Source organism: Streptomyces sp. P17 (genome assembly GCF_032436805.1).
Taxonomy (GTDB): Bacteria; Actinomycetota; Actinomycetes; order Streptomycetales; family Streptomycetaceae; genus Streptomyces.
The window spans coordinates 57,672-114,594 of record NZ_JAVRBF010000007.1 but is presented as its reverse complement, the minus strand read 5'-3'; the positions used below and the strand labels follow the sequence as shown (position 1 = coordinate 114,594).

Sequence of the window (56,923 nt, the reverse complement as noted above, 5' to 3'; positions counted from 1 at the left end):
GGATCCGGTGTACGAGGCCTACCCGGCGCACGACCCGTGCGCGGGCGCCGTCGCCGCCGACCGGCTGCTGGCCCGCCCCGACCGCCCCGACGCCGTCTACGGCCTGTTCGACCCGAACGGCACCGATCTGCTCGCCGCCGCCCGCCGCTACGGGCTGCGGGTACCGGACGACCTGCTGCTCGTCTGCTGCAGCGAGTCCACCGTGTACGCCAACACCGAGCCGCCCATCACCACGCTCTCGCTGAAGCCGCGCCGGATCGGCACGGCGGTGGTGCAGCTGCTCATCGACGCGATCGAGGGGGTCGAATCGGACCAACCGGTCGAGCAGGTGATACCGACCGAGCTGATCGTGCGTACCTCGTCCCAGCGACGTTCGCCGCGCACGACCGTCAGTCCGCCGCGGTCGCCCGAGGAGCAGTAGAACCGGCCGTAAACGCAGGCGGTAGAAGCCCTGCCCAACCGGGGCGAAAGCCGCGGTGAACCGGAGCCCTGCTCTGATTCACCACCCCTGGGTCATCACATGGCGCGATCGGCATTCCTATGATGGGCCCACGACACCGCGGGCCGCTGCGACCAGGCAGTCCGATGCGGTGCAGATGCGGCGCGATGGTGGAGGGGTCTGATGACTCAGGGGGCCGGTCAGGGACCCGAGGTGGAGCGGACGGCGACGTTGCGCGACTTCCGGGTGCCCGCGTACGTCCACGAGACCGGTCCGTACATCCACAGCACGCATCCGGGCGACATCGCGCCGCCGGTCGAGGAGACCTACCCCGAGGGGTACACCCCCACCCAGCGCGACCTGCCCGTCATCAACCGCGGTGACACGCTTCAGGTGACCGTCGAGCCGGTGACGGCGGTGCCCGCGCAGCAGTCGGGCGGCCCCGGTCCGCTGTTCGTCGTGGGCGATGTCCACGGCTACCTCGACGAACTGGTGGCCGCCCTCCAGGAGAAGGGCCTGATCGACTCCGCCGGCAACTGGTGCGCGGGCACCGCCCGGCTGTGGTTCCTCGGCGACTTCACCGACCGCGGCCCGGACGGCATCGGCGTCATCGACCTCGTGATGCGGCTGTCCGCCGAGGCCGCCGCGGCCGGCGGCTACTGCAAGGCCCTGATGGGCAACCACGAACTGCTGCTCATCGGCGCCAAGCGGTTCTCCGACACCCCCGTCAACTCCGGCGCGGGCACCGCCACCTTCCAGGCGGCCTGGCTGCTCAACGGCGGACAGAAGACCGACATGGACCGCCTCCAGGACCACCACCTCCAGTGGATGGCCCGCCTGGACGCCATGGAGGAGGTCGACGGGCATCTGCTCGTCCACTCCGACACCACCGCCTACCTCGACTACGGCCGCTCCATCGAAGAGGTCAACGACACCGTCCGCGAGACCCTCACCCGCAACGACGCGGACGAGTGCTGGGACCTGTTCCGCAAGTTCACCAAGCGCTTCTCCTTCCGCGACGAGGGCGGCTCCGACGCCGTACGCTCCCTCCTCGATACGTACGGCGGCACCCGTATCGTTCACGGCCACAGCCCGATTCCCTATCTGCTGGGCGAGGTCGGCTCCGAGGACGGCGAGGACGGCGGCGGGCCGGTGGTCGAGGGACCGCACATCTACGCCGGCGGTCTGGCCATCGCGATGGACGGCGGAGTGACCATGGCCGGAAAACTGCTGGTCCAGCAACTTCCCCTGGATATCTGAACGTTCCGCGGGCAGACCTCCCCCGGGCCGGAACGGCCGAAGACGACGCAGGCCAGGGCCCAATTTCTGGAAACCCCCTGTCACCGTGTGCCGTCACCGCTCTACCATCGGCTTATCCGTAGCAGGCTCCCCTCCGTTTCTGCCCGACGGCTCGTCGCCATGCGAGCCCCAAGCCCTACGGAGCATCGGGGGATGCACATGAACAGCGTTCCGCAGCACCTGCACAGTGAGGACCGCCAGGAGTACGAGCGGATCCTCGATGAGGCGCTGCGCTCCGCACCAACCCGCCCGGAACTGGCCGCTGTCGGACAGCGGCTCAACCCCGAACAGCTGCGCACCATGGCGCTCAACGCCTCCGCGATCATCACGGCGGCCGCGGCGACCGAGTACCAGCATTACGTGAAGGTCCGCGAGGAACTGCGCCACCCGGCGCCGTCCACCCCGTCGTCCGTTCGCGAGTCCGGCTCCACCGAGTCGGGTCCGAGCGTGATGGGGCTCGCCGCCACCATGGGAGAGGGCGCCGCCGAGACCGCCGGCGCGGGCATCGTCGCCGTCGCGGCAGTCCTCACCCCCGTCCTCGCCGGAATCGCCGCGGCGATCTTCCTGCTCGTGGGCTACATCCTGAAGATGCTCGAACCCGAGCCGGCGTTCGCCCAGACGATGCTCACCACCGGCTGGGTGTTCGGCGCCGTGACGGCGGCCGCGATCCTCGTCGCCGCCGTCGGACTGCTGCTCACCGCCCTGCGCAACAGGCCGGCACTCGACACCGGCCCCTACGGGCAGTTGGGCAGCGAGGTGGCCCGGGCCAGGGAAGCCTGGCGTGAAGCCCTGCTGGAGCGCGGCATCCTGCCGTTCCTGCGGGACGCGCTGGCCGACCCCGGCACCGCCGCCGCCCTGCACCGCACGGCACCCACGGCGCCGACCAGCCGCATGCCGAGCCTCGGCTACGACCGCCCGGGCTTCTCCAGCCCCGGAGAGGGCCCTGCGTCAGGCCCACGCCCGAGCTTCAGCAGTCCGGACTACACCAGTCCGGATTTCGGGGGCCCGGAGCACCAGCCGGAGTGACCCTGGTCCCTCGGCTTGCGCCCCCCGCCGCGGGGTGCGCAAGCCGAATGTCCGGGCCTTCAGCTGTGATCAGAGGATGCCCGCGCTGCGTGCGGCCACCGTCCAGTGCGGGAACTCCGACAGCAGCCGGTCGTACAGCTCCTGGTCGGGGACCGTGCTGATGTCGTCCACCGCGAAGAAACCGACGTTGTCGACACGGCGGCCGGGCAGGGTGTCGAAGCGCTCCAGGACGCCGTAGTCGGACTTGCCGAGGCCCACGAACTGCCAGAAGATCGGCTCCTCGACGGCCTCCCGGAGCTCCTTCTCGATCTGGGCGTTGCGGTAGACGCCTCCGTCGGAGAAGAACAGCACCAGGGTGGGGACCGGGGCGGGGTTCTGGCGGACGTAGGCGCGGACTTCGGCGATCACCTTCTGTTCCTCGTTCTGGATGCCGACCGTCCGCATGTCGACCTGGCTCTCTTCAAGCCCCTTCTTCCGCTTCTTGGCCCCGAAGAGGCTCATCTCACCGCACCTGACGTGCAGCCGCATCCACTCCGGCAGCTCCCCGAGCCGGAAGTCGGGCAGCCGGGCCGGGTTCGAGGCGAAGGTCCAGGCCTGCATCTCCCCGTCGTCGTCCAACTGCGCGGCCACGGCGGCCATCCGCTCCACGACGTCCGCGACGACTCCCCGGGAGTACAGGAACGACATGGACCCGGAGGCGTCCAGCACCAGGATGACGCGAGCGGTGATACCGGCGGCACCATGCTTGCTGAGACTGACCGCGACCTGCTGCTTACGGAGGTCCAGCCGCTTGCGCATGTCCACGGGCAGGCGCTCTTCGCCCTTGGTGAGACTGGGGGAGGCAGAGGGCGCGGCGGGCGGGGCGGCCGGCGGGGCGGCCGGCGATACGGCGGGCGCCGGCGCCGCCCTCGGCACCGGCGGTGGTGTCGGTAGGGCGGTCTCCTCCTCGTCCACCGAGATGCCGAAGTCCGTTGCCAGCCCCGCGAGTCCGGACGCGTACCCCTGTCCCACCGCCCGGAACTTCCACTTCCCCTGGCGCAGATACAGTTCGCCGCCGATGAACGCGGTCTCCGTGGCCGCCGCCGCGACGAACCGCGCGACCTCGCTCCCGGTCCGGTCGTCGACCAGCTTCAGCGTCAGTCCGGGCACCTGCCCGAACGTCCCGCCGTCGGCCGACGCGCACAGCACGATCCGCTCGACGGCCGGCTCCACCGCCCCGAGGTCGACGGCCACGGTGTCGGTGACGACGCCCCCGACGCGTTGCTTGCCCAGGTGGCTGACGGCCTTGGAGGCGTGGTGCGGCTGGTTGTAGAAGATGAAGTCGGCGTCGTCCCGCACGCGTCCGGCCGCGGTCAGCAGCAGCGCCGAGGCGTCCACGTCGGGCACTCCGGGTCCCTCGGACCAGGAGAGCTCCACGCGTACCGCCGGGGACTCGACAGGAAGATTGGCGCCCTTGCTCAGTGCGGTCATGGGATCAGTCTGCCCAGTGAGGCGGTGCCCCGAAAGCCCGGAACACCACCTCACCCCGGGGCGGCCGCGAACTGACCCAGGTCACCGGGCCGACCGAGCCCCACGGCTCAGGCTGGGCTGTGAGCGCAGGGCTCCCAACCTGTGGTGATCATCGGGGCCGGACAGGCTCTCGTCCATGGCCAGGAGCGACAGAAGCTGCACGGGACGTCCGGCCGAGGCCGCCGCCTCCAGCTTGTGATGGCCGTTGAGCAGGAAATGCGTCAGCCCCCAGTGCTCGTATTCGTCGGTCGACTGGAGGCTCACCGCGGGCTGACAGCGATCCAGCGTCGACACCGCGACTGCAGTCGGCACCGTCCCCTGCGCCATCCGCTCGCCATACTCCGCCACCCGCTCCCGGTCGTTCCAGAGCCCTGACCGACTCAGTGACCCAACGGATCCGCGCTTCGTGTGCTGCCCTCGGGCCGGCTCCGAAACGCGGACCCACCACATGGACCTCAGTCCGCGATCGGCAGGTACACGCGGTTGCCCGCAGCCGCGAACTCCTTGGACTTCTGCGCCATACCTTCCTCGATCTCCCCCGGTGTGCTGCCGTGCTGACGGCGGATGTCCTGCGAGATCTTCATCGAACAGAACTTCGGACCGCACATGGAGCAGAAGTGGGCGGTCTTGGCGGGCTCCGCCGGCAGGGTCTCGTCGTGGAACTCCCGTGCCGTGTCCGGGTCGAGGGCCAGATTGAACTGGTCCTCCCAGCGGAACTCGAAGCGGGCGTCGGACAGGGCGTCGTCCCACTCCTGGGCGCCGGGGTGTCCCTTGGCGAGGTCGGCCGCGTGGGCAGCGATCTTGTAGGTGATGACGCCGGTCTTGACGTCGTCCCGGTTGGGCAGACCCAGGTGCTCCTTGGGCGTGACGTAGCAGAGCATGGCCGTGCCCCACCAGGCGATCATCGCGGCACCGATGCCGGAGGTGATGTGGTCGTACGCGGGCGCGACGTCCGTCGTCAGCGGGCCGAGCGTATAGAACGGAGCTTCATCGCAGATCTCCTGCTGAAGGTCGATGTTCTCCTTGATCTTGTGCATCGGGACATGTCCCGGGCCCTCGATCATGGTCTGTACGTTGAAACGCTTCGCGATCCGGTTGAGTTCCCCGAGCGTCCTCAACTCGGCAAACTGCGCTTCGTCGTTGGCGTCCGCGATCGAGCCGGGCCTGAGGCCGTCGCCGAGCGAGTACGTGACGTCGTAGGCGGCGAGGATCTCGCACAGCTCCTCGAAGTTCTCGTACAGGAAGCTCTCCTTGTGGTGCGCGAGGCACCAAGCCGCCATGATCGAGCCGCCGCGCGAGACGATGCCCGTCTTGCGGTTGGCGGTCAGCGGCACATACGGCAGGCGGACGCCCGCGTGGACCGTCATGTAGTCCACGCCCTGCTCGGCCTGTTCGATGACGGTGTCCTTGTAGATCTCCCAGGTCAGCTCCTCGGCCCTGCCGTCGACCTTTTCGAGGGCCTGGTAGAGCGGCACCGTGCCGATGGGGACGGGGGAGTTGCGCAGCACCCACTCGCGGGTGGTGTGGATATTGCGGCCGGTGGAGAGGTCCATGACCGTGTCGGCGCCCCAGCGGGTCGCCCAGGTCATCTTCTCGACCTCCTCCTCGATGGAGGACGTCACCGCGGAGTTGCCGATGTTGGCGTTGACCTTCACCAGGAACCGCTTGCCGATGATCATCGGCTCGATCTCCGGGTGGTTGACGTTCGCCGGGAGGACCGCACGGCCTGCCGCGATCTCCTCGCGGACGACTTCTGGAGAAACGTTCTCCCGGATGGCGACGTACTCCATCTCGGGCGTGATCTCGCCCCGGCGCGCATACGCGAGCTGGGTGACCGCCTGGCCGTCCCTGCTGCGGCGCGGCAGCCGCGGCCGGCCCGGGAAGACGGCGTCGAGGTTGCGCAGGTTGCCGCCACGGGGCGAGGTGTGCTTGATCCCGTCGTCCTCGGGGCGGACGGGACGGCCCGCGTACTCCTCGGTGTCGCCGCGGGCGATGATCCAGTTCTCCCGCAGCGGGGCCAGACCCCGGCGGACGTCGGTGTCGACGAGCGGATCGGTGTACGGGCCCGAGGTGTCGTACAGCGTGACGGACTGCCCGTTGGTGAGGTGCACCTGACGGACCGGCACCCGTAGATCGGGGCGCGTGCCCTCGACGTACGCCTTGTGCCAGCCGATGGACTTCCCGGCCTCCTGGGACTTCTCGTCCTGGCTGGAGGCAGGCGTGCGTGCGTCCTTGATGGTCATAAGACCTACTCCCTACGCCGGCATTACCCGGTAACAGGTTCGGCGGTCGACGCAGCGGCTTCCGTCTGCCGACGTTCCGTGGGGAAAAGTCACTCGCGTGTGGTGACGTTCCACGTGAAACATCGCTGGGACGGAGGTCAGCGCCCTCTCAGCCCGGTGCTCCGAGCTCCCGCGTGTACAAAGGTGCCCCCACGTTAGCGTCAATTCGGGCGCGGTGAACAGGGGGCCCCTGTCGTTCTCGCGATGATCGGTCGGTGACCACGACGCATGAACCACCGCTCCTGCCTGAGCCGCCCCGCGGTCCCGGTTCCGGATCCACCGGCGGCGGTGACAGGCACGGAAACGGCCACTCCCACAGCCACGCCCATGGACCGGCGGCTCCGGTCTCCAGGCATCTGCGCAAGGTCATCGCGGCGGGTCTCATCCCGTTCACCGCGGCGGTGGTCGCCGGGCTCGTGGTGCTGTGGCCGGACGGCGCGCCCCGCACGAGCGCACCGGAGTCGGCTTCGGCCGGCAGACGCAGCAGGCCACGGTCACCGAGGTCGAGGAGGTCAGCCGCTCCGCGGCGAACGCCTCCGGGGTCCCGCCGACCGGCGACACCTCCACCGCCGAGGGCTCCTCTGCGCAGCAGCAGGAGGGCGGCATCTGCAAGAAGGCCACGGTCCGCGTCGACACCGGCAAGGACAAGGGCCGCACCTTCACCGAGATCGTCCAGCCCGACCAGTCGCGGCAACTTCACGAGGGCGAGAAGGTCGTGGTCGCCTACGAGCCCTCGGCGCCCAAGGACCTCCAGTACGCGGAGGAGATCGTGCGCACGCTGGTCGGCTCGATCGGCCTGGTCGCCTCTGTCCCGGTCACCACGGCTCTGGCCGCCCTGGTGGTCTCGGCCGACCACTCCGAACGGGAGCCCGCGATGGCCGGTGCCCAGACGGCTCCGGGGCGTGGGGGGCGGGGCGGCGGCGCAAGAGGTGAGGCTGGAGGTCGGCCCGAGGTGCTTCCCCGCTCAGCGAAGAAGCGTTCCTGCACGGCCCCGCAGCCCCCGCTGAAGCGTTACGGCACGGCTCCCCGCGCTGCCGTTCCCTAACGCTTCAGCCCGCGCTCTGCTCCTCCGCCAGGATGCGGTCCAGGGCCTCGTCGAGGCTGGCGTCGAAGTCGGACAACGCACCCTCCTGGCCCAGCGGCACCAGCTTGTCGGTGCGGTCGAGGAACGCCACGAGCGGCGCCGCGGAGGAGCGGAACAGCGCGTGATCGCCGCCGACCTGAAGCCGGATCAACACATCGCCGAGCTCATCGGGGTCGGCGGGTGTGACGCGCACATCGCCCTCACCGCACGGCCGGCCCACACCGTCGATCAGCAGCTCCCGCCCGAACGCCCAGGTCACCGGGGCGTCTCCGGGCAGATGGAAGGTCAGCCGCACGGCGTAGGGATCACAGGTCTCGTATCGCAGCTCCACCGGAATGCGGAAGGAGAGCTCCTCGGAGACGAGAAAGCTCATCATGACCTCTGCCTGTACGGACTCGCGCATCGCCTACCCCGTCATCTGCCGTCGGATTGGCCAGGAATGATCCCCCTGACACTGAGGCATCTTGCTGAACGTACACGGCAGATCACAAGGAGTGAGTTTTCAGATACTGATAGAGATCGCCAGTGACCCGAGATGACGTCCGATCTCGGTCTGCAACTGCCGTGCCGCGGCCAGCAGACGGTCGGCCTGATGAACCGGAAGAGAGATCGCCATCGTCGCCGCGGTGGTACCGACGGTGATCGGAATCGCCGCGCACACCGTGCCCAGTGCGTACTCCTGGCGCTCGATCACCAGTTCCATGCGCCGCGTCCGGTCCAGGCGCCGCAGCAGGGTGTGGTCGTCGCGCACGGTGTACGGGGTGATGGGCTGTACCGGATAGCGCTCCAGATGGTCCCGGCGGGTGGCCTCGTCCACCTGGGCCAGCAGGCACTGCCCGATGGCATGCGCGTGCCCGGTCTCGCGGAAGTCGGCCCACTCCTCGACCGCCGGGTTGCCCGGGGTGTCGGAGACACACATGACCTCGATCTCCCCCTCCTGGTACACCGCGTAGTACACGGGTACGCCGATGGCGTCCCGCCAGTGCGCGAGCGCGTCGGCGACCGTGCTGCGACGTTTCTGCTGTGCTCCGCTGCTGCTCAGCCGCTCGGCCGCCTCCCCGAGGAAGAACAGGCCTTTGTCCCGGCGGAGATAGCCCTCGTGGACGAGGGTGCGCAGCAGGTGATAGGCGGTGGGCAGCGCCAGGCCGTTCTCCCGGGCCAGTTGCTTGGCGGGGGCGCCGTGCTCGTGGTCGGCGACGGATTCCAGCAGGCGCATGGCGCGTTGGACGGATCCGATGAGGGTGGCGGAGCCGGAGGAACTCGCCAGGGCCGCGGGATCCGCGGACGCCGAGGGGCTTGCCGGACCCGGAGAGTTCGCGGAACCGGAGAGACTCGTCGGGCTCGTGGGGCCCGCGGAGCTTTGGGGGGTCGGCTGGGTCGGGGGCCGGACGCAGGTTCCGGTGCCGGGGTGAGGGGCCCGGGCGGGTGCGCGGGCTGCGGGGGATTCTGAGGGTGCGGTGTCAACCGTGGCCAAGGATCACTCCCGGAGCGCGAGGGGGCAGCCCGTGCGGGGAACACGGGTGGGGGTGTACGCCGCTCGCGGGGTCGTCCCCGCGTCGATTTCCGGACTCTAATCGTCCGCCACCGCTCGCAGACGGCCTGCCCGGAAACTTCCCTCGGCCGAGGGAACCGATGATTCTGGTTACCGCTCAGCGGTTGCCCGCGGGGCCCTCAGAAGTCGCTCCGCGAAGAAGAGCTCGACGTGAACTTCCGTACGACATAAATGAGTCCGCCGACCAGGGCCACGAAGACCAGCACCTTGAACAGCAGCCCGATGACGAAGCCGACGACGCTCGCTATCAGCCCGCCGAACACCACCAGGGCGATGACCGGCACCGCGATCCACTTCACCCACCACGGCAGTCCCGCGAAGATCTCACCCATCGCCCTCGTCCTTACCTCTCCGCCCGTCGCTGTGCCGGGTCCCGTCGGACGGGCCCGCGCTGTACCGGCGGACCCGTCTCTGCTTGCCTGCCTTCGATGCTAGGGGCGCGGAGGGCTCCGGCGGGGGCCTGGCGCCCCCTGTCCTCCCCTGATCGATCCCCTAGGGAATCCGGGGGCGGACCCTCAGCTCTCGGGCGGAGAGAACACCACGAGCACCCGCAGATCCTCGCTGATGTGGTGGAACCTGTGCGCCACGCCGGCCGGCACGTACACCACGCTGCCCCGCGCCACCTGGGTGGTCTCCATGCCGACGGTGATCGCGGCACGGCCGCTCACGACGAAGTAGACCTCGTCCTGGTTGTGCGGCTTCTGTGGATCACGCTCACCCGCATTCAGCGCGTACAGACCGACCGACATGTTCCGCTCCCGCAGAAACTGCAGGTAGGCGCCCTCATTGGCGGCGCGCTCCGCCTCCAGTTCATCCAGCCGGAATGCCTTCATCGCTCTTGTCCGCCCTCGTCCCACTGCTCGCATGCGATCTCGTCTGCCACGATCAGACACATGAAGAATTTCGTAGTCAAGACGATCGCCAACGCGGGTGCCCTGGCGGTCGCCGTATGGCTGCTGGACAAGATCACCCTCACCGGTGGCAGCACCGGCAAGAAGGTCGGCACCCTGCTCCTGGTCGCACTGATCTTCGGTCTGGTCAACTTCCTGGTGAAGCCCGTCGTGAAGCTGCTGAGCCTGCCGCTGCTCATCCTGACGCTCGGCCTGTTCACGCTGATCGTCAACGCGCTGATGCTGCTGCTGACCTCCTGGCTCGCCGACACGCTCGACCTGAGCTTCCACGTCGAGGGCTTCTGGACCGCCGTACTCGGCGGCCTGATCATCTCGATCGTCTCCTGGGCGCTCAACGTCGTCCTGCCCGACGGGGACTGAGCGCCGATGACATACCGCGTCTGCTTCGTGTGCACCGGCAACATCTGCCGCTCCCCGATGGCCGAGTTTGTCTTCCGCGCGCGGGTGGCGGAGGCCGGGCTCGACGGCTTGGTCGAGGTCGACAGCGCCGGCACGGGCGGCTGGCACGAGGGCGACCCGGCCGACCCGCGCACCGTCTCCGTCCTGGCGGAGCACGGCTACGACAGCGGCCACACCGCCCGGCAGTTCGAGGCCTCCTGGTTCGCCCGCCTGGACCTGGTCGTGGCGCTCGACGAGGGCCACCTCAAGGCCCTGCGCCGGCTCGCCCCGACCGAGCAGGACGCGGCGAAGGTGCGCCTGTTGCGGTCGTACGACCCCACCGCCGGCGACGACCTCGACGTACCGGACCCGTACTACGGGGGCATGGAGGGCTTCGAGGAGTGCCTGGCGATGGTCGAGGCGTCGAGCACCGGGCTGCTCGACGCGGTGCGCGAGCAGGCGGAGGAGCGGGCGGCATGAGCGACGCCGCGCGGGGCACGGGCGACGGCACGCGCGCGGTGCGTGCCGGACTGCCCGAGCCGGTCAAGCACGAACCGACTCTGCCCGGCCCGGTGTTCGCCGCCCACTTCCATCTCCCGGGCGACCCCACCGGCCCGTACACCTACGGCCGCGACGAGAACCCGACCTGGACCCATCTGGAGCGGGCCGTAGGCGAGTTGGAGGCGCCGGACCAGCACGGTGTCGAGACGCTCGTGTTCGCCTCCGGCATGGCCGCCGTCTCCTCGGTGCTGTTCTCCCAGCTGCGCGCCGGGGACGCGGTCGTCCTGCCCAGCGACGGCTATCAGGCACTGCCCCTGGTGCGCGACCAGCTTCAGGCATACGGCATCGAGGTGCGCACCGCGCCGACCGGCGGCGACGCTCAGCTCGACGTCCTCGACGGCGCCCGGCTTCTGTGGCTGGAGACGCCCTCCAATCCCGGCCTGGACGTCTGCGACATCCGGCGGCTGGTCGAGGCGGCACACGCGCGTGGCGCCCTCGTCGCCGTCGACAACACGCTCCCGACACCGCTCGGGCAGCGCCCGCTGGAGCTCGGCGCCGACTTCTCGGTGGCGAGCGGCACCAAGCAGCTCACCGGGCACGGCGACCTCCTGCTCGGCTACGTCTGTGGCCGCGCCGGTGAGGCGATGACAGCCGTCCGCCGCTGGCGCAAGATCGTCGGCGCGATTCCGGGTCCCATGGAGGCATGGCTCGCGCACCGCTCCCTCGCCACCCTCCAGTTGCGCGTGGCCCGGCAGAACGCGACGGCCCTGGCGGTCGCGGAGGCGCTGCGCGACGGGCCGGAGGAGCTCGGGGTGCGCTACCCGGGGCTGCCCACCGACCCCTCGCACACGACCGCCGCACGGCAGATGCGGGGCTATGGGTGCGTGGTCTCCTTCACGCTCCCCACGCGCGCGCGTGCCGAGCGTTTTCTCGACGCGCTGCGGCTCGTGGACGACGCGACCAGTTTCGGCGGGGTGCGGTCCACGGCCGAGCGGCGCGGACGCTGGGGCGGGGACGCGGTGCCGGAGGGCTTCATCCGGCTCTCGGTCGGCGCCGAGGACCCCGAGGACCTTGTGGCGGATGTGCTGCGAGCGCTGGACGAGTCGGCGGGCTGAGCGCCTCGGTGGGGCCCGGCTACGTACAACGGACGGTCCGAGCCTCCCCCCTCGTGGCTCGGACCGTCCTCGGTTCCGCGCGCGAAGAACCGCGCGAACAAGGCTAGTTGACTCTGTGTCAGTGTCCAATCACAGTAGCGACAGAGACCTATCGACTTATTTATAGTTGGGCGCGGCCGGGGGGCTGAGGGAGGGCGGAGAAGGGGAGGGCGTGACATGGACCTGGCCTTGTTACGCACCTTCGTGACCGTGCACCGGGCCGGCTCCTTCACCCGCGCCGCCGCCCTGCTCGGCCTGTCCCAGCCCGCTGTGACCTCCCAGATCCGCACCCTCGAACGACAACTGGGGCGCCCCCTGTTCCTCCGCCAGGCCCGGGGCGTGACCCCGACGACCATCGGCGACGAACTCGCGCACAAGGCCGCGCCGCACCTGGACGCCCTGGTCGAGATCACCGAGACCGGCCTCGACGACGAGTCCTCCTTACGCACCCTGCACCTTGCCGGGCCTCCCGAGTTCACCGCCGAACGGGCCCTGCCCGCGCTCACCGAGCTGACCGGGGACGACGGCCAGGGCTTCGCGCTGCGGGCGTCCTTCGGCAATGCCGAGGAGACGCTGGAGGGGCTGGCCGCCGGACATCATGATCTGGCCATCTGCACGGCCCGCCCACGGGGCGCTCTGCTCACCGCGACTGCGCTCTGCGACGAAGAGCATGTGCTGCTGGCCGCCCCGCGCTGGGCCGACAAGATCGGCGCCGGGGCACCGCACCGCAATGGAGCACCCGCGCTGGAGGACGTGCCGGTGATCGAGGTGCATGAGTCGCTGCCCTTCGTCTCCCGCTACTGGGCCTCCGTCTTCGACTCCCGCCCGGCCGTCGCCGGCACCGTCATCGTCCCCGACCTACGGGCCGTCCTGGCGTGCGCGGTCGCGGGCGCGGGCCTCGCGGTCCTGCCCCGCTATCTGTGTGCGCCCGCTCTGGACCGAGGCGACGTCCTTTCCCTGCACGAACCCGCCGTACCGCCCCTGCGAACGTACTTCCTGGTGGTCCGCACCGGCACGCTCGCGATGCCGCATATCGCGCGAGCCCATGAATGGCTGCTGCAGGCGGCTTCCGACTGGTGCTGAGCGCACTGCGGGCTCAGGCCAAGGGGAGATCACCCGCTGAGCTCGCCTCGTGACGTTTCGCGATGTTTCACGTGGAACCAGCCGGGCCACATTTCTCCCATGACCGTCCGACCCGTGGTCAAGCGCACCGCCCGCGCCGTTCTGCTGGACGGTGACGACCTTATTCTGATCAAGCGCACCAAGCCGGGCATGGATCCCTACTGGCTGACCCCCGGCGGCGGGGTGGAACCGACGGACACGACCGTCGTGGAGGCCCTGCACCGCGAGGTGCACGAGGAACTCGGCGCCAAGATCATCGACGTGGTGCCCTGTTTCGTCGACACCGTCGAGCACATCGGCGAGGACGGCGGCGCGACCGGAGTGAAGGTCCAGCACTTCTTCGTGTGCCGTCTGGAGTCGATGGACACGTCCCTGCGGCACGGCCCCGAGGTCGACGAACCGATCGGCGAGTACGAGATCGTGCGCGTGCCGTTCACCCGCGTAGGCATCGCCTCCGTACACCTCGTTCCGCTGTCGCTGCGCCACTATCTGGACGGCAACATCGAGGGCGTACGGGCCATGCACGCCCCGGACCTCGGCTGAGGTCAGCCTCCCGCGCCGACCAGCTCCTCCAGCGAGTCGTGGCGTATGCGCTCCGAGGGGACACCGATGTCCCTGAGGACGTCCACACCGCTGCGGATCATCCCCGGCGGGCCCGAGACATAGGCGTCGTACTCGTACCAGGGCCCGAACTCGCGTATGGCGTCGGGCAGCTGTACGAGTCCGTGCCGGTCCACCACGGGGCGGACCTCCAGCCACGGGTGGGACTGCTGGAGCCTGAGCATCGTGTCGATGTCGTACAGGTCGTGGTCACTGCGGGCGCCGTAGAACACCTCGACCGGCCTTCGCTCGCCGTGCTCGGCGACGTCCTCGACCAGCGCCTTGATGGGGGCTATCCCGGTGCCGCCGCCGAGACAGAGCAGTCCGCTGTCGGTGGTGTGGTCCACGGTCATCGAGCCGGCCGGCGGGCCGAGCCGGAGGATGTCGCCGGGACGGGCCCGGTGCACCAGCGCGTTGGACACCCAGCCCGCAGGGACGGCCTTCACATGGAACGACAGCAGGCCGTCGGAGCGGGGCGCCGAGGCGAAGGAGTAGTGCCGCCAGATCCGCGGCCACCAGGGCGTCTCCAGGCTGGTGTACTGCCCGGCGAGGAAGGGGTAGGGCTGGTCGGGGCGGACCGTGACGACCGCGACGTCCGGGGTCCTCAGATCGTGCGAGACGACCTCCGCGTACCACCAGGCCGGGGCGCGCAGTTCGTCCGCGGCCGCCGCGTCGATCATCACCTGCGAGATGGTTGTGTACGTCCGCACCCAGGCCGCCTCCGTCTCCGCGTCCCAGATGGCGGAGGCGTACTTGCTCAGCGCGCCGATGAGGCATTCGCCCACGGCCGGGTAGTGCTCGGCCCGGGTGCCGTACTTGCGGTGGCCCCGGCCGAGGTTCTGCAGATACGCGACCAGGACCTCGGTGTTGTCGATGTGCTCGGCGGCCGTGAGCAGCGCCTTGAGAAGCCGGTCCCGCTGGGTGTCCATGGCGGCCGGGAACAGGGAGCGCAGGTCGGGGTGGCGGACGAAGAGCAGCGCGTAGAAGTACGAGGTCACCTTGTCGGCAACAGGGCCGACTTCGGCCATCGTCCGGCGGACGAGAACGGCGTCCGGGGAGGCCTCCTGCGCGGGGGCGGGGCGCTGGACGGGGACGCGGGGCTCGGCGGGCTGCGGAGGTGCGGGGGGTGTCCGGGGTGCGGGCCGGACGGGTATGCCGGGCGGCGCGGCCTCGGGCGGGGCCGGCTCCGGCGCTGCCGACGGTGAAGTGTCCTGCCGCATTGTCGGGTTCACGCCGGCGCCCTGTCCGGGCCTGCCCACCGGGCGCATGGCCGCCAGGCGGCTGCCCTCGGTCGTCTCCGGCTCACTGCCCTGAGCCGGCGGCGGCGTGCGCGGCGTGAACCAGCCGCCCCCGCCGCCGGAAGTGCCGTTGTCGGCCGACGTGGTGGTCGGAGCGTCCATGGTGTGTGCCTCGCCTCGAACATCTTTCGGTCGGTCTGCGCACTTCCTTGGTCGGAAGGTGCCTGCTTTCCCCCGCAGACGGCTTGCTTCCCCGTGACGGCTTGCCTTCCCCGTTCGGCCCCCTGGCCAATGCGGCCACATTCAACCCGTATTCACACTTCGTACGGACAAGTAAGGGGAGAGTGTGACATTGGCCGCAGTCTCGTCACCGCAGCATCCCACCGCGCGTGCATACCCCGGTCGCATAAGCGCAAATGCGGGTCTTCGATCTCTCCGTCCCGTTAGGCTGCGTTGCCCTGTTCTCGGCTCGCACGGGTCGTGTGCGCTCATTCCGGCGCCCGTCCCGGATGCGAACCGGAGTCGACCATACCGGCCAGCGCCGCGCACACAAGTCCCCCCATCCCCCGTCACTTGTCGACCAGGGGTGAAGGCGCGATTTCGTTCAATTACCGGGCGTGCTGCACCAATTCATAGGCTTCCCACAGATCCCTCCCCATGTAGGAGTGGGTCGCCAGACCGGACAGACGGCGGTCCGCGTTGACCGCCACGGAGATCGGTACGGCCGCGAACAGGTCCATGTCCGACAGGGAGTCGCCATAGGCGATGCAGTCGGCTCGCGTGACGCCGAACTCGGCACACAGGCAGTCGGCGACGAGCACCTTGGCGGCGGCACTGAGAACACCGGCCGGATCGACCGGCTCGGTGAACGGCAGGGCGGGAAAGCGGGATCCATGGGCCGCGTGAGCGCCCCATCCGGTGAGCCGCTCGACGAAGAACGACGGGGACAGGGACACCACCGCGCAGTAGTCCCCCCGCTGTCCGATCTCCGCCCAGACCTCGCGGATACGGTCCAGCCAGGGGGCGGCCTCGAAAGCGGCCGTGACATGCGCCTCGGTGAGCTGCGCCCAGAGCGTGTGCACCTGCGCCGCGTACTCGGGTGGGCCGATCCCGCCCTCCGAGATCGCCAGGTCGAGGGCCACCGTCTCGGCTTCCAGCTCGAGTTGCCGTGAGATCTCCACGGGTGCGGAGGTGCCGTGCAGCAAGGTGCCGTCGAGGTCGAAGAGATGCAGGCGTGCCATGATCGGTGAGGCTAGTGCGCCCTGGGCAGCCCGCCCAGCGGTCGGATGACCGGACGCATGCTGTTCGTCCATGTTTCACGTGAAACAGCCTGCGCCGGTCAGCGCCCGGTGCCGTTGGCCATGACGTGGCCAAAAGCTCATACGTCTCCCCGGAAACGGGTGGACGGCGAGGCCACCGGTCAGACAGCCTGACCTGCGTGCCGACTCCTTCCCCCGCCGCTCTGCCCATCCGCCGTCTGACGCTGCGCGATCTCGCTGCCTGCGCCGACCTGTCCGAGAACCGGGGATGGCCCCGGGAGGAACACAAGTGGGGCCTCCTCCTCACCGCGGGGAAGGGCTATGGCATCGACGACCCCGAGGGCGGACTCATCACCGCCTGCGTGGTCACCGAGTACGGCCCGCACGAGCGCCCCGATCTGGCGGCCATCGGCATGGTGCTGGTCGCCGAACGGCACGCCCGCAAGGGCATCGGACGTCACCTGATGCGGCGTGTCGTCTCGGACCTGGGCACCACGCCCCTGACGCTGCACGCGACGCCGAACGGCCGCCCGCTCTACGAGGAACTCGGCTTCAAGGCCACCGGCCGGGCGGAGATGCTGCGCGGCCACTTCACGCCCCGCGGACCGGAGCCGGAGGTCGCCACACGTGCGGCCACCGCCGAGGACCTCACCGCGATCCTCCGGCTCGACGAGGAGGTCTTCGGCTCCGACCGCACGCCTGTCATCACCCGGCTGCCCGCCTTCGCCGATCAGCTGCGGGTCGCCGAGGAGGACGGCCGGATCACCGGATACGCGGCCGCCTGGCCCAACATGGAGACCCATGTCGTCGGTCCGCTGATCGCCCGCGACGCCCGGACCGCACAGTCCCTGATCGCCTCCCTCGCCGCCCGCACCGACCGCCCCCTGCGCACCGACATCGACGTACGCCACGAAGAGCTGCTGGCCTGGGCCAAGGAGCGGGGTCTGGTCTCCGTCGCCTTCAACGCGGTGATGACCTACGGCATCTCCGAACTGCCCGGGGACTGGCAGCGGCGATTCGCCCCGCTCACGGTGGCGGCGGGCTGAGCCACCCGGACACGACGACGCCGGCTCCCGCGAGCTGTCGGGAACCGGCGTTCGGGGTCGGTCGGCGATGCGGGAGGGCACCTGCGTTCGTAGTCGGTCAGCGGCGCGGGAGAGCACCCGCGGTCGTAGTCGGTCAGCGGCGCGGGAGAGCACCCGCGGTCGTAGTCGGTCAGCGGCGCGGGAGAGCACCTGTTTTCGGGGTCGTTCAGCGGCGCGGGAGAGCACCTGCGTTCGGGGTCGTTCAGCGGCGCGGGAGAGCACCTGCGTTCGGGGTCGTTCAGCGGCGCGGGAGAGCACCCGCGGTCGTAGTCGGTCAGCGGCGCGGGAGAGCACCTGCGGTCGTAGTCGGTCAGCGGCGCGCCAGGGCGTCGGCGGGCGCGGACCCGGCGACGACGGCACTGGGCCTGCGGTCCCGGCGCTCCAGGGCGGCCGAGAGGAGCGCGAGCAGGAGCGCGGCGGCGGCGAGAGCGGCGCCGACCCAGTTGGGGGAGGTGTACCCGAGGCCGGCCGCGATGACGAGGCCGCCGAGCCAGGCGGAGAGCGCGTTGCCGAGATTGAAGGCACCGATGTTGACCGCCGAGGCCAGCGTCGGAGCGCCGTGGGCCTGGTCGAGGACGCGCTTCTGCAGCGGCGGGACGGTGGCGAAGCCCAGGGCGCCGATCAGGGCGATGGTGACGGCCGCGAGGACCTTGTTGTGGGCGGTGAGGGTGAACAGCGCCAGGACGACGGCGAGGGCGCCCAGCGAGACGTAGAGCAGAGGCATCAGAGCGCGGTCGGCGAACCTGCCGCCGACGAGGTTGCCGCCGACCATGCCGAGCCCGAAGAGCACCAGCAGCCAGGTGACCGAGCCGTCGGCGAAACCGGCGACGTGGGTCATCATCGGCACGATGTAGGTGATGGCCGCGAAGACCCCGCCGAAGCCGAGCACGGTCATCGCCATAGCGAGCAGGACCTGGGGGTTCCTGAAGGCGGCCAGTTCCTGGCGCAGCCGCACTCCTTCCGGCTGAGGCAGATCGGGGACGAGCCGGGCGATGCCGGCGAGACCGATCACACCGAGGGCGGCGACGATGCCGAAGGTGACGCGCCAGCCGACGGACTGCCCGACAAAGGTGCCGAGCGGGACTCCGACCACGTTGGCGACGGTGAGTCCGGTGAACATCATCGCGATGGCGCCGGCCTTCTTGTCAGGGGCGACCAGGTCGGCGGCGACGACCGAGCCGATGCCGAGGAAGGCCCCGTGGGCGAGTGAGGCGACCACCCGGCCGATCAGCATGACGGCGAAGGAGGGAGCGAGCGCGGACAGCAGGTTTCCGGCGATGAACAGGCCCATCAGCAGCATCAGCGTCCGCTTGCGGGAGACCTTGGTGCCGAGCACGGTCATCAGCGACGCTCCGGCCACGACACCGAGGGCGTAGCCGGTCACGAGCAGACCCGCGGTGGGGATGGAGACCCCGAAGTCGTCGGCGGCCTCGGGCAACAAGCCCATGATCACGAACTCGGTCGTGCCGATGCCGAAGGCCCCGATCGCCAGGGCCAGAAGCGCGAGCGGCATGGGGGTGCCACCTTCCAAAAATTGCAGAAGAGCTTTATGGGCTACCATAATACTTGCACACGCGCTATATCTGCAAACGATGGCAATCGCGGGCCCTGCTGCACCTGGCCGTAGCACCTCACCGCCCCCGCCCAAAGGCTGGTGCGCCCTCTCCCTGCTGCACGGGAGGATCGAGTCCCACCGCACTCCGGAGAGGACGGCCATCTGCAGTTGAAGCAGGTGGCCGACGCGGTCGTCCTCAGCCAGAGCGCGCGCCACCACCCGTCTGGTCACCCGCCTTGCGGACCACGGGTTGCTGACGCGCTACCTGTGCCGCACCGACCGGCGGGGCATCTGTACGGACGTCACCGAGACGGGCTTGAAGCTCCTCGCGGAGGCATGGCCGACCAACGACACCGCCCTGCGCGAGGCGCTCGACGAAGCCGCGAGGAACCCCGAACTGGCCCCGCTGGTCCGGGTCGTGGAGTCCCTGCGCGTTCCCGCGGAGGCTTGAGCCGTTCCCGCCCCGCACCTCCGCATAGGCTGAGCCCATGGGAGATCTTGAAATACGCCCCGCCACCGCGGACGACGTTCCGGCGATCGTCGCGATGCTCGCCGACGACCCTCTCGGCGCCCAGCGCGAGTCACCGGACGACCTGACTCCGTATCTGTCGGCCCTGGAACGCCTGAGCCGCGATCCGAACCAACGCTTGATGGTGGCCGAGCGGGAGGGCCGGGTCGTCGGAACCCTCCAGCTCACGCTCATCCCCGGGCTCTCCCGCAAGGGCGCGACGCGCTCGATCATCGAGGCCGTCCGTATCCACGCCGACGAGCGGGGCAGCGGCCTGGGAACGCAGTTCATCGAGTGGGCGGTCGAGGAGTCCCGGCGCCAGGGCTGCCGGCTCGTCCAGTTGACCTCGGACGCCTCCCGCACCGACGCCCACCGCTTCTACGAGCGTCTCGGCTTCGAGGCCTCCCATGTGGGCTTCAAGCTCGCTCTGTGAGGGGCGGGGACGCCGTGTTTCACGTGAAACATGGCGCCCCTCGGCACCCGCTACGGGATGCCCCGCCACCCTTCCGGATCCACTCCGCCCGGCACCGGAGCCCCCTCGTCGTACGGCTGACGCGTGAACACGAACGACCCGAGGTCCAGATGACTCACACCCCCGTCCGGGCGCCGTACGGCCTGCAGCAGTTCTCCGGCGTAGTAGCCCTCAAGGCCGGTCCAAGTGCCGTCACCATTGGCCCTGAACCGCGAGCGCCGGCCCTTCCCGGACAGCGGCTCCAGTGAGACGAACCCGTCGGCCGTCAGCCGCAGCGCGAAGGCATGCGTCCCCCAGTACCACTGCCCCGCCAACTCCAGCACGGCCGGATCGACTTCGGTCAGCGGCTGCCAGGGGTCGGGAATCCGCGGCTCGGCCTCGGCCACGATGTGTACGAGGTCGGCGGCGACCAAGGAGAGCAGCGGCCCCGACGTGCAGTTCGCGAGCACCACAGCCGCGACGTCGTCGCTCTCGCTGAAGAAGAGGCTCGCCAGGAAGCCCGGCAGCGAGCCGGAGTGCCCCGCGAGCAGTCTGCCGTTCCGGTGCTGGATCTGAATCCCCAGCCCGTACGCGACCCCTTCGGCGACATCCGCGGCCTCGCCCGGCGCGGCCGGCGTCCGCATCTCCCGTACGCTCTCCGCACTCAGCACTCGGTCGTCCCCCTTGACCAGGAAGGTCGCGAACCGCACCAAGTCTGCTGTGGTGGACCACAGTTGCCCGGCCGGAGCCATCCGGCCGAGGTCCTCCGCGGGCTCCGGCAGCATCACATCGGCCCACGGGTGCACCGCCCAGCCGCCCGCGTGCGGCGCCTTCGGCCGCCCGCGCGTACGGCTCAGGCCCAGGGGTTCGAGCACTTCCCGCCGCAGTACGTCCTCCCAGGGCGCACCGCGTAGCTTCTCCACCAGCGCGCCCAGCAGGGTGTAACCGGGGTTCGAGTAGTGGTGGCGGCGGCCGACCGGATGCAGAAGGGGCTGTTCACCCAGCACATCGGAGAGTTCGGGCCGCATCGAGCCGGGCGTCCGCTCCCACCAGGGCCCTGGCGACTCGGCGGCCAGTCCGCCCATATGGGCGAGCAGTTCGGCGACCGTGGCCTCCCCCGCACCGGTCCCGGGCAGATGCTTCTCCAAGGCATCACCGAGGTCGAGCAGCCCCTCGTCGCGCAGCCGCATGACCAGAACGGCCGTGAAGGTCTTGGTGATCGAGCCGATCCGGTACTGCACGTTCTCGTCCGGCCCATGCCCCTCGACCGAGGTCCGCGCCCCGTGCCAGACGGCGCGCCCGTCCCGTACGACCGCCGCGACCAGCGAGGGCGTCCGACCCTCGGACTGGGCCACGGCGATCCGGTGCAGCAGCGCCCGTCGGGTCCCGGGCAGCAACTCTTCCTGAGGTGTCGTCATGCCCACAGTCCACCCCGAGTGGCCTGTGGGAGTCGAGCGCATTACCTGCGCCGCCGCACTTCGTCATGGGCCCCGGCGGCGCCGGACGGCTTGGGAAGCGCTGCCTCACCCAGTGGCTACCGGCCCGCTTCGTCCCGGAGGGTGGCCAGAGCGTTGTCGATGCGTCGCAGTCGGGTTTCGGGCTTCTTCGCGCTGTCGATGGCGAGCACGTGCTGCCGCTTGCGGCCCTGGGGCAGACGGTCGTAGGCGGCGCGGGCGACCGGGGCGGCATCCAGGACGCGGGCGAAGTCCTCGGGCTCGACCACGACAGGGGGCTCGGTATCGAGCTCCAGCCCGACCTCGACCTCGTCGCCGGTTTCGACGCCGGCGGCCTGCCGGTTGGCGTTGCTGAGGCCGAGCAGGTAGCGGCCGCGCATGATGGCGACTCTGCTCTTCCATGTGTGGCCGCTGACCGTGATGGTCACGGGCGGCCGCTTGCCGCCACAGAGCGCCTCCACGACCTCGGGCGGCACCTCCAGGCCCTTCATGGGCTCCGGAGGCTCGACATGGGCCCGGAACTTCATGCCGCGGGCTCCCACTGGAACCCGTCGGGGTCGGTGAAGGTCCCGGCGTCGCCGCCGATGGTGAGCCGGTGGGACCCGTTGCCCTCCGGCGGGCCTCCGGCGACCTTGGCCAGGCCCCGACGTCCGTACAGGGACAGCTTGACGGCACTCGACGAGCCGTCGAACTCGACGTACTTGCCGCCGAAGCTCTTCGCGACCGTGAGGTCGCGCTCGACGTAGAACCGCTTGGTCGCGGCCATGTCCGAGACGCCCAGCAGAAGAACAATCTCATCGATGTCCCGGCTGTCCGGGCCGGTGTCCTTCTTCGACGAGCTTGCGAGCTGCCAGGTCGTCCCGTCCGGGGACTGCACGACGCCGCCGTAGCCCCACAACGACTTCTTGGCGGGCTTCAGCGCGGTGGCGCCGGCGTCCAGGGCGGCACCGAAGAACCCGTTGACGATCGGCGGCTGGGACACCACGAGCGACACCGTGAACCCGCGGAAGCCGGACGTCGGCTCCTCCGAGGCCCGAAGCCGCACTTGTCCGCTCAGGCCGAAGGCATCCGTATAGAAACGCTCGGCAGCCGTGGGGTCGGCCACCTCAAGGGTGAGGCAATCGATGGAGGTCATGACGTAGACGCTGGTGCCGCGACAGGCAACCGGCGCTTCTTGAATCCTGACCGGCGGTGCGGGCTTGCAGGCTCGCTGAGCCACCGAGCACGAGGACAACATGCGAGCTCGGATCGCGCACCAATGAGTTTCCCGCGCCGCGCCGGTCTGTACGCGCGAGACCGACTCACGGAAGGCTGGCGCCATGCGGAAACTGATCTACGGCATGAACCTGAGCCTGGACGGCTACATCGCCGCGCCCGGCGACGACATCGGCTGGAGCGTGCCGAGCGACGAGCTGTTCCAGTTCTGGTCCGACCAGTTGCAGGCGACCGACCTGACGCTGTACGGGCGCAAGCTGTGGCAGACGATGAGCTCCTACTGGCCTGCCGGCGACCAGCAGCCCAACGCCACGCCGGCGGAGATCGAGTTCGCGCGCCGCTGGCGGGACATGTCGAAGGTGGTGTTCTCCTCGACGATCGACAAGGTCGACTGGAACACCCGCCTGGTCACCGGCGACGCGGTCGCCGAGATCACCCGGCTCAAGGCCGAGGACGGCGGCCCGATGGACATCGGCGGCGCGACGCTCGCCGGGGCGGCCATGCGGGCCGGCCTGATTGACGAGTACGTGCTGGCCACCGCGCCGGTCCTGGTGGGCGGCGGCACGCCGTTCTTCACCGCGCTGGACAGCTGGGTGAACCTGAACCTGGTGGAGACGCGGACGCTTCCCTGCGGCGTGATCCTGACCAGGTACGAGACGAGGCGCTGAGCAGCAGCAACCACGCGCTGGTCTCTCGGTGATGTCGTACGCCCTCGGTACGACACGGCCCGTGACAATACGACCTCAGCCGCGAGACCCTACAGCTCTGGGATCAGGTCTGCGCCATGTCGACGAAGCGCGAGTAGTGGCCCTGGAAGGCCACCGTGATCGTCGCCGTGGGGCCGTTACGGTGCTTGCCCACGATGATGTCGGCCTCGCCCGCGCGCGGCGACTCCTTCTCGTAGGCGTCCTCACGGTGCAGAAGGATCACCATGTCGGCGTCCTGCTCGATGGAGCCGGACTCACGCAGGTCGGACACCATCGGCTTCTTGTCCGTGCGCTGTTCGGGCCCACGGTTGAGCTGCGAGAGCGCGATCACCGGGACCTCCAGCTCCTTGGCCAGGAGCTTGAGGTTACGGGACATGTCCGAGACCTCCTGCTGACGGCTCTCGGAGCGCTTGGAACCACCGGACTGCATCAGCTGCAGATAGTCGATGATCACGAGCTTGATGTCATTGCGCTGCTTCAGCCGGCGGCACTTCGCGCGGATCTCCATCATCGACAGGTTCGGGGAGTCGTCGATGTAGAGCGGCGCGGCCGAGACCTCCGGCATCCGGCGCGCCAGGCGCGTCCAGTCCTCGTCCGTCATGGTGCCGGAGCGCATGTGGTGCAGGGCCACCCGCGCCTCGGCCGACAGCAGGCGCATCGCGATCTCGTTGCGCCCCATTTCCAGGGAGAAGATGACGCTCGCCAGGTTGTGCTTGATCGACGCCGCCCGCGCGAAGTCCAGGGCGAGCGTGGACTTGCCCATGGCGGGACGGGCCGCGATGACGATCATCTGGCCCGGGTGCAGACCGTTGGTGAGCGAGTCGAGGTCCGTGAACCCGGTGGGCACACCGGTCATCTCGCCGGTACGCGACCCGATCGCCTCGATCTCGTCGAGCGCGCCCTCCATGATGTCGCCGAGGGGCAGATAGTCCTCGCTGGTGCGCTGCTCGGTGACCGCGTAGATCTCGGCCTGCGCGCGGTTGACGATCTCGTCGACGTCGTCGTCGGCCGCGTATCCCATCTGGGTGATGCGAGTGCCTGCCTCCACAAGACGGCGCAGCACGGCACGCTCGTGGACGATCTCCGCGTAGTACTCGGCGTTCGCCGCAGTCGGCACCGTCTGGACGAGGGTGTGCAGATACGAGGCGCCGCCGACCTTGTTGATCTCGCCGCGCTTGGTGAGCTCGGCGGCGATGGTGATCGGGTCGGCCGGCTCGCCCTTGGCGTAGATGTCGAGGATCGCCTGGAAGATCGTCTCGTGCGCGGGCTTGTAGAAGTCATGGCCCTTGAGGACCTCGACCACATCCGCGATGGCGTCCTTGGACAGGAGCATGCCGCCGAGGACGGACTGCTCGGCGTCGAGGTCCTGGGGCGGAACCCGCTCGAAGGCCGAACCGCCCCCGTCCCACTCGCGGTTCTCCCGGCCGCGGTCGTGCTGCTCGTCGCGGCCCCGGCCCCCGTCACCGCGGCGACGGGAAGCAGGCAGACGATCACTGGGCCCGCTGTCGGCCCACGGGTCGTCCAAGGGCTCGGAAATACTCACCGAGCCACCTCCTCCCGTCCGCCGAGCGGACCTCGCGTGCCTCTCATTTCTACGGCACGCCACTGACAACCAAGAGGCCCAACTCCGGTTCTTGCGCGTCGGTTTTGTGTCGTTTTCTCGACCGACGGACGGAGCGGGCGCCGCACCACGGTAGGCCTGTCTGCACCGTCAGCCAATCTGGTTATCCACAGGCCATGTGGACGACGCCCCGGATGCTGTGGAGAACTCCTCAAAACCTGTGCACGACACGGTGGACAGCCCTGTGAACAAGCCGCAGCGCTTAACAAGAGTCCCCCTCTGACCTGCTCCTTTCCCATCCACCGGCTGTGCAGAAGAAAAACTTTCCCAGTCGGCTCAAGATCACTTCGAACGGTGCGCGAGAGCACACACCCTGAGACGAAGAGTAAGGGTCACTCTTCCATTGCATCTCTTACCTGTGGACGATTAGATTGGTGCTCGTGACACAGGCTCCCGCGACCCCCAAGGCCATCCGCCGCCGACACGATCGAGAGATCATCGCGCTGGCCGTCCCGGCCTTCGGCGCCCTCGTCGCCGAGCCCCTCTTCGTCATCGCCGACAGCGCGATCGTCGGCCACCTCGGCACCGCCCAACTCGCCGGCCTCGGCGTCGCCTCCGCGCTCCTCATGACCGCCGTGAGCATCTTCGTCTTCCTTGCCTACGCCACCACCGCGGCCGTCGCCCGACGCGTCGGCGCCGGCGACCTCCAGGCCGCCATCCGCCAGGGCATGGACGGTATCTGGCTGGCCCTCATCCTCGGGGCCGGCGTCATCGTCGTAGTGCTGCCCACGGCACCGTTTCTCGTGGAACTCTTCGGTGCCTCGGACACGGCAGCCCCACAGGCGACCACCTATCTCCGGATCTCCGCACTCGGCATACCGGCGATGCTCGTCGTCCTCGCCGCCACCGGCGTCCTGCGCGGACTCCAGGACACCCGAACCCCGCTGTACGTCGCCATCGCGGGCTTCGTCGCCAACGCCGTCCTCAACGTCGGCCTCGTCTACGGCGCCGACCTCGGTATCGCCGGATCCGCCTGGGGCACCGTCATCGCCCAGTGCGGCATGGCAGCCGCCTATCTTGTGGTCGTCGTCCGCGGAGCCAGCAAGCACCAGGCCTCCCTGCGCCCCGACGCCGCCGGGATCAGGGCCTCCGCTCAGGCCGGTGTCCCTCTGCTGGTCCGGACGCTCTCGCTGCGGGCGATCCTGATGATCGCCACCGCCGTCGCCGCCAACCTCGGAGACGCCGACATCGCAGCCCATCAGATCATCCTGTCCCTCTGGAGCCTGCTCGCCTTCGCTCTCGACGCCATAGCCATCGCCGGGCAGGCGATCATCGGACGCTATCTCGGCGCGAACGACGCCGAGGGCGCCCGCGCCGCCTGTCGCCGCATGGTGGAGTGGGGCATCGCGGCCGGTGTCGTACTGGCCCTGCTCGTGGTGATCACCCGCCCCCTCTTCCTGCCCCTGTTCACCAGCGACCCGGTAGTGAAGGAAACCGCGCTGCCCGCCCTGCTCATGGTGGCGCTCTCCCAGCCGATCTGCGGCGTGGTCTTCGTCCTGGACGGCGTCCTGATGGGCGCGGGCGACGGGCCGTATCTGGCGTGGGCCATGGTGCTCACCCTGGCCGTGTTCACTCCGGTCGCCCTCCTCGTCCCCGTTCTCGGCGGCGGACTCACCGCAGTCTGGGGAGCGATGACGCTCATGATGACGGTCCGCATGCTGACCCTCTGGCTCCGCGCCCGCTCGGGCCGATGGATCGTCACGGGCGCGACGCGCTGACTGTTTCACGTGAAACCGACGTTTCACGTGAAACATGGCCGAGGAACAGGCACGAAGAAGGGGCCGCACCCCACGGGCACGGCCCCTTCCCTCAGCTCTTCAAACCGAGCGCAGCGATCAGGCCGCGACTACCTCGATGTTGACCTTGGCGGCAACCTCGGGGTGCAGACGCACGGACGTCTCGTGGGCGCCCAGGGTCTTGATCGGCGCGCCGAGCTCGATGCGGCGCTTGTCGACCTCGGGGCCACCGGAAGCCTTGATCGCCGAGGCGATGTCGGCCGGGGTGACGGAACCGAAGAGTCGACCGGCGTCGCCGGAGCGGACGGCCAGGCGGACCTTGACACCTTCGAGCTGGGCCTTCACAGCGTTGGCCTGCTCGATGGTCTGGATCTCGTGGATCTTGCGAGCACGACGGATCTGCTCGACGTCCTTCTCGCCACCCTTGGTCCAACGGATCGCGAAGTTCCGCGGGATCAGGTAGTTGCGAGCGTAACCGTCCTTGACGTCGACGACGTCGCCCGCGGCGCCGAGGCCGGAGACCTCGTGGGTGAGGATGATCTTCATTAGTCGGTCACCCTTCCCTTATCGCGCGGTGGAGGTGTAGGGCAGCAGCGCCATCTCACGGCTGTTCTTGACGGCCGTGGCGACGTCACGCTGGTGCTGCGTGCAGTTGCCGGTCACGCGGCGGGCACGGATCTTGCCGCGGTCGGAAATGAACTTCCGCAGCATGTTCGTGTCCTTGTAGTCCACGTACGTGACCTTGTCCTTGCAGAAAGCGCAGACCTTCTTCTTAGGCTTGCGCACAGGCGGCTTCGCCATGGTGTTTCTCCTGTGTGATCAAGAAGTTGGGGTACGACCCACCCTCGGCCCGAAGGCCTAGAAGGGGGGCTCGTCCGAGTAGCCGCCGCCGGCGCCGCCGCCGGAGCTTCCACCCCAGCCACCGCCGCCGCCCTGCTGGCCACCGGCGGGAGCGCCGGTCGCCCACGGGTCGTCGGCAGGAGCGCCGCCACCCTGCTGACCGCCGCCGGGGCCACCGCCCCAGCCGCCGCCGCCACCCTGGGCGCCGCCGCCACCGCCGCCGAAGCCACCGCCCTGCTGGCCACCGCGGCCGGCGGTCTTGGTGACCTTGGCCGTGGCGTTGCGCAGGCTGGCGCCGACTTCCTCGACGTCCAGCTCATAGACCGTGCGCTTGACGCCCTCACGGTCCTCGTAGGACCGCTGCTTCAGCCGGCCCTGCACGATGACGCGCATGCCTCGCTGGAGCGACTCGGCGACGTTCTCCGCCGCCTGACGCCAGACCGAACAGGTCAGGAACAGGCTCTCGCCGTCCTTCCACTCATTGGTCTGACGGTCGAAGGTGCGGGGAGTGGACGCGACACGGAACTTCGCGACCGCCGCACCGGAAGGGGTGAAGCGCAGCTCGGGGTCGTCGACAAGATTGCCGACGACCGTGATGACGGTCTCGCCTGCCATGGGGGAACCTCTCGGCGGGTTTGCTGCTGGCTGCTTGTGCTGCTACTCGAAATCCCGAGATCAGCTGAGCGGGAGGCTCAGTGGGTCTCGGGGCGGAGGACCTTGGTCCGGAGGACCGACTCGTTCAGGTTCATCTGGCGGTCGAGCTCCTTGACGACCGCAGGCTCGGCCTGCAGGTCGATGACCGAGTAGATGCCCTCGGGCTTCTTCTTGATCTCGTACGCGAGACGACGACGGCCCCAGGTGTCGACCTTCTCGACCTTTCCGTTGCCCTCACGGACGACGGAGAGGAAGTTCTCGATCAGGGGGGCGACAGCGCGCTCCTCCAGATCGGGGTCGAGGATGACCATCACCTCGTAGTGACGCATGTGGAACCCACCTCCTTTGGACTCAGCGGCCACGGTCGTTCCGTGGCAGGAGGGTTGTGATGCGTACGCAACGGTATCGGCGACCACTGACAATCGGGGCCCCTCTGGGGAGCCCCGGCTATGAGGTGGGCAGACACTGCTGCAGACGGTACAGACTACCCGCACACCCGCTTCCGGTTGAAATCCGGCCGTGAGCGTCGACAATCTGGATACATCGGGTGTGTATGGCGCTACGATGCGCCGCCTTCCGCAGGAGGTGCCCTATGGCACAGACAATGCGACCCAACACCGTCGGAGGCCTCTTCGCCACGGACGGAAAGCCCCACCCGCTCCAGGACACGCTGCTCGCGGTGACCCTGGTGCTGGGCATCACGTCTTTCGTCACAGCGATGTTCCACGACCTGCATCTGCTCAGCTCCTGGACCGGCCTGGTGGGGCTCGCCACCGGCGCCTACGGCCAGTGGATCTCGGAGACGACGCGGGAGCGCTTCGGCCTGATCGTGGGCCTGGGCGCCGCGGGCGTCGGCTTCTTCCTGGGTATGGCGCACGGCGGTCTCTTCGGCGGGGTCATCGGCTGACGCCATAGACGCCCCTCCCGGACCGCTCTGACACCGTCGCCGTTCGCCCCGGTGGCCCACAGGCCGGGGCGAAGCTGCCGTATGCCCAGTCAGGCCGCTCGTGAGGCGCAGTAGGCTTCGGCGCGAGAGCCGGAGCCCCTGAACCCATGGGGACACACCAGCCCGAGGAGCGCCCCGAATGAGCCTGACCCTGAGGACGATCAGTCGCGAGCAGCATCTGGCATACATCCAGAGTCTGCCGGCGGCGAGCCACATGCAGGTTCCGGCCTGGGCCGACGTCAAGGCAGAGTGGCGCTCCGAGAACCTCGGGTGGTTCGACGACCGGACCGGTGAGATGGTCGGCGCGGGCCTGGCCCTCTACCGCCAGCTGCCCAAGATCAAGCGCTACCTCGCCTATCTGCCCGAAGGCCCGGTCATCAACTGGTTCGCGCCAAATCTGACCGACTGGCTGGAACCGATGCTCGCGCACCTGAAGCAGCAGGGCGCCTTCTCCGTGAAGATGGGCCCGCCGGTGATCATCCGGCGCTGGGACGCCAACTCCATCAAGCAGGGCATCCAGAACCCGGATGTGAAGCGGCTGCGCGACATCGAGGCCGACTTCATCGAGCCGCGCGCCTTCGAGGTCGCCGACAAGCTGCGCCGTATGGGCTGGCAGCAGGGCGAGGACGGCGGCGCCGGATTCGGCGACGTACAGCCCCGCTATGTCTTCCAGGTGCCGCTGGCCAACCGCTCCCTGGAAGAGGTCCACAAGAACTTCAACCAGCTGTGGCGCCGCAACATCAAGAAGGCCGAGAAGGCCGGCGTCGAGGTCGTCCAGGGTGGCTACCACGACCTTGAGGAATGGCAGCGGCTCTACGAGATCACGGCCGTGCGCGACCACTTCCGGCCCCGCCCCCTGGGGTACTTCCAGCGCATGTGGACGGCCCTCAACACCGAGGACCCCAACCGCATGCGGCTGTACTTCGCGCGGCACAACGGCGTGAACCTGGCCGCTGCGACGATGCTGGTGGTCGGCGGGCACGTCTGGTACTCCTACGGCGCCTCCGACAACATCGGCCGTGAGGTCCGGCCCTCGAACGCGATGCAGTGGCGGATGCTGCGCGACGCCTACGCGCTCGGCGCGACCGTCTACGACCTGCGGGGCATCTCCGACTCGCTGGACGAGTCCGACCACCTCTTCGGCCTGATCCAGTTCAAGGTGGGCACGGGCGGCCAGGCCGCCGAGTACCTCGGCGAGTGGGACTTCCCGCTGAACAAGCTGCTCCACAAGGCGCTCGACATCTACATGTCGCGCCGCTGAGCCACAGGCATTTGCTCCGATAGCTTCCATACCTCTGATACACCGCAGCCACCAGAAAGGTTCCAGGTCCGGCCATGGCGCTCACGCTCTACGTCGACACCGCGCGCTGGCGGGCGCACCACAAGCACGTGCAGGAGCAGTTCCCGGGCCTCGTCCCGGTCTGCAAGGGCAACGGCTACGGCTTCGGGCACGAGCGTCTCGCGGAGGAGGCCACCCGGCTGGGCTCGGACGTCCTCGCCGTGGGTACGACGTACGAGGCCGCGCGCATCAAGGACTGGTTCGGCGGGGACCTGCTGGTGCTGACGCCCTATCGACGCGGCGAGGAGCCGGTGCCGCTGCCCGACCGGGTCATCCGCTCGGTGTCCTCGATCGACGGCGTGTACGGCCTCGTGGGGGCCCGGGTGGTCATCGAGGTGATGTCCTCGATGAAGCGGCACGGGGTGAGCGAGCAGGATCTGCCGCAGCTGCACTCCGCCATAGAGAACGTCCGTCTTGAGGGCTTCGCCATCCACCTGCCGCTGGACCGCACCGACGGCTCGGACGCCGTCGAGGAGGTCATCGGCTGGATGGACCGCCTGCGCGCCGCGCGGCTGCCGCTGCACACGATGTTCGTCAGCCACCTCAAGGCCGAGGAACTCGCCCGGCTCCAGCAGCAGTTCCCGCAGACCCGCTTCCGTGCCCGGATCGGCACCCGGCTGTGGCTCGGGGACCACGAGGCCACGGAGTACAGCGGCGCGGTCCTGGACGTCACCCGCGTCTCCAAGGGCGACCGCTTCGGCTACCGGCAGCAGAAGGCGGCCTCCGACGGCTTCCTGGTCGTCGTCGCGGGCGGAACATCCCACGGGGTGGGCCTTGAGGCCCCCAAGGCGCTGCACGGCGTCATGCCGCGCGCCAAGGGCGTCGCCCGGGCCGGTCTCGCCACCGTCAACCGGAACCTTTCTCCGTTCGTCTGGGGCGGCAAGCAGCGCTGGTTCGCCGAGCCGCCGCACATGCAGGTCTCCATCCTGTTCGTCCCGGCCGATGCGCCGGAGCCGAAGGTCGGCGACGAGCTGGTGGCCCATCTGCGCCACACCACCACGCAGTTCGACCGCATCGTCGACCGCTGAGCCACTCTCTCCAGGGCAACAGAAGGGCCGTGCACGGGTTTTCCGCGCACGGCCTTCGGCGTCCCACAGCGTTGCGTCTACGGCCCTCCAGAGCGCGTTCGCTCAGAGCGAACGCCCGTCCGCCCCCGGGCTGCCCCACTCCACCTGCGGCCCGTCGAAGTGGGCCGCGTGCTTGGGCGGATGGGCCGCGGCACCGAGCACGAAGACATCCTCCGCCCCGTCGAGGACACCGCCCGAGGGGTCGTCCTCACCCGCCCGGCGCACCACGTCCCGCTCGGGCATGAGGATGTCGCGGACGATCACGGCGCACAGGTAGAGCGTGCCCAGCAGGTGCACACCGATGGCCCAGTGGTAGCCGTCGGTCGGCAGCCCCTTGTTGGCGTCGCCACTGGTCGTGTACGCGAGGTACATCCAGATCCCCAGGAAGTACGCCACCTCGCAGGCCTGCCAGATCAGGAAGTCCCGCCACTTGGGCCGGGCCAGCGCGGCCAGCGGGATCAGCCACAGGACGTACTGCGGCGAGTAGACCTTGTTGGTGAGGATGAACGCCGCGACGATCAGGAACGCGAGCTGGGCGAAGCGCGGCCGGCGCGGTGCGGTCAGGGTGAGCGCGGCGACACCGGCGCAGCACAGCAGCATCAGCAGCGTGGCCAGCGTGTTGACGGTGTCGGTGCTCAGCGGGTCGTCGGAGTTCTGGGCGAGGATCAGCCAGAAGGAACCGAAGTCGACGCCCCGCTCCTGGCTGAACGTGTAGAACTTCGACCAGCCGTCGAAGGCGAGGAGCATCACCGGGCCGTTCACCACCACCCAGGCGACGGCGGTGCCGCCGAGCGCCTTCCCGAAGTCCCGCCATTTGCCCGCACGCCAGCACAGCACGAACAGCGCGCCGAGCAGGAAGACGGGATAGAGCTTGGCGGCCGTGGCGAGCCCCAGGAGAACGCCGAAGGCGAGCGGACGGCCCCGCGACCACATCACCATCGCCGCGGCCGTCAGAGCGACGGCCAGCAGGTCCCAGTTGATGGTCGCGGTCAGCGCGAAAGCCGGTGCCAGCGCGACAAGGAGGCCGTCCCAGGGGCGGCGGGCGTGCGTGCGGGTCACACAGACGGCGATGACGGCCGCGCAGGCCATCAGCATCCCCGCGTTGACCATCCAGTACCACTGCGCCTGGTCCTGGATGCTGCCGCTGCCCGGCGTGAGCCAGGAGGCCACCTCCATGAACACACCGGTCAGCACCGGGTACTCAAGGTATTCCATGTCGCCGGAGAGCTTGTCGAAGTACGGCACGAGACCGTCCGCAAAGCCGCGCCCCTGGTAGAGGTGCGGGATGTCGGAGTAACAGGCGTGCGTGTACTGCGAGCTGGCGCCGAAGAACCAGGCGCCGTTGTAGCAGGGCGCCTTCTGGACCAGGCCGAGGGCGAACATGCCGATCGCCACGAGCGCGATGACCCGCACCGGGGTCCACCATGACGTCCCCAGCAGGGCACGCCGTCCGATGGGGCCGCCGATCAGCTCACTGCCGCTGCGGGCCACCTCGTCGTCCTTGGTCGGCCGCACCGCGTCCGGCTCGTGCGCGCTCGATTGCGTCGTCTCTGCACTGGGCATGGGGCACATCCTGCCGTACGCGCCTGGGTACACGCCGTGGGCCGCCGCACCTGGTCGGTGCGGCGGCCCATGTTTCACGTGAAACACTCTCGCCGGGCGATATGGCGCCCAACCGGGCGCCCACCGGATTCCCGGCCGGTCGGCCTAGCCGGTGGAGTCGCCGCCTCCGAAGAGGCCTCCATTGCCGTTGCCATTGCTGTTCCCGGTATCGCCGGTGTCCGTGGGCGTGGGTGATGTGGTCACGCCCCCGTCCGTGCCGCCGTTGTCGGTCCCGCCGGTGGTTTCCTCGCAGCCGAAGAAGCCACAGTCCGGCACGGACTCCGAGGGCTTCGGGTTGGGCTTTGTCTTGCTCGGCGTCGGGGTCGGCGTCGGGCTGGACTCCTCCGTCTCGCTGACGGTGGGAGTCGGCGTCGGGGACGGAAGGTCGTTGATGACCTGGCCAATGGGCTCCGGGGTCGGGAAGTCCTTCGCCGGCTCTCCCTTCAGCGCCTGCTCCATGTAGTCGCGCCAGATCTCGGCCGGGAACGACGCACCATGGATCGACGTCTGGTTGCCCGTGCCGTACATCTTCAAGAACTTGCGGTTCTTGATGGACTCGTCGTCCGGGTACCGGAACATGCTGATCGCGGTGGACAGCTGCGGGGTGTACCCGACGAACCAGGCCGACTTGTTGCCGTCGGTCGTACCGGTCTTGCCGGCGACCTCACGGCCCGTCAGCTGGGCGTTCGTACCCGTACCCTTCTCGACCACGGTCTTCAGGACATCGGTGACGTTGTCGGCCACCTGCGCGGTGAAGGCCTGCTCCGTTTTGCCCTTGTGCGTGTAGACCGTGCCCTCCGCGCTCTTGACCTCGGTGACGGAGTACGGCTCATTCTTCTTGCCGCTGGCCGCGAACGTGGCGTACGAGCCCGCCATACGGATCGCACTGGGCTCGGAGATACCGATGGAGAAGGAGGGGAAGGTCGTACCCGTCAGGGTGTCCTCCTTGATGCCCGCGTCGACGGCGGCCTCCTTCACCTTGTCCAGGCCGACGTCCATGCCGAGCTGCACAAAGACGGAGTTCGCCGAGAACTGCATCGCGGTGCGCAGGTCGACCCGGTAGTTCGGCGGGTCACCGAGCGACTGGTCACCGTCGTTGGCCTGGAGCCACTCCTTGCCCTTGTCGTCCTGCCAGACCGTCCCGTCGTAGTTCTTGATCTTGAGGTCGTTCTTGCCGCTGTACAGGCTCTTCGGGGACACCTTGGTCCGCTCGTCCTGTGCCTGCTCCGGGAGGCCCTCGGGGTCTCGGACACCCCACTTCATGGCGGCCGCGAGGACGAACGGCTTGAACGTCGAACCGACCTGGGCGCCGGTCACATCGGCGTTGTTGGTGAAGTGCTTGGTCGCGTCCTCACCGCCGTAGATCGCCTTGATGGCACCCGTCTCCGGGTCCACCGAAGCCCCGCCGAACTGGACGTGCGTGTCCGTCTTCGGGCGCTTCTTGGGGTCGATGTTCTCCTTCTGGACCTTCTTCACCGCGGCTTCGAGCGCCTTCACCTTCTTCTTGTCGAAGGTCGTGTAGATCGAGTAACCGCCCTGCTGAAGGTCGCTGGCGGTGATGTTCGTGTTGTTGACGACGTACGCCTTGGCGAGGTCGACGAGATAGCCGACCTGGCCGCCCAGAGCGGTGTTGGAGCGCGGGTTCTGGACCTTGGGAAGATCCGTGTACTTGGCCCGTGTGGCGGCGTCGAGGTGACCGTACTCGACCATCTTGTCCAGCGTGTCCTGCATCTGGATCTTGGCCCGCTTACTGTTCGCCTCGGGCGTCGCGGCCGTGTCGATGGACGTCGCACCCGCCGGGTCGTAGTAGGTGGCGCCCTTGAGCATGGCCGCGAGGAAGGCGCACTGCCCGGGGTTCAGGTCGACCGAGTCCTTGTTGAAGTACGCCCGCGAGGCCGCCTGGATGCCGTACGCACCACGGCCGTAGTACGCGGAGTTCAGGTAACCGGCCATGATCTCGTCCTTGGAGAACTTGGCGCCCACCTTGACCGAGACAAAGATCTCCTGGAACTTACGGGAGATCGTCTGCGACTGGTCGTCCAGCATCGCGTTCTTGACGAACTGCTGGGTGATCGTCGAACCGCCCTGCGTCTCGCCGCCCCTGGCCATGTTGAACACGGCGCGGGCGATGCCCTTGGGGTCGATGCCGCTGTCGGTCATGAAGGTCTTGTTCTCCTGGGAGATGACCGCGTTGCGCATCTCCTCGGGAATCTGGCCCAGCTCGACGATCTGGCGGTTGGTCTCGCCACCCGTGGCGACCATCGGGGAGCCGTCGGACCAGTAGAAGACGTTGTTCTGCGCCTCGGCCGTGTCCGCGACGTTGGGGACGCCCACCATCGCGTAGCCGATGCCGGCGATGGCCACCAGGCTGCCGAAGAAGCCGATGCAGAGACCAGAGACGAGCTTCCAGGACGGCACCCAGCGGCGCCAGCCGTACTTGCCCGCGCGCGGATAGTCGATGATGCGCTTCTTGGCGGGTCCCGTGGCTCGCCCTCGGCCCCGGCCGGGACCGGTCGGTCCGCCGGGAGCACCCCGCCGACCGCCGCGGCCAGGCTCGGCCGCTCTACGGCGGCCGCCCCCGCTTCTCTGGGCCGCACGCCGGGCTTCGGCGCGACCTCCGTACGGACGCTCCTCACCACCCCGACCGTACGACTCCGACCCATGGGAACTCGTCCCATAGGAGTCGGCGGGAGACCCGGTGGCGCCTCGCGGTGCCGCGCGGCGGCCGGAGGACGAGCCGGACTGGCCGCGTCGGGCCGCGGCACGTCCGCCTTCCTGCGGCTGCGGCGGTTTGCGACGGTGCTCGCTCATCGAACGACTACTCCTCGGGCAGGCGCACCCGTGTGACGCGCCTGGAAACGGCGGCTGGTTTCCGGTCCCCCCGAAGTACGGATGTGGTCGCTTCCGCATTCACCCGTACTGCACCGAGGACGACGACGCCCCCAGACGTCACTTGGTTCCCGGTGGTGTGCATGGCGCACAGACTACGCACCGTCAAAACCTGCCTAGCCCCGAAGTTCACCCCAAATCAGGCAACTCGCATCCCATGAATCAGTGATGTGATCCCGTTCACCATCCTCCCTCTTGTCGCATCCGGAAGGCCGTTCTATCGTCTTGATGTATCGAGTCGATACATCAGCGCGAGATAAGGCGAGGGAGGCGAGAGGATGAGCCGGCGTTCCGGGATCCTTGAGTTCGCTGTCCTCGGCCTGCTCCGCGAGTCGCCAATGCACGGCTATGAGCTGCGCAAACGACTCAATACGTCACTGGGTGTATTCCGTGCGTTCAGCTACGGAACCCTCTACCCCTGCCTCAAGACGCTGGTCGCCAACGGCTGGTTGATCGAGGAGCCGGGGAACGCCCCCGAGGACGCCCTCGCAGCGTCCCTCGCCGGCCGCCGCGCCAAGATCGTCTATCGGTTGACGGCGGAAGGTAAGGAGCACTTCGAGGACCTGCTCTCCCAGACCGGCCCCGACGCGTACGAGGACGAGCACTTCGCCGCTCGTTTCGCCTTCTTCGGCCAGACCTCGCGCGATGTCCGCATGCGCGTGCTGGAGGGCCGTCGCAGCCGCCTGGAGGAGCGTCTGGAGAAGATGCGCGCCTCGCTGGCGCGCACCAGGGAGCGCCTCGACGACTACACGCTTGAGCTCCAGCGCCACGGGATGGAGTCCGTGGAGCGCGAAGTGCGCTGGCTGAACGAGCTCATCGAGAGCGAGCGGGCCGGGAGGGACCTCAAGGGGTCCGCCACCGGGGAGCCCGCTCAGCAGGACACCACATCTGGAGCGACGGGCGGCCTGCCCCGTCCCGGGGACGACCCCGGGACGGATACGCCCGACGACACCGCCACGTGAGAGCTCGCTTTGGGCCTCACTCGTACACACAGGGAGCAACCGGAATGGGTTCGGTTCGCGTAGCCATCGTCGGCGTGGGCAACTGCGCCGCGTCGCTGGTGCAGGGCGTCGAGTACTACAAGGACGCCGACCCGGCGTCCAAGGTCCCGGGCCTGATGCACGTGCAGTTCGGCGACTATCACGTCGGTGATGTCGAGTTCGTCGCCGCCTTCGACGTCGACGCGAAGAAGGTCGGCCTCGACCTCTCGGACGCCATCGGTGCCAGCGAGAACAACACCATCAAGATCTGCGACGTCCCGAACAAGGGCGTCACGGTCCAGCGCGGTCACACCCTCGACGGTCTCGGCAAGTACTACCGCGAGACCATCGAGGAGTCCGCCGAGGAGCCGGTCGACGTCGTCCAGATCCTCAAGGACCGCCAGGTCGACGTCCTCGTCTGCTACCTGCCCGTCGGTTCCGAGGACGCGGCGAAGTTCTACGCCCAGTGCGCCATCGACGCCAAGGTCGCCTTCGTCAACGCCCTCCCGGTCTTCATCGCCGGCACCAAGGAGTGGGCGGACAAGTTCACCGAGGCTGGCGTCCCGATCGTCGGTGACGACATCAAGTCGCAGGTCGGCGCCACCATCACGCACCGTGTGATGGCGAAGCTGTTCGAGGACCGCGGTGTCCGCCTTGAGCGCACCATGCAGCTCAACGTCGGCGGCAACATGGACTTCAAGAACATGCTGGAGCGCGACCGCCTCGAGTCCAAGAAGATCTCGAAGACGCAGGCCGTCACCTCGCAGATCCCCGACCGCGAGCTGGGCGAGAAGAACGTCCACATCGGCCCCTCGGACTACGTGGCCTGGCTCGACGACCGCAAGTGGGCGTACGTCCGCCTTGAGGGCCGCGCCTTCGGTGACGTTCCGCTGAACCTGGAGTACAAGCTGGAGGTCTGGGACTCCCCGAACTCCGCGGGTGTCATCATCGACGCCCTGCGCGCCGCGAAGATCGCCAAGGACCGCGGTATCGGCGGCCCGATCCTCTCCGCGTCGAGCTACTTCATGAAGTCCCCGCCGGTCCAGTACTTCGACGACGAGGCCTACGCCAACGTCGAGAAGTTCATCAAGGGTGAGGTCGAGCGCTAGAACCGCTCAGCAAGTCTGCTCCTGCCAGGGCCGAGAAGGGTCCCCGGGTCATACGGCCCGGGGGCCTTCCCGTATGTGAGGCTGAGCCCCATGTCCGTCGCCCGCGACCTGCGCGTCCTGCTGCGCTTCGGTAACTTCAGGCGTCTGCTCGCCCTCCGGCTGCTCTCCCAGGGCGCCGACGGCGTCTATCAGGTCGCGCTCGCCACCTACGTCGTCTTCTCCCCCGAGAAGCAGACCTCGGCCGTCGCGATCGCCTCCGCGATGGCGGTCCTGCTCCTGCCGTACTCCCTCGTCGGCCCCTTCGCCGGCGTCCTCCTCGACCGCTGGCAGCGCCGCCAGGTCTTCCTCTACGGCAGCCTGCTGCGCGCCCTGTTGGCGACGGCGACCGCCGTGCTGATGCTCAGTCCGGTACCGGACTGGCTCTTCTACGTCTCCGCCCTGTGCGTCACCGCCGTCAACCGCTTCGTCCTCTCCGGCCTGTCCGCCGCCCTGCCGCGCGTGGTCGACGAAGAGCGTCTGGTGATGGCCAACTCCCTGTCCCCGACGGCCGGAACGCTCGCCGCGACCGCGGGCGGCGGCCTCGCCTTCGTCGTACGGCTGCTGGTGGCGGACTCCGACGCGGCCGTGGTGCTGTTCGGCGCGGCCCTGTACCTGTGCGCGGCGCTGGCGTCGCTGCGGATGTCACGCGATCTGCTGGGCCCCGACCCGGAGTTGGTGCAGCCGGGACTGCGAACGGCGATCGCCGGCACAGCGCGCGATCTGTTGGCGGGCGTACGTCATCTGGCCACACCGGCACGGCGAGAGGCGGCGTGGGCGCTCGCCACGATGACCCTGATGCGCTTCTGCTACGGCGCCCTGCTGGTCATGCTGCTGATGCTGTGCCGGTACGCCTTCTCCACGACCACGGACGACGGACTCGCCCTGTTGGGGCTGGCGTTGGGCGTCTCCGGCGCGGGCTTCTTCGCGGCGGCCGTGCTGACGCCCTGGATGGCGCGGCGGCTCGGCCCCGGCCGCTGGATCGTCGTGTGCGCCGGCGTCGCGGCCGTACTGGAACCGGCCCTGGGGCTGCCCTTCGCCACGGTTCCCATGCTGTTCGCCGCGTTCGTCCTCGGGTTGAGCACCCAGGGCGCGAAGATCGCCACGGACACCATCGTCCAGTCCTCGGTCGAGGACGGCTTCCGCGGCCGCGTCTTCTCGTTCTACGACGTCCTGTTCAACGTCGCCTTCGTCGGCGCCGCGGGAGTGGCGGCCCTGATGCTGCCGCCGGACGGCCGCTCGGTAGCGCTGGTGGTAACAGTCGCCGTTATCTACGGAGCAGTTGCAGTGGCTATGGCCCGCTTTGAACGCCGGTAAGTGTCACATCAGTGCCACAGAGCCCCTCCTGACTACTGGTGTGCCAGTGGGGCCCGATAACTTACGTGAGTCTTATGCGCGCTCCGTTCGCGTCACGCACCCATGTTCTTAGGGGGACCCCCAAGTGACCACTCCGCCGCCCCAGGGCCAGAACCCGTTCGCTCAGGGCCAGAACCCGTACGCCCAGCAGCCCCAGGGCCAGGCTCCGTACCCGCAGCAGCCGGGCTTCCCGCAGCAGGGTGCGGCCCCGTACGCGCCGGTCCCGCCGGAGCAGCCCCGCCGCAAGCTCAGCTTCAAGACGATCAAGAACATCGTCATCGGCGTGGCCGTCGTCTCCGTGATCGTCGGCGGGTACATAGCCAGCCGGGACGACGCCAACGCGGCGAAGGTCGGCGACTGCATGAGCATCTCCGACCCGGACAGCACCACCGACCCGGGCCTGGAGGTCGTGGACTGCAGCGACTCCAGCGCCAAGTACAAGGTCGCGGAGAAGAAGGACGGCACGACGGAGTCGTGTGACCGCACCAAGTACTCGGAGTACACCGAGACGGGTGGCAGCGACGACTTCACGCTCTGCCTCTCGGACTACAGCCCCAAGTAGGACGAAGCCACAGGGGCGGTGTTTCACGTGAAACACCGCCCCTCGGTGCGTCCCCGGGGCGTGTTTCACGTGAAACATGACCCCGTTTCACAGCCTCAGCCCTGCTCCTCCGCGGCCCACCACTCCTTGAGGGCGGTCACCGCGGCGTCGCGCTCCATCGGGCCGTTCTCCAGCCGCAGCTCCAGCATGTGCTTGTAGGCGCGGCCGACGACCGGGCCCGGACCGACGCCGAGGATCTGCATGATGTCGTTGCCGTCGAGATCCGGGCGGATCGCATCCAGCTCTTCCTGCTCCTGGAGCTGGGCGATGCGCTCCTCCAGACCGTCGTACGCCCGGGAGAGCGCGGCCGCCTTGCGCTTGTTGCGGGTCGTGCAGTCCGAGCGGGTCAGCTTGTGCAGTCGGTCGAGCAGCGGGCCCGCGTCCCGGACGTAGCGGCGGACCGCGGAGTCCGTCCACTCCCCGGTGCCGTAGCCGTGGAAGCGCAGATGGAGCTCGACCAGCCGCGAGACGTCCTTCACCAGTTCGTTGGAGTACTTCAGGGCCGTCATGCGCGTCTTGGTCATCTTCGCGCCGACCACCTCGTGGTGGTGGAACGAGACCCGGCCGTCCTTCTCGAAGCGCCGGGTCCGCGGCTTGCCGATGTCGTGCAGCAGAGCGGCCAGCCGGAGGGTCAGGTCCGGGCCGTCCTCCTCCAGGGCCATCGCCTGCTCCAGGACGATCAGCGTGTGCTCGTAGACATCCTTGTGCCGGTGGTGCTCGTCACTCTCCAGCCGCAGGGCCGGCAGCTCGGGCAGGACCCGATCGGCCAGACCGGTGTCGACGAGCAGCGACAGGCCCTTGCGCGGGTGCGCGGAGAGGATCAGCTTGTTCAGCTCGTCCCGCACCCGCTCCGCCGAGACGATCTCGATGCGCTCGGACATCTCCGTCATGGCCGTGACGACCTCGGGGGCTACCTCGAAGTCGAGCTGCGCCGCGAACCGCGCGGCCCGCATCATCCGCAGCGGATCGTCCGAGAAGGACTCCTCGGGAGTGCCCGGGGTGCGCAGCACGCGTGCCGCGAGGTCACCGAGACCGCCGTGCGGGTCGATGAAGTCCTTCTCCGGCAGCGCGACGGCCATCGCGTTCACGGTGAAGTCACGGCGGACCAGGTCCTGCTCGATGGAGTCGCCGTACGACACCTCGGGCTTGCGGGAGGTCCGGTCGTAGGCCTCCGACCGATAGGTCGTGACCTCGACCTGATAGCCGTCCTTCTGCGCCCCGACCGTGCCGAAAGCGATCCCGACCTCCCACACGGCGTCCGCCCACGGCCGCACGATCTTGAGGACGTCCTCGGGCCGGGCATCGGTCGTGAAGTCGAGGTCATTGCCGAGCCGGCCGAGCAAAGCGTCCCGGACCGACCCACCGACCAGGGCGAGTGAGAACCCGGCCTCCTGGAAGCGGCGGGCGAGGTCGTCGGCGACAGGCGCGACCCGCAGCAGTTCACTCACCGCGCGGTGCTGCACCTGACTCAGGACACTGAGGTTGTCTTCGTTGGCGTTCGGCACAACAAAAGAGGGTACGTGGCCGCAACAACCTGCTGCGCCTCCATTAAACGTGCACAAACCCGCTCCCATTTATACGGGCACATACGGGACAGCCCGGGAGTACGAGCCGATCTTGTGGCGCAGTCCGCGGCACTTCCCCTCAGCGCGCATCGTTACCATGCGTGGACGCACATTCCGACGACCACTGACGACGACGAGGGACGGGCGAGCGCGTGGCCGAGGCGGCAGACTTCCAGGGGACGAGTGCCTCACCTGCCCGCCGGTGGCTGCGGCGCACCGGCGCGGTGCTCGCCGGTGCCCCCCTGCTGGCGGGACTTCTCCAACTGCCCGCCGCGTCTCCCGCCGTCGCCGCCACCGGCTCCGAGACGGTCGCCGTCGCTGTCGACTCCCTCACCCCGAGCGTTCCCATGGACGGCGACACGCTGACCGTGTCCGGCACGGTGACGAACAACGGCAAGCAGGCGGTCACCGACGCCCAGGTGGACCTGCGCGTAGGCCAGGAGCTGACCACCCGCTCCGGCATCGACACCGCCGCCAAGACCACCGGCTACCAGCAGGGAACCGACGGGACACCGGTCGGCGGGAAGTACGTCGAGAAGTTCTCCAAGCTCACTCCGGGCGTCTCCGAGTCCTTCAACATCTCCGTACCGGTCGACGAGCTGGATCTGGGCGGGAACGGGATCTACCAGCTCGCGGTCTCCCTGTCCGGTGAGACCGCGGCGCAGCCGTGGCCCCAGGTGCTCGGCGTGCAGCGGACCTTCCTGCCGTGGCAGCCGGACGGGCCCGACACACAGACGAAGACGACGGTGCTATGGCCGCTGATCTCCACCGTCCACATGTCGGCGCAGACGGGGTCGAACGAGTCACAGACGCCGGTCTTCCGTGACAACGACCTCGCCAAGGAGCTCGCGCCGGGCGGCCGCCTGGAGCAGATGGTCTCCCTCGGCAAGGACCTCGACGTGACCTGGGTGGTCGACCCGGACCTGCTGGCCTCGGTCGACGCCATGACCCGCAGCTACCGCGTCCAGGGCGAGAGCAACACCACCACCGCCGGCACCCGCGCCGATCAGGAGCTGGCCAAGCGGTGGCTCGCCGCGCTGCAGGACGCGGTGGCGGGCAACGAGGTCGTCGCCCTGCCCTTCGCCGACCCCGACCTGGCCTCCCTCGCCCACAACGGCACGGCCGTCACCGGCTCGCTGGGCCACCTCAACGAGGCGACCGACGTCGCCACCGACACCGTCGAGTCGATCCTCCACGTGGAGCCGACCACCGACTTCGCCTGGCCCGTGGACGGCGCCGTGGACCCGTCGATCGTGAAGGTCGCCACATCCGCCGGCGCGGACAAGGTGATCGCGCGCAGCGACAGCCTGGAGGAGACGGCCGGCCTGACCTACACGCCCTCCGCTGCCCGCCCCATCGGCGGTGGTACGACGGCGGTGGTCGCGGACGCCAGACTGTCCACGCTGTTCCAGGGCGACATGACCAGGGCGTCCACCTCGACGCTCGCCGTTCAGCGGTTCCTGGCCCAGAGCCTGGCGCTGAACCTCCAGACGGACAAGCAGCGCAGCATCGTCGTCGCCCCGCAGCGCATGCCGACGGCCGGCCAGGCCCGCGCACTGGCGGAGGCGGTCACCGCCCTCCAGGGCGGCGGCTGGAGCGAGTCCCAGGACCTCACCGAGGCCGCCACGGCCAAGCCGGACCCGGGCGCCACCACCAAGGTGCCGTCGGCGTCCGCCTACCCCGCCGCCCTGCGCAAGCAGGAGCTCCAGCGGGCGGCGTTCGGGCAGATCGGGACCACCCAGGACAAGCTCGACAAGTTCAAGGTCATCCTCAGCGACGAGTCCCGGGTCGTGACCCCCTTCGGTCGCGCCATGAACCGCGAGATGTCCACGTCGTGGCGCGGCCGCGGCACCGATGCGGCCGTGTACCGCAACGACGTGGAGACCTACCTGCAGTCCCTGGCCGACCAGGTCACCCTGATCGAGAAGTCCGAGACCAAGCTCTCCGGCCGCAGCGCCACGATCCCCGTGACCGTGCAGAACAATCTGGTCCAGGGCGTCGACAATCTGGTGCTGCGGCTCACCTCGACGAGCCCGAGGCGCCTGAAGATCGGCGGCTACGCCTATGAGGAGCAGCCGGTCACGGTCGCCGGCGGGCACGCCCAGACGGTGAAGTTCACCACCTCCGCCGAGGCCAACGGCCAGGCCGAGGTGATCGCCCAGCTCTACACGGAGGACGGGCAGAAGTACGGCGCCCCGGTCAAGTTCGATGTCAAGGTCACCGAGTTCACCGCCACGGTGATGCTGGTCATCGGCGGCGGCTTCCTCCTCCTCGTCCTCGCCGGCTTCCGGATGTACACGCAGCGCAAGCGTGCCGCCCGGGCGGCCGAGGAGCGGGGGCCCGACACCTCGGGCGAGACCGCCGACGGCCCGGAGAACCCCGAGGGCCCCGACGACCGTCCTACGGAGGAGTCCGGTTCCGGTACCGGGGCAGACGACCCGGAGCAGCCGAGTGACCCGACACCGGACACCCCAGCGGAAAGCGCCGACCCGTCCGGCACGGGTGAGAGAGTGGACCGTTGAGGATGTCGTGGCCGGTGGGCCCGGGACGATGAGGTGGGGTAACCATGAACGCGCCGTACGACGGTGACCGCGGCCAGGCCGCGGGCGGCTCGGGCCACCCCGAGGGCCCGCCGCCCGAGCACGGCCAGGTACCGCCGCAGCCCCCCGCCGACATGTACCTCCAGGACGCCTACGACCAGGACCCCTACCGAGCCCAGGATCTCTCGGCCCAGGACCCGGTCGCCGAGGCGCTCTACGACCGCGCCGCGCACCCTCCGCCGCCTCCGGGCACGTACGCGCCGCAGCAGCCGCTGTACGCCCAGCCTCAGCAGTCGCCGTACGCCCCCGACCCCAACGTGTGGGCGCAGACCCCGGCGCCCGAGCCGGACGGCGCCACCCAGTACCTGCCCTACGGCGACGACCCGCGCACCACGCAGTACGTGGGCGTCGACGACCTGGTCACGCACTCCGGCGACGAGCGCCACGAGCCCGACGCCTTCGCGCACCTGTTCAGGGATCAGCAGCAGGGCGGCGCTCTCCCGTCGTACGAGCAGCCGTCGGTGCCGGGCCCGGCAGCGGAGCCCGGGCAGTACCAGCAGCAGCCGACGCCCGCCGCGCCCCCGGCCGACGCGACCATGAACCTCGGCACCGTACCCGTACCGCCACCGGCCTCGCCTGCTTCCGCGGCTCCCGCGTCTCCCGCGAAGAAGGGCGGGGGCCTGCTGAAGTCGAGCGCGGTGATGGCGGCCGGCACGATGGTGTCCCGGCTGACCGGGTTCGTCCGGTCGGCGATGATCGTGTCGGCCCTCGGCGTGGGCCTGCTCGGTGACACCTTCCAGGTCGCCTACCAGCTGCCGACGATGATCTACATCCTGACCGTCGGCGGCGGCCTCAACTCCGTGTTCGTGCCCCAGCTGGTGCGCGCGATGAAGGACGACGAGGACGGCGGTGAGGCGTACGCGAACCGTCTGCTCACCCTGGTGATGGTGGCGCTCGCCGCTCTCACCGCACTCGCGATGTTCGCCGCGCCGCTGCTGGTGACGGCCCTGTCGACCAAGGTTGCCAACAACCCGGCCGCCAACGACGTGGCGGTCACCTTCACCCGCTACTTCCTGCCCTCGATCTTCTTCATGGGCGTCCATGTGGTGATGGGCCAGATCCTCAACGCCCGCGGCAGGTTCGGCGCGATGATGTGGACGCCGGTCCTGAACAACATCGTCATCATCGTGACGCTCGGGATGTTCCTCTGGGTCTACGGCACCGCCGAGCGCTCCGGCATGGCGGTCACCAGCATCCCGCCCGAGGGCCAGCGGCTCCTCGGCATCGGTGTGCTGCTCGGCCTGGTCGTGCAGGCCCTGGCGATGATCCCGTATCTGCGCGAGACGGGCTTCCGGCTGCGGCTGCGCTTCGACTGGAAGGGCCACGGTCTCGGCAAGGCGGCGATGCTCGCCAAGTGGACGATCCTGTTCGTCCTGGCCAACCAGGCGGGCGCGCTCGTCGTCACCCAGCTGTCCACCGCGGCCGGCGTCAACGCCGACGTCGACGGAACCGGCTTCGCCGCCTACGCCAACGCCCAGCTGATCTGGGGTCTGCCACAGGCCATCATCACCGTCTCGCTGATGGCCGCCCTGCTGCCGCGGCTCTCGCGCTCGGCGGCCGAGGGCGACCGGGGCGCCGTCCGGGACGACATCTCCCAGGGCCTGCGCACGACGGCGGTCGCGATCGTCCCCATCGCCTTCGGGTTCGTGGCCCTGGGCATCCCGATGTGCACGCTGATGTTCGGCACCTCGGGCACCAGCGAGGCCACCAACATGGGCTACATGCTGATGGCCTTCGGCCTCGGTCTCATCCCGTACTCCGTGCAGTACGTGGTGCTGCGCGCCTTCTACGCCTACGAGGACACCCGCACCCCCTTCTACAACACGGTCATCGTGGCGGCCGTCAACGCCATCGCCTCGGCCGTCTGCTTCTTCGTCATCCCGGCCCGCTGGGCCGTCGTCGGCATGGCCGCCTCGTACGGCCTGGCCTACGCGATCGGCGTCGGCGTCGCCTGGGCCCGGCTGCGCAGGAAGCTGGGCGGCGACCTGGACGGTGCGCGGGTGATGCGCACCTACGCGAGGCTCGCCATCGCCTCGATCCCGGCCGCGCTGCTGAGCGGCGCGGCCTGCTACGGCATCGCCCAGAGCCTCGGCCAGGGTGTCCTCGGCTCCTTCGCCGCCCTGCTGGCCGGTGGCGCCGTCCTGCTCGGGACCTTCTTTGTCTTCGCCCGCAAGATGCGCATCGAGGAGCTGAACTCGCTGGTCGGAATGGTCCGCGGGCGTCTGGGGCGCTGAGGCGGGGGTACGCGCACAACCATCGTCCGCCATCGCGTGTCGTGCATAGCGGCGGACTGTGGGCACAATTGGTTTCGGCGTCTCAGAGCGCGCAACGGATGGGGAGGCAGGAGCGACGGTGGCGGAACGGAGCACGGCTGCCGTCGACGTGGCAGACAACAGCGGCGACGAGCCGCTGACCGCACAGGCGGACCAGTCCACGGCCGACGGGGTGGCCAAGAAACGGGAGCGGGACACGGACACCGACGAGGCACAGGGGAGTGGCGGGACCGAGGGTTCCGGGAAGGCCTCACCACCCGAACTGCACAGCGGCCACAAGCTCGCCAGACGCTACCGCCTGGAGGAGTGCGTCACCCGTCTGGACGGTTTCAGCAGTTGGCGTGCGGTGGACGAGAAACTCCGGCGCGCCGTCGGCGTCCACATCCTGCCGGCGGACCACTCACGGGCCCGCTCCGTACTGGCCGCCGCCCGCTCCTCCGCGCTGCTCGGCGACCCCCGCTTCGTCCAGGTGCTGGACGCCGTCGAGGAGAACGACCTCGTCTACGTCGTCCATGAGTGGCTGCCCGACGCCACCGAGCTGACCACGCTGCTGTCCTCCGGGCCGCTGGAGCCGTACGAGGGCTACCAGATGGTCTCCCAGGTCGCCGCCGCCATGGCCGCCGCGCACCGTGAGGGCCTCGCCCATCTGCGGCTCAACCCCAACGCGGTGCTGCGCACCTCGACCGGCCAGTGGCGCATCCGCGGACTGGCCGTCAACGCCGCGCTGCGCGGCATCAGTTCGGACACTCCGCAGCGCACCGACACGGAGTCGATCGGCGCCCTGCTGTACGCAGCGCTCACCCAGCGATGGCCGTACGAGAACGACGCCTACGGTCTGTCCGGGCTGCCCAAGGACGTCGGCCTGATCGCTCCCGACCAGGTGCGGGCCGGCGTCCACCGCGGTCTGTCCGAGCTGGCCATGCGCGCGCTCGTCAACGACGGCGCGACCGCCTCCCGCCACGAGGCCGCGTGCACGACGCCGGAGGAGCTGGTGAAGGCGATCAGCGAGATGCCGCGCATCCGCCCGCCGGAGCCGGCGTTCACCGCACCGCCGGAGTACCAGCGCACGACGTACCAACAGGGCACCTACGGCCGCCAGGCCCCGCACCCGGGCGCCAACCAGCCTGTCCCCACGCCACCGCCCCCGCTGCAGAGCCGCACCGGCCGGGCCCTGAAGTGGGCCGTCTCGGCACTGCTCATCGCCGCTCTGGGCCTGGGCAGCTGGCAGTTGGCGGACGCCCTCATGGAACACGGCAATCCCTCGGGCGAGTCGGAGCAGACGCAGACGACGGACGGGGACGACAAGAGCCCGGAGAAGCCGTCGGCCGGCAAGCCGATCGCGATCCAGGAAGCCCGTGACTTCGACCCGTACGGCGACGACGGTTCGGAGTACCCGGAAGACGTGGAAAAGGTCTACGACGCCGACCCGAAGTCGTACTGGCAGACCAGCTACTACGAGGGCGCCGACCTCGGGAACCTGAAGCCCGGCGTCGGCGTCATCCTCGACCTCGGCAAGGCCCAGCAGGTCGGCAAAGTGACGGTCAGCTTCAAGGGGAGTACGTCCGTCGAGCTCCTTGCCGCCTCCGGTGACGACGCTGTGATGCCGACGTCGTTCGAGAGCTACGCCAAGGTCGCCGAGGGTTCGGGCACGACGGTGACGCTCAAGCCGGACAAGAACCTCAACTCCCGGTATCTACTGGTGTGGCTGACCGAGCTGCCGATACAGGCCGACGACGGCAAGTGGCGCGGCAGGGTCATGGACATCAAGGTGACCGGCTGAGGCTGGAGGGGAGGGGGTCCGATGGCAGACAGCACCGCATTCGCCGACGCAAGCGATCAGGACCTCCTGGCCTGCCATGTAGAGGGCGACCCTGACGCCTTCGCCGAGCTCGTACGGCGTCACCGGGACCGACTGTGGGCCGTTGCCCTGCGCACGCTGGGCGACCGTGAGGAAGCCGCTGACGCCGTTCAGGACGCTCTTGTCTCCGCCTACCGTGCCGCCCACACCTTTCGTGGTCAGTCGGCCGTCACGACCTGGCTGCACCGGATCACGGTGAACGCCTGCCTCGACCGGGCCCGTAAAGCGGCGTCCCGGAAGACGTCCCCGGTCGACGACACCGAGCGGCTGGAGCAGCTCCTGGAGCCGCACGAGTCGGCCGCTGCGCCAGCGGAGCGGAACGATCTGCATCGGCAGTTGCTGGAAGCCCTCGGCACGCTTCCGCCCGATCAGCGGGCCGCTCTCGTCCTGGTGGACATGCAGGGGTACCCCGTCGCCGAAGCCGCCCGGATCCTCGATGTCCCCACCGGCACGGTGAAGAGCCGGTGCGCGCGGGGCAGAGCCAGACTGCTGCCGCTCCTCAGTCATCTGCGGCCGGAAAACGCCGGTGCCAGCAGGGAGGCGAGCGGGCGAAGGAACCGCGCGGAGGGGACATCCGTCCCACCGGCAGCGGAACCAGGTGCCGCGGGTCCGGGCGATGCCGGTCCAAGTGATTCAGCTGCTGTGAAGGGCGGAGGTGGGCGAGCGTGACGTCGACGACAGACACGGCCGGGCACCCGGACGTCACCGAGCTCTCTGACCTCACCGAGGGCCTGCTGCCCGCGTCCCGAAGCACGGACCTACGACGGCATCTGGCCGAGTGCGAGCTGTGCGCGGACGTCTACGCGTCGCTGGAGGAGATCCGAGGCCTGCTGGGGACCCTGCCGGGCCCACCGCGTATGCCCGCCGATGTCGCGGGACGGATCGATGCCGCCCTCGCCGCGGAGGCGCTGCTGGACGCCACGGCTCCGGAGGACACGAAGGCCCCGCTGCTCCTCGGCACGCCCCAGGGCGCCGACGACGACACGCGTGTTTCACGTGAAACATCGGTCATCGCGGACCGCCCCGCGGGCCACGCCCGTACTTCCACCACCGGCCCCGGCCGCAAGGAGCGCCGACGCGGCGGACGCCGTCGCATCGCCGTCCTCGGCACCGTCTTCACGGTGGCCGCAATCGGACTCGGCTCCGTACTGCTGTCCTCGTTCAACGACGGCTCGAACGGCGGCCCCGACGGTGGCCAGTCCACCGCCGCGGACACGTTCGCCGCCAGCACGCTGGAGCGGCAGGTCTCCGATCTCCTCACAGAGAAGTCCTCGGGCGAGGGCCGCACACCGCGCAGCAGCATGGGCGTGGAGTCCGCTCCCGGCTCCAAGGAGCCCCATGTCTTCCAGCAGCCCACGGTCCCCGGCTGCGTCCAGGAAGGCATCGGGCGCAACGACGCCGCTGCCGCTCTGGCGATGGAGGAAGGCACCTACCAGGGCACCGAGGCGCTGCTCGTGGTGCTGCCCGACGCCTCCGACGGCGACAAGGTGACCGCCTACATCGTCGCCACGGCCTGCGTGAGTGACCCGTCCGTGGGCAAGGCCGAGGTTCTGCTGACCAACAGCTACCCCCGCACCTCCTGAGCACCCGCTCCCGGCGCGGACGCTTCGTCTCCGTCCTGCGTGGTATGCGCTACGGTGTCGCCCCTTCGTGTGCCCGGACACAGCGGGAATGCACGCCCCTTAGGATCCGTTGGGTGGGGTGAGAGTCCTGAAAAGGGCTCCCCCCGGACCTATGACGCAGTCCAGAGACGAGGAATCAAGCCGTGAGCGACGTCCGTAACGTGATCATCATCGGCTCCGGGCCCGCCGGCTACACGGCGGCGCTCTACACCGCGCGCGCGTCGCTGAAGCCGCTGGTGTTCGAGGGCGCCGTCACCGCCGGTGGCGCCCTGATGAACACCACCGAGGTCGAGAACTTCCCCGGCTTCCAGGACGGCATCATGGGCCCCGAGCTCATGGACAACATGCGCGGCCAGGCCGAGCGTTTCGGCGCCGAGCTCGTTCCGGACGACATCGTCTCCGTCGATCTCTCCGGTGAGATCAAGACTGTCACCGACACCGCGGGCACGGTCCACCGGGCCAAGGCCGTGATCGTCGCCACCGGCTCCCAGCACCGCAAGCTCGGCCTGCCGAACGAGGACGCCCTCTCCGGCCGCGGCGTCTCCTGGTGCGCCACCTGTGACGGCTTCTTCTTCAAGGACCAGGACATCGCCGTGATCGGCGGTGGCGACACCGCGATGGAGGAGGCCACCTTCCTCTCGCGCTTCGCCAAGTCCGTGACGATCGTCCACCGCCGCGACACCCTGCGCGCCTCCAAGGCGATGCAGGACCGCGCCTTCGCCGACCCGAAGATCAAGTTCGTCTGGGACAGCGAGGTCGCCGAGGTCCAGGGCGACCAGAAGCTCTCGGGTCTGAAGCTGCGCAATGTCAAGACCGGCGAGCTCTCCGCCCTTCCGGTTACCGGCCTGTTCATCGCGATCGGCCACGACCCGCGCACCGAGCTCTTCAAGGGCCAGCTGGAGCTGGACGAGGAGGGCTACCTCAAGGTCGACGCCCCCTCCACCCGCACCAACCTCACTGGTGTCTTCGGCGCCGGCGACGTGGTCGACCACACGTACCGCCAGGCGATCACCGCGGCCGGCACCGGCTGCTCCGCCGCCCTCGACGCCGAGCGCTTCCTCTCCGCCCTCGCGGACGAGGAGCAGGCCGAGCCCGAGAAGACCGCTGTCTGACCTCCACCCGCCTCACGCACCAACCAGTTAAGGAGCCCGCCGTGGCCGGCACCCTGAAGAATGTGACTGACGACTCCTTCGAGCAGGACGTCATCAAGAGCGACAAGCCCGTCCTGGTGGACTTCTGGGCCGCCTGGTGCGGTCCGTGCCGCCAGATCGCGCCGTCCCTTGAGGCCATTGCCGCCGAGTACGGCGACAAGATCGAGATCGTCAAGCTGAACATCGACGAGAACCCGGGTACGGCCGCCAAGTACGGCGTCATGTCCATCCCGACGCTGAACGTCTACCAGAACGGCGAGGTCGCCAAGACCATCGTCGGCGCGAAGCCGAAGGCCGCGATCCTCCGCGACCTTGAGGACTTCATCGCCGAGTAGTCGTTGTTTCACGTGAAACACGAATGGGCCGACCCTGAGGGGTTGGCCCATTCGCTTGCCCAAAAGCTCACAGCGGCCGCAGCGCCGGTTCCTTCTGTACGGCCCCCAGCAGCCGGTCCAGCGCCATCTCCACGTCTTCCTTCCAGGAGAGCGTCGTCCGCAGCTCCAGCCTCAGCCTCGGATACGTGGGATGGGGCCGTACGGTCTTGAAGCCCACGGCCAGCAAGTGATCGGCAGGGAGCACACAGGCGGGCTCCTTCCAGCGCGCGTCCCCGAAGGCCTCGATTGCCTTGAAGCCCCGCCTCAGCAGATCCTTGGCGACCGTCTGGACCATCACCCGCCCCAGCCCCTGCCCCTGATACCCCGGCATGATGAACGCCGTCATCAGCTGGACGGCATCAGGAGACACCGGGCTCGTGGGGAACGCGGTCGAGCGGGGGACATAGGCCGGAGGCGCGTACAGCACAAAGCCCACCGGGACCTCGTCGACGTAGACGACCCGGCCGCAGGATCCCCAGTCCAGCAGAACGGCGGAAATCCAGGCTTCCTTCTCCAGCGCCGGAGTGCCGGCGGCTACCGCGGCCTTGCCACTGACTGGATCCAACTCCCAGAAGACACATGAGCGGCAACGCTTGGGAAGGTCCTGAAGGTTGTCCAGCGTGAGCGGTACGAGCCGACGCCCCATGAAGGCTGATCCTCGCTTTCCTCGCCCGCTGCGTCACGGGCGGCTGTCAGGGCGCTCCTTTCCCTGAGCAGGCTGCCGACGAACCCGCCGACCGCGCCCAGGCCCAGGCCCGCGCTCACCAGTCCGGTCCGGCTCACCGTTCGCATGGCCCCCGCCTCCCCTAAGAGGTGCCGCCAGGTGGATGCGCCATACCCGATCGCATCGTATCCACGATGCGATTCCATCGATACCGCCAGAAAGCAAAGGGCGGGCCGTGTTCCGGTACACACCGGACACGGCCCGCCCTTTATCGGCCTACCACGGCACCAAGCCCTGAGACTCAGTCCTCGGTGTCCTCCGCGTCGTCCTCCAGAAGGCTCTTCTGAAGAGCGAGCCGCTCGCCCGGGGCGAGGGTGTTCAGGATTCGCTCAAGGTCGTCCGGCGAGGCGAACTCGACGGTGATCTTGCCCTTCTTCTGACCCAGCTCGACCTTCACGCGCGTCTCGAACCGGTCCGAGAGCCGGGTCGCGAGGTCGGTCAGCGCCGGGGAGACCCGGGCCCCGGCACGCGGTCCCTTGGCCCTCGGCGCCTTCTGGGCCCGGGAGCCCATCAAGGTGACGATCTCCTCGACGGAACGGACCGAGAGGCCCTCGGCCACGACCCGGTAGGCCAGCCGCTCCTGCTCCTCCGGGTCCTCCACCGAGAGCAGCGCCCGCGCATGCCCTGCGGACAGGACGCCGGCCGCCACCCGGTTCTGCACCTTCGGCGAGAGCTTCAGCAGACGCAGGGTGTTGGAAACCTGCGGGCGGGACCGGCCGATGCGGTCCGCCAGCTGGTCGTGCGTGCAGTTGAAGTCCTTCAGCAGCTGGTCGTAGGCGGCTGCCTCTTCCAGCGGGTTCAGCTGGGCGCGGTGCAGGTTCTCCAACAGCGCGTCCAGGAGGAGCTTCTCGTCCTCCGTGGCCCGCACGATCGCCGGGATGGCCTCCAGGCCTGCCTCACGGCACGCCCGCCAGCGCCGCTCGCCCATGATGAGCTCGTAGCGGCCCGTATCCAACTGCCGTACGACGACCGGCTGGAGGAGACCGACCTCCTTGATGGAGGTGATGAGCTCCTGCAGCGCGTCCTCGTCGAAGACCTCACGCGGCTGGCGCGGGTTCGGCTTGATGGAGTCGAGGGGGATCTCGGCGAAGTGGGCGCCCATGGGAGGCGCGGGCATCTCGGCCACGCCGTTCAGTGACGGCTCCTCGGTTTCATGTGAAACCGGCGGCAGCGCCGTCACCTTGGCCGCGGCCACGCCACGGTCGGTGGTCAGCACGGGAACAGCCGTCGGCGTCGTGGGTGCGACGCCTCCCGCCGCGGCCGGCGCCGCCGTGCTGTCTGCCGGGCCAGGGATCAGTGCGCCCAGGCCACGGCCCAGACCAATCCTCCGTCGCTCGCTCACTGGATCCCCTCCACCATGCTCGGGTCGCTCTGGGCGCCGATATGGGCGTGCGTCGCGTCATAGCCGACGCCGACACCCTTCAGCGCAATCTCTCGTGCCGCCTCAAGATAGGACAGCGCACCGCTGGAACCCGGATCGTAGGTCAGCACCGTCTGTCCATAGCTCGGCGCCTCGGAGATCCGGACCGAGCGGGGAATGCTGGTCCGCAGCACCTCGTCGCCGAAGTGGCTGCGCACCTCGTCGGCGACCTGGGACGCGAGGCGCGTCCGGCCGTCGTACATGGTGAGCAGGATCGTCGACACATGCAGGGTGGGGTTGAGGTGCCCCCGTACCAGATCGACATTGCGCAGCAGCTGGCCCAGGCCCTCCAGGGCGTAGTACTCGCACTGGATCGGGATCAGGACCTCCTGCCCGGCCACCAGGGCGTTGACCGTCAGCAGGCCGAGGGAGGGAGGGCAGTCGATGAGGATGTAGTCCAGCGGCTGCTCGTACGCCTGGATCGCCCGCTGAAGCCGGCTCTCGCGTGCCACCAGGGACACCAACTCGATCTCCGCACCGGCGAGATCGATCGTGGCGGGTGCACAGAAGAGGCCCTCGACATCGGGGACCGGCTGGACTACTTCCGCGAGCGGCTTGCTCTCGACCAGCACGTCATAGATCGACGGAACTTCGGCGTGATGGTCAATTCCCAGGGCAGTGGACGCATTGCCCTGGGGGTCGAGGTCGATCACCAGAACACGGGCACCGTGCAGAGCCAGCGAGGCGGCAAGATTGACGGTTGTCGTCGTCTTGCCCACGCCACCCTTCTGGTTGGCGACCACCATGACCCGGGTCTGTTCGGGCCGTGGGAGACCCTCGCCGGCACGGCCGAGAGCCTCCACCGCCAGTTGGGCAGCACGACCGATGGGAGTGTCGTCCATCGGGGGCGGTGTTTCACGTGAAACATCCTCCCCCATCGACTCGGTACGGGGACCGGGGACCGGATCGGTCATCGGTCCCGCGATGTTGGCGTCGGACCGCAAGGATTCACTCTCCTCGACTTCAGGCTCGCAATGAACAGAGCCTCCCATGCCTTCGGGGTCGTGAACCAGTGAGCCCTGGTGTTCTGTGGAGAAATCCACCTCTGTGGACAACTCCGTGCCCTCCGTGAGGGACGCGGAGTCGTCAGAGGGAGGCCTTTCCTCGTGGGATCCGAGGGATCCCAGAGGCTTACGGTCGCGGGGTTCGGCCGCGGCTCGGCCCCGGCTGATGATGCCGTGCAGCAGTGAGCGACGTTTCACGTGAAACACGATGCACAGCAGCCGAGGCCGAACTGTCGCCGACACTCCGGCATGCGTAGGTTTGGCAGGTTGTGTGGAGTACGTCTCGTCGTCAGGACGGATCAGCGCCGACGGCGTGTCCGCCCCGTCCGGGCCGCCTTCGCCCGCTTCGCCGCGAAGCGCACACCACCGGGGCTCTCCCCGACCTCGACCCGCACCACCGTCGAGAGCGGGTCCACAACGCCCTCACCGACATGCAGAACGGAAGTCGCCACCGCGCCGAGCTTGCTCAGCGCCGTGGTGGCGCTCTTCAGCTCCTCCTCGGCGGTGTCGCCCTTGAGCGCGAGCATCTCGCCGTACGGACGCAACAGGGGGATGCCCCAGGTGGCCAGACGGTCCAGCGGGGCCACCGCCCGTGCCGTCACCACATGGACCGGCTGGAGCTTGCCCATGACCTCCTCGGCACGCCCACGCACGACCGTCACATGGTCCAGGCCCAGCAGCTCGACGACCTCGGTCAGAAAGGTCGTCCGCCGCAGCAGCGGCTCCAGCAGCGTGATCTTGAGGTCCTCCCGGACCAGGGCCAACGGAATGCCGGGCAGCCCCGCACCGGAACCGACATCGCACACCGTCACCCCCTCGGGCACGACCTCCGAGAGCACGGCGCAGTTCAGCAGATGCCGCTCCCACAGCCGGGGCACCTCACGCGGCCCGATCAGACCGCGCTGCACGCCCGCCTCCGCGAGCAGCTCCGCGTATCGGACCGCGTCCGCGAAGCGATCACCGAACACCTCGCGCGCCTGCTCGGGCGCGGGGGGAAGCTCCGCTGCCTCCGTCACGGGGGACCGTCCTTCCGTACGCGCCGACGCCACCCGGGCGCCGAAACCAGAACCACCAGAACTATCAGGCTGACAAAGTTCGGCCCCGCCTGCCGGGCAGACGGGGCCGGAGGAACGTACGGACCGATCAGGCGGGCAGCACGACGACGAAGCGCTGCGGCTCCTCGCCCTCGGACTCGCTGCGCAGACCCGCGGCCTTGACCGCGTCGTGCACGACCTTGCGCTCGAACGGGGTCATCGGCTCCAGCTTCACCGGCTCGCCGGTGTTCTTGACGTCGGCCGCGGCCTTGGCGCCCAGCTCGGAGAGCTCGGCACGCTTCTGAGCGCGGTAGCCGGCGATGTCCAGCATCAGCCGGCTGCGGTCGCCGGTCTCCCGGTGCACGGCCAGGCGCGTGAGCTCCTGGAGTGCCTCCAGCACCTCACCGTCGCGACCGACCAGCTTCTGCAGGTCGCGGCTGCCCGTGTCGCTGATGATCGAGACAGCGGCGCGGTCGGCCTCGACGTCCATGTCGATGTCGCCGTCGAGATCGGCGATGTCGAGCAGGCCTTCGAGGTAGTCCGCCGCGATCTCGCCCTCCTGCTCCAGGCGGGTCAGGGTGTCTGCACCCTCGGCAGCGGCGGAGGTGGTGCCTTCCGTCACGGGATGGACTCCTTCTTACTTCTTGGACGGGGACTTGGGCCGCTGCGGACCCTTGCGCTGTCCGGACTGGGCCTTGCTGCGGGTTCCGGAGCCGGGCTTCTGGGCGCCCTTCTTGGCAGCGGAGGGCTTGGCGTCCTCCGGAGCGTCCGACTTGGTCAGCGACGTCTTGGTGTCGGGCTCGCCGACCGCCTTCGCAACGCCGGACTGACGCTGGGACTTGCTCTGCCGCTTGGGCTGCTGGCGCTTGGGCGTCGCCGCCGTGGGCGTACCGTCCTCGGTCTCGACAGCGACCGGCGACTCGCTCCTCACCACAGTGCCGTCGGTCTGCGCGGCGAAACCCGCCTTGTTCAGGCCGTTGATGAACTTGCGCTCGTACTCGTTGCGGTCGCGGCCCTTGGCGACGATCGCCTTGACGATGACGCGCTCGCTGCGCCGGCGCACCTTGCCGCTGTGCAGGACGTGCTTGGTCAGACGCTCCAGGTAGGCGGCCTGGGCCTTGGAACCCGGGGTCGGGTTGTTGCGGATGACGTACATCTGCTGGCCCATGGTCCACACGTTGGTGGTCAGCCAG

General features: G+C 69.1%; 53 protein-coding genes, 2 pseudogenes and 1 riboswitch (2 of these 56 only partly in view). Of the genes and pseudogenes, 28 read left to right on the top strand and 27 right to left on the bottom strand.

Features of this window, described 5'->3' with window-relative positions:
* The 3 genes from RMT89_RS06540 to RMT89_RS06530 form a co-directional block, all read left to right on the top strand.
* Positions 1–421, top strand: partial view of a LacI family DNA-binding transcriptional regulator gene (locus RMT89_RS06540; RefSeq protein WP_315882956.1) — the final stretch only. Its footprint begins 692 nt before the window's first position; 421 of the gene's 1,113 nt are visible here — the last part of the coding sequence; its start codon lies off the left edge, out of view; it ends in the stop codon at positions 419–421.
* Between the two features lie 201 nt (positions 422–622).
* On the top strand, positions 623–1,699 hold the full coding sequence (locus RMT89_RS06535; protein ID WP_315882955.1) for a metallophosphoesterase: 1,077 nt from the start codon (positions 623–625) through the stop codon (positions 1,697–1,699).
* Between the two features lie 192 nt (positions 1,700–1,891).
* The gene (locus RMT89_RS06530; RefSeq protein ID WP_315882954.1) at positions 1,892–2,764 is read left to right on the top strand and encodes a hypothetical protein; all 873 of its coding nucleotides are present in this window, start codon (positions 1,892–1,894) and stop codon (positions 2,762–2,764) included.
* A 69-nt stretch (positions 2,765–2,833) separates the two neighbouring features.
* Here the strand turns inward: RMT89_RS06530 and RMT89_RS06525 are convergent, their stop codons facing one another.
* From RMT89_RS06525 to thiC, 3 genes are all read right to left on the bottom strand, one after another.
* Positions 2,834–4,234 (bottom strand): VWA domain-containing protein, encoded by a 1,401-nt coding sequence (locus RMT89_RS06525; protein ID WP_315882953.1) that lies wholly within the window; start codon positions 4,232–4,234, stop codon positions 2,834–2,836.
* Between the two features lie 81 nt (positions 4,235–4,315).
* The gene (locus RMT89_RS06520; protein WP_315882952.1) at positions 4,316–4,621 is read right to left on the bottom strand and encodes a hypothetical protein; all 306 of its coding nucleotides are present in this window, start codon (positions 4,619–4,621) and stop codon (positions 4,316–4,318) included.
* A 107-nt stretch (positions 4,622–4,728) separates the two neighbouring features.
* The gene (thiC, locus tag RMT89_RS06515) at positions 4,729–6,516 is read right to left on the bottom strand and encodes a phosphomethylpyrimidine synthase ThiC (RefSeq protein ID WP_315882951.1); all 1,788 of its coding nucleotides are present in this window, start codon (positions 6,514–6,516) and stop codon (positions 4,729–4,731) included.
* A riboswitch (TPP riboswitch) is annotated at positions 6,509–6,699 on the bottom strand. It overlaps the preceding gene by 8 nt.
* A 71-nt stretch (positions 6,700–6,770) precedes the next feature.
* Here thiC and RMT89_RS06510 point away from each other — a divergent pair.
* Positions 6,771–7,402, top strand: a pseudogene (locus RMT89_RS06510) (YibE/F family protein); the annotation flags it as partial.
* Between the two features lie 202 nt (positions 7,403–7,604).
* Here RMT89_RS06510 and RMT89_RS06505 read toward each other — a convergent pair.
* The 4 genes from RMT89_RS06505 to RMT89_RS06490 all read right to left on the bottom strand — a co-directional run bounded on the left by RMT89_RS06505 (position 7,605) and on the right by RMT89_RS06490 (position 10,024).
* A complete protein-coding gene (locus RMT89_RS06505; RefSeq protein ID WP_315882950.1) occupies positions 7,605–8,042 on the bottom strand; it encodes an SsgA family sporulation/cell division regulator in 438 nt (145 codons plus the stop codon).
* A 99-nt stretch (positions 8,043–8,141) separates the two neighbouring features.
* Positions 8,142–9,113: an IclR family transcriptional regulator gene (locus RMT89_RS06500; RefSeq protein WP_399497666.1), complete on the bottom strand. Its 972-nt coding sequence runs from the start codon at positions 9,111–9,113 to the stop codon at positions 8,142–8,144.
* 197 nt (positions 9,114–9,310) lie between these two features.
* Positions 9,311–9,523: a DUF5326 family protein gene (locus RMT89_RS06495; protein ID WP_315882949.1), complete on the bottom strand. Its 213-nt coding sequence runs from the start codon at positions 9,521–9,523 to the stop codon at positions 9,311–9,313.
* 183 nt (positions 9,524–9,706) lie between these two features.
* Positions 9,707–10,024, bottom strand: a complete 318-nt coding sequence (locus tag RMT89_RS06490) for a cupin domain-containing protein (protein WP_315882948.1) — start codon at positions 10,022–10,024, stop codon at positions 9,707–9,709.
* A 60-nt stretch (positions 10,025–10,084) separates the two neighbouring features.
* Between RMT89_RS06490 and RMT89_RS06485 the strand changes: the two genes are divergently transcribed.
* From RMT89_RS06485 to RMT89_RS06465, 5 genes are all read left to right on the top strand, one after another.
* Positions 10,085–10,462 carry a phage holin family protein gene (locus RMT89_RS06485; RefSeq protein WP_315882947.1) on the top strand — a complete coding sequence of 126 codons (378 nt, stop codon included), beginning with the start codon at positions 10,085–10,087 and terminating at the stop codon, positions 10,460–10,462.
* Between the two features lie 6 nt (positions 10,463–10,468).
* Positions 10,469–10,960, top strand: coding sequence for a low molecular weight protein-tyrosine-phosphatase (locus tag RMT89_RS06480; RefSeq protein WP_315882946.1), 492 nt, complete (start codon positions 10,469–10,471; stop codon positions 10,958–10,960).
* Positions 10,957–12,096 carry a cystathionine gamma-lyase gene (locus tag RMT89_RS06475; RefSeq protein ID WP_315882945.1) on the top strand — a complete coding sequence of 380 codons (1,140 nt, stop codon included), beginning with the start codon at positions 10,957–10,959 and terminating at the stop codon, positions 12,094–12,096. The genes RMT89_RS06480 and RMT89_RS06475 overlap by 4 nt, the downstream gene beginning before the upstream one ends.
* Positions 12,097–12,312: 216 nt before the next feature.
* Entirely contained in the window at positions 12,313–13,218 is a 906-nt protein-coding gene (locus RMT89_RS06470) for a LysR family transcriptional regulator (protein ID WP_315882944.1), read from the top strand.
* A gap of 99 nt (positions 13,219–13,317) precedes the next feature.
* Positions 13,318–13,800 carry an NUDIX hydrolase gene (locus RMT89_RS06465; protein ID WP_315882943.1) on the top strand — a complete coding sequence of 161 codons (483 nt, stop codon included), beginning with the start codon at positions 13,318–13,320 and terminating at the stop codon, positions 13,798–13,800.
* Between the two features lie 2 nt (positions 13,801–13,802).
* On the opposite strand, the gene RMT89_RS06460 is transcribed toward RMT89_RS06465, so the two are convergent.
* Together RMT89_RS06460 and RMT89_RS06455 are read right to left on the bottom strand one after the other, a co-directional pair.
* Entirely contained in the window at positions 13,803–15,257 is a 1,455-nt protein-coding gene (locus RMT89_RS06460; protein WP_315882942.1) for a globin domain-containing protein, read from the bottom strand.
* A gap of 446 nt (positions 15,258–15,703) precedes the next feature.
* Positions 15,704–16,336 (bottom strand): haloacid dehalogenase-like hydrolase, encoded by a 633-nt coding sequence (locus RMT89_RS06455; protein ID WP_315882941.1) that lies wholly within the window; start codon positions 16,334–16,336, stop codon positions 15,704–15,706.
* Between the two features lie 197 nt (positions 16,337–16,533).
* Here RMT89_RS06455 and RMT89_RS06450 point away from each other — a divergent pair, with 197 nt between their 5' ends.
* Complete coding sequence (locus tag RMT89_RS06450; protein WP_315882940.1) at positions 16,534–17,400, top strand: GNAT family N-acetyltransferase; 867 nt, start codon at positions 16,534–16,536, stop codon at positions 17,398–17,400.
* Positions 17,401–17,749: 349 nt separating this feature from the next.
* Here the strand turns inward: RMT89_RS06450 and RMT89_RS06445 are convergent, their stop codons facing one another.
* Positions 17,750–18,952 carry an MFS transporter gene (locus RMT89_RS06445; RefSeq protein ID WP_315882939.1) on the bottom strand — a complete coding sequence of 401 codons (1,203 nt, stop codon included), beginning with the start codon at positions 18,950–18,952 and terminating at the stop codon, positions 17,750–17,752.
* A 79-nt stretch (positions 18,953–19,031) separates the two neighbouring features.
* Between RMT89_RS06445 and RMT89_RS06440 the strand changes: the two are divergent.
* Positions 19,032–19,445 (top strand): annotated as a pseudogene (locus RMT89_RS06440) (MarR family winged helix-turn-helix transcriptional regulator).
* Positions 19,446–19,482: 37 nt separating this feature from the next.
* Positions 19,483–19,935 (top strand): GNAT family N-acetyltransferase, encoded by a 453-nt coding sequence (locus tag RMT89_RS06435; protein WP_315882938.1) that lies wholly within the window; start codon positions 19,483–19,485, stop codon positions 19,933–19,935.
* 50 nt (positions 19,936–19,985) lie between these two features.
* Here the strand turns inward: RMT89_RS06435 and RMT89_RS06430 are convergent, their stop codons facing one another.
* The 3 genes from RMT89_RS06430 to RMT89_RS06420 all read right to left on the bottom strand — a co-directional run bounded on the left by RMT89_RS06430 (position 19,986) and on the right by RMT89_RS06420 (position 22,542).
* Entirely contained in the window at positions 19,986–21,371 is a 1,386-nt protein-coding gene (locus RMT89_RS06430; RefSeq protein WP_315882937.1) for a serine hydrolase domain-containing protein, read from the bottom strand.
* A 116-nt stretch (positions 21,372–21,487) separates the two neighbouring features.
* Entirely contained in the window at positions 21,488–21,934 is a 447-nt protein-coding gene (locus RMT89_RS06425) for a YdeI/OmpD-associated family protein (protein ID WP_315882936.1), read from the bottom strand.
* Positions 21,931–22,542, bottom strand: coding sequence for a glyoxalase (locus RMT89_RS06420; protein ID WP_315882935.1), 612 nt, complete (start codon positions 22,540–22,542; stop codon positions 21,931–21,933). The genes RMT89_RS06425 and RMT89_RS06420 overlap by 4 nt, the downstream gene beginning before the upstream one ends.
* Positions 22,543–22,726: 184 nt before the next feature.
* On the opposite strand from RMT89_RS06420, the gene RMT89_RS06415 reads away from it, so the two are divergent.
* A complete protein-coding gene (locus tag RMT89_RS06415) occupies positions 22,727–23,290 on the top strand; it encodes a dihydrofolate reductase family protein (protein ID WP_315882934.1) in 564 nt (187 codons plus the stop codon).
* Between the two features lie 103 nt (positions 23,291–23,393).
* Here the strand turns inward: RMT89_RS06415 and dnaB are convergent, their stop codons facing one another.
* Positions 23,394–24,872: a replicative DNA helicase gene (dnaB, locus tag RMT89_RS06410; protein ID WP_315882933.1), complete on the bottom strand. Its 1,479-nt coding sequence runs from the start codon at positions 24,870–24,872 to the stop codon at positions 23,394–23,396.
* Between the two features lie 458 nt (positions 24,873–25,330).
* Here dnaB and RMT89_RS06405 point away from each other — a divergent pair, with 458 nt between their 5' ends.
* Complete coding sequence (locus RMT89_RS06405; protein ID WP_315882932.1) at positions 25,331–26,668, top strand: MATE family efflux transporter; 1,338 nt, start codon at positions 25,331–25,333, stop codon at positions 26,666–26,668.
* 117 nt (positions 26,669–26,785) lie between these two features.
* Here the strand turns inward: RMT89_RS06405 and rplI are convergent, their stop codons facing one another.
* From rplI to rpsF, 4 genes are all read right to left on the bottom strand, one after another.
* Positions 26,786–27,232: a 50S ribosomal protein L9 gene (gene rplI, locus RMT89_RS06400; protein ID WP_095756004.1), complete on the bottom strand. Its 447-nt coding sequence runs from the start codon at positions 27,230–27,232 to the stop codon at positions 26,786–26,788.
* Between the two features lie 18 nt (positions 27,233–27,250).
* A complete protein-coding gene (gene rpsR / locus RMT89_RS06395) occupies positions 27,251–27,487 on the bottom strand; it encodes a 30S ribosomal protein S18 (protein WP_003949403.1) in 237 nt (78 codons plus the stop codon).
* 57 nt (positions 27,488–27,544) lie between these two features.
* Positions 27,545–28,141, bottom strand: a complete 597-nt coding sequence (locus RMT89_RS06390) for a single-stranded DNA-binding protein (protein ID WP_315882931.1) — start codon at positions 28,139–28,141, stop codon at positions 27,545–27,547.
* A gap of 77 nt (positions 28,142–28,218) precedes the next feature.
* Positions 28,219–28,509, bottom strand: a complete 291-nt coding sequence (gene rpsF, locus RMT89_RS06385) for a 30S ribosomal protein S6 (protein WP_003956532.1) — start codon at positions 28,507–28,509, stop codon at positions 28,219–28,221.
* A gap of 263 nt (positions 28,510–28,772) precedes the next feature.
* On the opposite strand from rpsF, the gene RMT89_RS06380 reads away from it, so the two are divergent.
* The 3 genes from RMT89_RS06380 (at position 28,773) to RMT89_RS06370 (ending at position 31,493) form a co-directional block, all read left to right on the top strand.
* Positions 28,773–29,087, top strand: a complete 315-nt coding sequence (locus RMT89_RS06380) for a hypothetical protein (protein WP_315882930.1) — start codon at positions 28,773–28,775, stop codon at positions 29,085–29,087.
* A 178-nt stretch (positions 29,088–29,265) separates the two neighbouring features.
* Complete coding sequence (gene femX, locus RMT89_RS06375) at positions 29,266–30,387, top strand: peptidoglycan bridge formation glycyltransferase FemX (RefSeq protein ID WP_315882929.1); 1,122 nt, start codon at positions 29,266–29,268, stop codon at positions 30,385–30,387.
* A gap of 74 nt (positions 30,388–30,461) precedes the next feature.
* Positions 30,462–31,493, top strand: coding sequence for an alanine racemase (locus RMT89_RS06370; RefSeq protein ID WP_315882928.1), 1,032 nt, complete (start codon positions 30,462–30,464; stop codon positions 31,491–31,493).
* Positions 31,494–31,595: 102 nt separating this feature from the next.
* On the opposite strand, the gene RMT89_RS06365 is transcribed toward RMT89_RS06370, so the two are convergent.
* Together RMT89_RS06365 and RMT89_RS06360 are read right to left on the bottom strand one after the other, a co-directional pair.
* Positions 31,596–33,095, bottom strand: a complete 1,500-nt coding sequence (locus RMT89_RS06365) for a glycosyltransferase 87 family protein (protein WP_315882927.1) — start codon at positions 33,093–33,095, stop codon at positions 31,596–31,598.
* A gap of 144 nt (positions 33,096–33,239) precedes the next feature.
* A complete protein-coding gene (locus RMT89_RS06360) occupies positions 33,240–35,945 on the bottom strand; it encodes a transglycosylase domain-containing protein (protein WP_315882926.1) in 2,706 nt (901 codons plus the stop codon).
* A 356-nt stretch (positions 35,946–36,301) separates the two neighbouring features.
* On the opposite strand from RMT89_RS06360, the gene RMT89_RS06355 reads away from it, so the two are divergent.
* From RMT89_RS06355 to RMT89_RS06340, 4 genes are all read left to right on the top strand, one after another.
* The gene (locus RMT89_RS06355) at positions 36,302–36,985 is read left to right on the top strand and encodes a PadR family transcriptional regulator (protein WP_315882925.1); all 684 of its coding nucleotides are present in this window, start codon (positions 36,302–36,304) and stop codon (positions 36,983–36,985) included.
* 44 nt (positions 36,986–37,029) lie between these two features.
* The gene (locus RMT89_RS06350) at positions 37,030–38,112 is read left to right on the top strand and encodes an inositol-3-phosphate synthase (RefSeq protein ID WP_315882924.1); all 1,083 of its coding nucleotides are present in this window, start codon (positions 37,030–37,032) and stop codon (positions 38,110–38,112) included.
* Between the two features lie 90 nt (positions 38,113–38,202).
* Complete coding sequence (locus tag RMT89_RS06345; RefSeq protein WP_315882923.1) at positions 38,203–39,465, top strand: MFS transporter; 1,263 nt, start codon at positions 38,203–38,205, stop codon at positions 39,463–39,465.
* A gap of 124 nt (positions 39,466–39,589) precedes the next feature.
* Positions 39,590–40,066 carry a hypothetical protein gene (locus tag RMT89_RS06340; RefSeq protein ID WP_315882922.1) on the top strand — a complete coding sequence of 159 codons (477 nt, stop codon included), beginning with the start codon at positions 39,590–39,592 and terminating at the stop codon, positions 40,064–40,066.
* Positions 40,067–40,161: 95 nt separating this feature from the next.
* On the opposite strand, the gene RMT89_RS06335 is transcribed toward RMT89_RS06340, so the two are convergent.
* A complete protein-coding gene (locus RMT89_RS06335) occupies positions 40,162–41,610 on the bottom strand; it encodes a CCA tRNA nucleotidyltransferase (RefSeq protein WP_315882921.1) in 1,449 nt (482 codons plus the stop codon).
* Positions 41,611–41,822: 212 nt separating this feature from the next.
* Here RMT89_RS06335 and RMT89_RS06330 point away from each other — a divergent pair, with 212 nt between their 5' ends.
* The 7 genes from RMT89_RS06330 to trxA all read left to right on the top strand — a co-directional run bounded on the left by RMT89_RS06330 (position 41,823) and on the right by trxA (position 51,509).
* Positions 41,823–44,192, top strand: coding sequence for a DUF6049 family protein (locus tag RMT89_RS06330; protein ID WP_315882920.1), 2,370 nt, complete (start codon positions 41,823–41,825; stop codon positions 44,190–44,192).
* 44 nt (positions 44,193–44,236) lie between these two features.
* Complete coding sequence (murJ, locus tag RMT89_RS06325) at positions 44,237–46,504, top strand: murein biosynthesis integral membrane protein MurJ (RefSeq protein ID WP_315882919.1); 2,268 nt, start codon at positions 44,237–44,239, stop codon at positions 46,502–46,504.
* A 118-nt stretch (positions 46,505–46,622) separates the two neighbouring features.
* Complete coding sequence (locus tag RMT89_RS06320; protein WP_315882918.1) at positions 46,623–48,323, top strand: protein kinase family protein; 1,701 nt, start codon at positions 46,623–46,625, stop codon at positions 48,321–48,323.
* 21 nt (positions 48,324–48,344) lie between these two features.
* The gene (gene sigM / locus RMT89_RS06315; protein WP_315882917.1) at positions 48,345–49,070 is read left to right on the top strand and encodes an RNA polymerase sigma factor SigM; all 726 of its coding nucleotides are present in this window, start codon (positions 48,345–48,347) and stop codon (positions 49,068–49,070) included.
* Positions 49,067–49,984 (top strand): hypothetical protein, encoded by a 918-nt coding sequence (locus RMT89_RS06310; RefSeq protein ID WP_315882916.1) that lies wholly within the window; start codon positions 49,067–49,069, stop codon positions 49,982–49,984. Before sigM ends, RMT89_RS06310 begins: the two co-directional genes overlap by 4 nt.
* Before the next feature lie 182 nt (positions 49,985–50,166).
* A complete protein-coding gene (trxB, locus tag RMT89_RS06305) occupies positions 50,167–51,135 on the top strand; it encodes a thioredoxin-disulfide reductase (protein WP_315882915.1) in 969 nt (322 codons plus the stop codon).
* A 41-nt stretch (positions 51,136–51,176) separates the two neighbouring features.
* On the top strand, positions 51,177–51,509 hold the full coding sequence (trxA, locus tag RMT89_RS06300) for a thioredoxin (RefSeq protein WP_186287959.1): 333 nt from the start codon (positions 51,177–51,179) through the stop codon (positions 51,507–51,509).
* A gap of 67 nt (positions 51,510–51,576) precedes the next feature.
* Here trxA and RMT89_RS06295 read toward each other — a convergent pair whose 3' ends face one another.
* The 6 genes from RMT89_RS06295 to yidC all read right to left on the bottom strand — a co-directional run.
* Positions 51,577–52,194, bottom strand: a complete 618-nt coding sequence (locus RMT89_RS06295) for a GNAT family N-acetyltransferase (protein WP_315882914.1) — start codon at positions 52,192–52,194, stop codon at positions 51,577–51,579.
* A 319-nt stretch (positions 52,195–52,513) separates the two neighbouring features.
* On the bottom strand, positions 52,514–53,614 hold the full coding sequence (locus RMT89_RS06290) for a ParB/RepB/Spo0J family partition protein (protein WP_315882913.1): 1,101 nt from the start codon (positions 53,612–53,614) through the stop codon (positions 52,514–52,516).
* A complete protein-coding gene (locus RMT89_RS06285) occupies positions 53,611–54,684 on the bottom strand; it encodes a ParA family protein (protein ID WP_315882912.1) in 1,074 nt (357 codons plus the stop codon). Before RMT89_RS06285 ends, RMT89_RS06290 begins: the two co-directional genes overlap by 4 nt.
* A gap of 311 nt (positions 54,685–54,995) precedes the next feature.
* Positions 54,996–55,712 (bottom strand): 16S rRNA (guanine(527)-N(7))-methyltransferase RsmG, encoded by a 717-nt coding sequence (gene rsmG / locus RMT89_RS06280; protein ID WP_315882911.1) that lies wholly within the window; start codon positions 55,710–55,712, stop codon positions 54,996–54,998.
* Between the two features lie 127 nt (positions 55,713–55,839).
* Positions 55,840–56,352 (bottom strand): R3H domain-containing nucleic acid-binding protein, encoded by a 513-nt coding sequence (locus RMT89_RS06275; RefSeq protein ID WP_315882910.1) that lies wholly within the window; start codon positions 56,350–56,352, stop codon positions 55,840–55,842.
* 15 nt (positions 56,353–56,367) lie between these two features.
* Positions 56,368–56,923, bottom strand: the final stretch of a protein-coding gene (gene yidC / locus RMT89_RS06270) for a membrane protein insertase YidC (protein ID WP_315882909.1). The gene runs 716 nt beyond the window's last position; 556 of the gene's 1,272 nt are visible here — the last part of the coding sequence; its start codon lies beyond the right edge, outside the window; the stop codon is at positions 56,368–56,370.

Coding starts and splice junctions, on each gene's coding strand:
- RMT89_RS06425 (WP_315882936.1), bottom strand. CDS start 21,934: ATGAAGTTCCGGGCCCATGTCGAGCCTCCGGAGCCCATGAAGGGCCTG.
- RMT89_RS06495 (WP_315882949.1), bottom strand. CDS start 9,523: ATGGGTGAGATCTTCGCGGGACTGCCGTGGTGGGTGAAGTGGATCGCG.
- RMT89_RS06380 (WP_315882930.1), top strand. CDS start 28,773: ATGGCACAGACAATGCGACCCAACACCGTCGGAGGCCTCTTCGCCACG.
- RMT89_RS06420 (WP_315882935.1), bottom strand. CDS start 22,542: ATGACCTCCATCGATTGCCTCACCCTTGAGGTGGCCGACCCCACGGCT.
- RMT89_RS06455 (WP_315882941.1), bottom strand. CDS start 16,336: ATGGCACGCCTGCATCTCTTCGACCTCGACGGCACCTTGCTGCACGGC.
- RMT89_RS06295 (WP_315882914.1), bottom strand. CDS start 52,194: ATGGGGCGTCGGCTCGTACCGCTCACGCTGGACAACCTTCAGGACCTT.
- RMT89_RS06430 (WP_315882937.1), bottom strand. CDS start 21,371: ATGACGACACCTCAGGAAGAGTTGCTGCCCGGGACCCGACGGGCGCTG.
- RMT89_RS06445 (WP_315882939.1), bottom strand. CDS start 18,952: ATGCCGCTCGCGCTTCTGGCCCTGGCGATCGGGGCCTTCGGCATCGGC.
- RMT89_RS06485 (WP_315882947.1), top strand. CDS start 10,085: ATGAAGAATTTCGTAGTCAAGACGATCGCCAACGCGGGTGCCCTGGCG.
- RMT89_RS06345 (WP_315882923.1), top strand. CDS start 38,203: ATGTCCGTCGCCCGCGACCTGCGCGTCCTGCTGCGCTTCGGTAACTTC.
- murJ (WP_315882919.1), top strand. CDS start 44,237: ATGAACGCGCCGTACGACGGTGACCGCGGCCAGGCCGCGGGCGGCTCG.
- thiC (WP_315882951.1), bottom strand. CDS start 6,516: ATGACCATCAAGGACGCACGCACGCCTGCCTCCAGCCAGGACGAGAAG.
- RMT89_RS06475 (WP_315882945.1), top strand. CDS start 10,957: ATGAGCGACGCCGCGCGGGGCACGGGCGACGGCACGCGCGCGGTGCGT.
- rplI (WP_095756004.1), bottom strand. CDS start 27,232: ATGAAGATCATCCTCACCCACGAGGTCTCCGGCCTCGGCGCCGCGGGC.
- RMT89_RS06460 (WP_315882942.1), bottom strand. CDS start 15,257: ATGGACGCTCCGACCACCACGTCGGCCGACAACGGCACTTCCGGCGGC.
- RMT89_RS06285 (WP_315882912.1), bottom strand. CDS start 54,684: ATGGGAGGCTCTGTTCATTGCGAGCCTGAAGTCGAGGAGAGTGAATCC.
- RMT89_RS06535 (WP_315882955.1), top strand. CDS start 623: ATGACTCAGGGGGCCGGTCAGGGACCCGAGGTGGAGCGGACGGCGACG.
- RMT89_RS06490 (WP_315882948.1), bottom strand. CDS start 10,024: ATGAAGGCATTCCGGCTGGATGAACTGGAGGCGGAGCGCGCCGCCAAT.
- RMT89_RS06390 (WP_315882931.1), bottom strand. CDS start 28,141: ATGGCAGGCGAGACCGTCATCACGGTCGTCGGCAATCTTGTCGACGAC.
- RMT89_RS06355 (WP_315882925.1), top strand. CDS start 36,302: ATGAGCCGGCGTTCCGGGATCCTTGAGTTCGCTGTCCTCGGCCTGCTC.
- rpsF (WP_003956532.1), bottom strand. CDS start 28,509: ATGCGTCACTACGAGGTGATGGTCATCCTCGACCCCGATCTGGAGGAG.
- RMT89_RS06370 (WP_315882928.1), top strand. CDS start 30,462: ATGGCGCTCACGCTCTACGTCGACACCGCGCGCTGGCGGGCGCACCAC.
- RMT89_RS06365 (WP_315882927.1), bottom strand. CDS start 33,095: ATGCCCAGTGCAGAGACGACGCAATCGAGCGCGCACGAGCCGGACGCG.
- RMT89_RS06530 (WP_315882954.1), top strand. CDS start 1,892: ATGCACATGAACAGCGTTCCGCAGCACCTGCACAGTGAGGACCGCCAG.
- RMT89_RS06465 (WP_315882943.1), top strand. CDS start 13,318: ATGACCGTCCGACCCGTGGTCAAGCGCACCGCCCGCGCCGTTCTGCTG.
- RMT89_RS06360 (WP_315882926.1), bottom strand. CDS start 35,945: ATGAGCGAGCACCGTCGCAAACCGCCGCAGCCGCAGGAAGGCGGACGT.
- RMT89_RS06415 (WP_315882934.1), top strand. CDS start 22,727: ATGCGGAAACTGATCTACGGCATGAACCTGAGCCTGGACGGCTACATC.
- RMT89_RS06505 (WP_315882950.1), bottom strand. CDS start 8,042: ATGCGCGAGTCCGTACAGGCAGAGGTCATGATGAGCTTTCTCGTCTCC.
- RMT89_RS06525 (WP_315882953.1), bottom strand. CDS start 4,234: ATGACCGCACTGAGCAAGGGCGCCAATCTTCCTGTCGAGTCCCCGGCG.
- femX (WP_315882929.1), top strand. CDS start 29,266: ATGAGCCTGACCCTGAGGACGATCAGTCGCGAGCAGCATCTGGCATAC.
- RMT89_RS06480 (WP_315882946.1), top strand. CDS start 10,469: ATGACATACCGCGTCTGCTTCGTGTGCACCGGCAACATCTGCCGCTCC.
- RMT89_RS06350 (WP_315882924.1), top strand. CDS start 37,030: ATGGGTTCGGTTCGCGTAGCCATCGTCGGCGTGGGCAACTGCGCCGCG.
- sigM (WP_315882917.1), top strand. CDS start 48,345: ATGGCAGACAGCACCGCATTCGCCGACGCAAGCGATCAGGACCTCCTG.
- RMT89_RS06435 (WP_315882938.1), top strand. CDS start 19,483: ATGGGAGATCTTGAAATACGCCCCGCCACCGCGGACGACGTTCCGGCG.
- RMT89_RS06470 (WP_315882944.1), top strand. CDS start 12,313: ATGGACCTGGCCTTGTTACGCACCTTCGTGACCGTGCACCGGGCCGGC.
- rpsR (WP_003949403.1), bottom strand. CDS start 27,487: ATGGCGAAGCCGCCTGTGCGCAAGCCTAAGAAGAAGGTCTGCGCTTTC.